Annotated in this window: 50 protein-coding genes, 5 tRNA genes and 1 pseudogene (2 of these 56 running past the window's edge); 4 read left to right on the top strand and 52 right to left on the bottom strand. The window is 37.4% G+C overall.

The features are described 5' to 3' along the window. The 6 genes from A6B45_RS02075 to A6B45_RS02050 form a co-directional block, all read right to left on the bottom strand. On the bottom strand, window positions 1–1,463 hold the 5' portion of the coding sequence (locus A6B45_RS02075; RefSeq protein ID WP_072613121.1) for a DNA topoisomerase. It extends 628 nt beyond the left edge of the window; 1,463 of the gene's 2,091 nt are visible here — the first part of the coding sequence; the start codon lies at window positions 1,461–1,463; its stop codon lies off the left edge, out of view. 134 nt (window positions 1,464–1,597) lie between these two features. Then, entirely contained in the window at window positions 1,598–2,008 is a 411-nt protein-coding gene (locus A6B45_RS02070) for a DUF3021 domain-containing protein (protein WP_072613120.1), read from the bottom strand. Beyond that, window positions 1,995–2,462 (bottom strand): LytTR family DNA-binding domain-containing protein, encoded by a 468-nt coding sequence (locus A6B45_RS02065; RefSeq protein ID WP_072613119.1) that lies wholly within the window; start codon window positions 2,460–2,462, stop codon window positions 1,995–1,997. The genes A6B45_RS02070 and A6B45_RS02065 overlap by 14 nt, the downstream gene beginning before the upstream one ends. Further along, window positions 2,440–3,168 (bottom strand): hypothetical protein, encoded by a 729-nt coding sequence (locus A6B45_RS02060; protein WP_072613118.1) that lies wholly within the window; start codon window positions 3,166–3,168, stop codon window positions 2,440–2,442. Before A6B45_RS02060 ends, A6B45_RS02065 begins: the two co-directional genes overlap by 23 nt. Next, a complete protein-coding gene (locus tag A6B45_RS02055; protein ID WP_072613117.1) occupies window positions 3,165–3,965 on the bottom strand; it encodes an ATP-binding cassette domain-containing protein in 801 nt (266 codons plus the stop codon). The genes A6B45_RS02060 and A6B45_RS02055 overlap by 4 nt, the downstream gene beginning before the upstream one ends. A gap of 114 nt (window positions 3,966–4,079) precedes the next feature. After that, window positions 4,080–5,528, bottom strand: coding sequence for an NCS2 family permease (locus tag A6B45_RS02050; protein ID WP_072613116.1), 1,449 nt, complete (start codon window positions 5,526–5,528; stop codon window positions 4,080–4,082). 333 nt (window positions 5,529–5,861) lie between these two features. Here A6B45_RS02050 and A6B45_RS02045 point away from each other — a divergent pair. After that, window positions 5,862–5,933: transfer RNA gene (locus tag A6B45_RS02045), tRNA-Glu, on the top strand. A gap of 259 nt (window positions 5,934–6,192) precedes the next feature. Continuing rightward, on the top strand, window positions 6,193–7,134 hold the full coding sequence (gene hemH / locus A6B45_RS02040) for a ferrochelatase (RefSeq protein ID WP_072613115.1): 942 nt from the start codon (window positions 6,193–6,195) through the stop codon (window positions 7,132–7,134). A gap of 42 nt (window positions 7,135–7,176) precedes the next feature. Here the strand turns inward: hemH and A6B45_RS02035 are convergent, their stop codons facing one another. From A6B45_RS02035 to pth, 14 genes are all read right to left on the bottom strand, one after another. Then, window positions 7,177–7,893, bottom strand: a complete 717-nt coding sequence (locus tag A6B45_RS02035) for a YebC/PmpR family DNA-binding transcriptional regulator (RefSeq protein WP_072613114.1) — start codon at window positions 7,891–7,893, stop codon at window positions 7,177–7,179. Between the two features lie 70 nt (window positions 7,894–7,963). After that, window positions 7,964–8,497, bottom strand: a complete 534-nt coding sequence (locus A6B45_RS02030; RefSeq protein ID WP_072613113.1) for an rRNA large subunit pseudouridine synthase E — start codon at window positions 8,495–8,497, stop codon at window positions 7,964–7,966. 87 nt (window positions 8,498–8,584) lie between these two features. Continuing rightward, window positions 8,585–8,657 (bottom strand) — tRNA-Thr (locus A6B45_RS02025). A 4-nt stretch (window positions 8,658–8,661) separates the two neighbouring features. After that, window positions 8,662–8,734 (bottom strand) — tRNA-Asn (locus A6B45_RS02020). Between the two features lie 111 nt (window positions 8,735–8,845). Further along, a tRNA-Asn gene (locus A6B45_RS02015) sits at window positions 8,846–8,918 on the bottom strand. 62 nt (window positions 8,919–8,980) lie between these two features. After that, window positions 8,981–10,468: a lysine--tRNA ligase gene (gene lysS / locus A6B45_RS02010; RefSeq protein WP_072613112.1), complete on the bottom strand. Its 1,488-nt coding sequence runs from the start codon at window positions 10,466–10,468 to the stop codon at window positions 8,981–8,983. Window positions 10,469–10,555: 87 nt separating this feature from the next. Then, window positions 10,556–11,449 carry an Hsp33 family molecular chaperone HslO gene (gene hslO / locus A6B45_RS02005; protein ID WP_072613111.1) on the bottom strand — a complete coding sequence of 298 codons (894 nt, stop codon included), beginning with the start codon at window positions 11,447–11,449 and terminating at the stop codon, window positions 10,556–10,558. A gap of 108 nt (window positions 11,450–11,557) precedes the next feature. Further along, complete coding sequence (gene ftsH, locus A6B45_RS02000; RefSeq protein ID WP_072613110.1) at window positions 11,558–13,660, bottom strand: ATP-dependent zinc metalloprotease FtsH; 2,103 nt, start codon at window positions 13,658–13,660, stop codon at window positions 11,558–11,560. Window positions 13,661–13,687: 27 nt separating this feature from the next. After that, a complete protein-coding gene (gene hpt, locus A6B45_RS01995) occupies window positions 13,688–14,227 on the bottom strand; it encodes a hypoxanthine phosphoribosyltransferase (RefSeq protein WP_010277907.1) in 540 nt (179 codons plus the stop codon). Continuing rightward, entirely contained in the window at window positions 14,228–15,520 is a 1,293-nt protein-coding gene (gene tilS, locus A6B45_RS01990; protein WP_072613109.1) for a tRNA lysidine(34) synthetase TilS, read from the bottom strand. A gap of 30 nt (window positions 15,521–15,550) precedes the next feature. Further along, window positions 15,551–15,949 (bottom strand): FtsB family cell division protein, encoded by a 399-nt coding sequence (locus tag A6B45_RS01985; protein WP_072613108.1) that lies wholly within the window; start codon window positions 15,947–15,949, stop codon window positions 15,551–15,553. 81 nt (window positions 15,950–16,030) lie between these two features. Continuing rightward, window positions 16,031–16,312, bottom strand: coding sequence for an RNA-binding S4 domain-containing protein (locus tag A6B45_RS01980; RefSeq protein WP_004164715.1), 282 nt, complete (start codon window positions 16,310–16,312; stop codon window positions 16,031–16,033). Between the two features lie 14 nt (window positions 16,313–16,326). Further along, complete coding sequence (mfd, locus tag A6B45_RS01975) at window positions 16,327–19,866, bottom strand: transcription-repair coupling factor (protein WP_072613107.1); 3,540 nt, start codon at window positions 19,864–19,866, stop codon at window positions 16,327–16,329. Beyond that, on the bottom strand, window positions 19,867–20,433 hold the full coding sequence (gene pth / locus A6B45_RS01970; protein WP_072613106.1) for an aminoacyl-tRNA hydrolase: 567 nt from the start codon (window positions 20,431–20,433) through the stop codon (window positions 19,867–19,869). Window positions 20,434–20,558: 125 nt separating this feature from the next. Between pth and cbpA the strand changes: the two genes are divergently transcribed. Beyond that, window positions 20,559–21,203, top strand: a complete 645-nt coding sequence (cbpA, locus tag A6B45_RS01965; protein WP_072613105.1) for a cyclic di-AMP binding protein CbpA — start codon at window positions 20,559–20,561, stop codon at window positions 21,201–21,203. 70 nt (window positions 21,204–21,273) lie between these two features. Here the strand turns inward: cbpA and A6B45_RS01960 are convergent, their stop codons facing one another. From A6B45_RS01960 to A6B45_RS01820, 29 genes are all read right to left on the bottom strand, one after another. Beyond that, the gene (locus A6B45_RS01960; protein WP_014324297.1) at window positions 21,274–21,876 is read right to left on the bottom strand and encodes an ATP-dependent Clp protease proteolytic subunit; all 603 of its coding nucleotides are present in this window, start codon (window positions 21,874–21,876) and stop codon (window positions 21,274–21,276) included. 87 nt (window positions 21,877–21,963) lie between these two features. Continuing rightward, the gene (gene whiA, locus A6B45_RS01955; protein ID WP_072613104.1) at window positions 21,964–22,908 is read right to left on the bottom strand and encodes a DNA-binding protein WhiA; all 945 of its coding nucleotides are present in this window, start codon (window positions 22,906–22,908) and stop codon (window positions 21,964–21,966) included. After that, the gene (locus tag A6B45_RS01950) at window positions 22,909–23,877 is read right to left on the bottom strand and encodes a gluconeogenesis factor YvcK family protein (protein WP_072613103.1); all 969 of its coding nucleotides are present in this window, start codon (window positions 23,875–23,877) and stop codon (window positions 22,909–22,911) included. A gap of 97 nt (window positions 23,878–23,974) precedes the next feature. After that, entirely contained in the window at window positions 23,975–26,833 is a 2,859-nt protein-coding gene (gene uvrA / locus A6B45_RS01945; protein ID WP_072613102.1) for an excinuclease ABC subunit UvrA, read from the bottom strand. A 31-nt stretch (window positions 26,834–26,864) separates the two neighbouring features. Then, a complete protein-coding gene (gene uvrB, locus A6B45_RS01940) occupies window positions 26,865–28,874 on the bottom strand; it encodes an excinuclease ABC subunit UvrB (protein ID WP_072613101.1) in 2,010 nt (669 codons plus the stop codon). 116 nt (window positions 28,875–28,990) lie between these two features. After that, on the bottom strand, window positions 28,991–31,129 hold the full coding sequence (locus tag A6B45_RS01935; protein ID WP_072613100.1) for an LTA synthase family protein: 2,139 nt from the start codon (window positions 31,127–31,129) through the stop codon (window positions 28,991–28,993). 51 nt (window positions 31,130–31,180) lie between these two features. Beyond that, complete coding sequence (locus A6B45_RS01930) at window positions 31,181–31,444, bottom strand: YkuJ family protein (RefSeq protein WP_072613099.1); 264 nt, start codon at window positions 31,442–31,444, stop codon at window positions 31,181–31,183. Further along, window positions 31,437–32,474, bottom strand: coding sequence for a lysylphosphatidylglycerol synthase transmembrane domain-containing protein (locus A6B45_RS01925; RefSeq protein WP_072613098.1), 1,038 nt, complete (start codon window positions 32,472–32,474; stop codon window positions 31,437–31,439). The genes A6B45_RS01930 and A6B45_RS01925 overlap by 8 nt, the downstream gene beginning before the upstream one ends. Before the next feature lie 9 nt (window positions 32,475–32,483). Further along, window positions 32,484–33,491 carry a glycosyltransferase family 4 protein gene (locus A6B45_RS01920; RefSeq protein WP_072613097.1) on the bottom strand — a complete coding sequence of 336 codons (1,008 nt, stop codon included), beginning with the start codon at window positions 33,489–33,491 and terminating at the stop codon, window positions 32,484–32,486. After that, window positions 33,492–34,718: a glycosyltransferase family 4 protein gene (locus A6B45_RS01915; protein ID WP_072613096.1), complete on the bottom strand. Its 1,227-nt coding sequence runs from the start codon at window positions 34,716–34,718 to the stop codon at window positions 33,492–33,494. Window positions 34,719–34,894: 176 nt separating this feature from the next. Beyond that, the gene (locus A6B45_RS01910; protein ID WP_072613095.1) at window positions 34,895–36,676 is read right to left on the bottom strand and encodes an ABC transporter ATP-binding protein; all 1,782 of its coding nucleotides are present in this window, start codon (window positions 36,674–36,676) and stop codon (window positions 34,895–34,897) included. After that, on the bottom strand, window positions 36,676–38,394 hold the full coding sequence (locus A6B45_RS01905) for an ABC transporter ATP-binding protein (protein WP_072613094.1): 1,719 nt from the start codon (window positions 38,392–38,394) through the stop codon (window positions 36,676–36,678). The genes A6B45_RS01910 and A6B45_RS01905 overlap by 1 nt, the downstream gene beginning before the upstream one ends. 196 nt (window positions 38,395–38,590) lie before the next feature. Beyond that, a complete protein-coding gene (gene gtfA / locus A6B45_RS01900) occupies window positions 38,591–40,069 on the bottom strand; it encodes a sucrose phosphorylase (protein ID WP_072613093.1) in 1,479 nt (492 codons plus the stop codon). Between the two features lie 2 nt (window positions 40,070–40,071). Next, the gene (locus A6B45_RS01895; RefSeq protein ID WP_072613092.1) at window positions 40,072–41,262 is read right to left on the bottom strand and encodes an MFS transporter; all 1,191 of its coding nucleotides are present in this window, start codon (window positions 41,260–41,262) and stop codon (window positions 40,072–40,074) included. Window positions 41,263–41,460: 198 nt separating this feature from the next. Then, complete coding sequence (locus tag A6B45_RS01890; protein WP_072613091.1) at window positions 41,461–42,117, bottom strand: histidine phosphatase family protein; 657 nt, start codon at window positions 42,115–42,117, stop codon at window positions 41,461–41,463. Continuing rightward, on the bottom strand, window positions 42,114–42,608 hold the full coding sequence (locus A6B45_RS01885; protein WP_072613090.1) for an NUDIX domain-containing protein: 495 nt from the start codon (window positions 42,606–42,608) through the stop codon (window positions 42,114–42,116). Before A6B45_RS01885 ends, A6B45_RS01890 begins: the two co-directional genes overlap by 4 nt. A gap of 1 nt (window position 42,609) precedes the next feature. Continuing rightward, on the bottom strand, window positions 42,610–43,263 hold the full coding sequence (locus A6B45_RS01880; RefSeq protein ID WP_072613089.1) for a YfbR-like 5'-deoxynucleotidase: 654 nt from the start codon (window positions 43,261–43,263) through the stop codon (window positions 42,610–42,612). A 57-nt stretch (window positions 43,264–43,320) separates the two neighbouring features. Beyond that, complete coding sequence (gene mprF, locus A6B45_RS01875) at window positions 43,321–45,855, bottom strand: bifunctional lysylphosphatidylglycerol flippase/synthetase MprF (protein ID WP_072613088.1); 2,535 nt, start codon at window positions 45,853–45,855, stop codon at window positions 43,321–43,323. After that, a complete protein-coding gene (locus tag A6B45_RS01870) occupies window positions 45,842–46,576 on the bottom strand; it encodes an alpha/beta fold hydrolase (RefSeq protein WP_072613087.1) in 735 nt (244 codons plus the stop codon). Before A6B45_RS01870 ends, mprF begins: the two co-directional genes overlap by 14 nt. Window positions 46,577–46,633: 57 nt before the next feature. Further along, window positions 46,634–46,996, bottom strand: coding sequence for a preprotein translocase subunit YajC (gene yajC / locus A6B45_RS01865; protein WP_011679240.1), 363 nt, complete (start codon window positions 46,994–46,996; stop codon window positions 46,634–46,636). A 91-nt stretch (window positions 46,997–47,087) separates the two neighbouring features. After that, entirely contained in the window at window positions 47,088–48,308 is a 1,221-nt protein-coding gene (gene tgt, locus A6B45_RS01860; RefSeq protein WP_011679239.1) for a tRNA guanosine(34) transglycosylase Tgt, read from the bottom strand. Between the two features lie 150 nt (window positions 48,309–48,458). Continuing rightward, on the bottom strand, window positions 48,459–49,694 hold the full coding sequence (locus A6B45_RS01855) for an MFS transporter (protein WP_072613086.1): 1,236 nt from the start codon (window positions 49,692–49,694) through the stop codon (window positions 48,459–48,461). Then, complete coding sequence (locus A6B45_RS01850; RefSeq protein ID WP_072613085.1) at window positions 49,691–50,464, bottom strand: amino acid ABC transporter ATP-binding protein; 774 nt, start codon at window positions 50,462–50,464, stop codon at window positions 49,691–49,693. Before A6B45_RS01850 ends, A6B45_RS01855 begins: the two co-directional genes overlap by 4 nt. Before the next feature lie 10 nt (window positions 50,465–50,474). Continuing rightward, window positions 50,475–51,446: an NAD(P)-dependent oxidoreductase gene (locus A6B45_RS01845; protein ID WP_072613084.1), complete on the bottom strand. Its 972-nt coding sequence runs from the start codon at window positions 51,444–51,446 to the stop codon at window positions 50,475–50,477. Between the two features lie 11 nt (window positions 51,447–51,457). Continuing rightward, window positions 51,458–52,693, bottom strand: a complete 1,236-nt coding sequence (locus tag A6B45_RS01840; protein ID WP_072613083.1) for an aminotransferase-like domain-containing protein — start codon at window positions 52,691–52,693, stop codon at window positions 51,458–51,460. A gap of 32 nt (window positions 52,694–52,725) precedes the next feature. After that, entirely contained in the window at window positions 52,726–53,463 is a 738-nt protein-coding gene (locus tag A6B45_RS01835; protein WP_072613082.1) for an amino acid ABC transporter ATP-binding protein, read from the bottom strand. Between the two features lie 2 nt (window positions 53,464–53,465). Next, window positions 53,466–54,170 carry an amino acid ABC transporter permease gene (locus tag A6B45_RS01830; RefSeq protein ID WP_025267755.1) on the bottom strand — a complete coding sequence of 235 codons (705 nt, stop codon included), beginning with the start codon at window positions 54,168–54,170 and terminating at the stop codon, window positions 53,466–53,468. A gap of 12 nt (window positions 54,171–54,182) precedes the next feature. Continuing rightward, window positions 54,183–55,010 carry an amino acid ABC transporter substrate-binding protein gene (locus A6B45_RS01825; RefSeq protein WP_072613081.1) on the bottom strand — a complete coding sequence of 276 codons (828 nt, stop codon included), beginning with the start codon at window positions 55,008–55,010 and terminating at the stop codon, window positions 54,183–54,185. Between the two features lie 50 nt (window positions 55,011–55,060). After that, window positions 55,061–55,807, bottom strand: a complete 747-nt coding sequence (locus A6B45_RS01820; RefSeq protein WP_072613080.1) for an amino acid ABC transporter permease — start codon at window positions 55,805–55,807, stop codon at window positions 55,061–55,063. A 484-nt stretch (window positions 55,808–56,291) separates the two neighbouring features. Between A6B45_RS01820 and A6B45_RS10680 the strand changes: the two are divergent. Further along, window positions 56,292–56,708, top strand: a pseudogene (locus tag A6B45_RS10680) (isochorismatase family protein). Window positions 56,709–57,002: 294 nt separating this feature from the next. Here A6B45_RS10680 and A6B45_RS01810 read toward each other — a convergent pair. The 3 genes from A6B45_RS01810 to A6B45_RS01800 all read right to left on the bottom strand — a co-directional run. Then, the gene (locus tag A6B45_RS01810) at window positions 57,003–57,308 is read right to left on the bottom strand and encodes a hypothetical protein (RefSeq protein ID WP_072613079.1); all 306 of its coding nucleotides are present in this window, start codon (window positions 57,306–57,308) and stop codon (window positions 57,003–57,005) included. A 147-nt stretch (window positions 57,309–57,455) separates the two neighbouring features. Further along, a tRNA-Glu gene (locus A6B45_RS01805) sits at window positions 57,456–57,527 on the bottom strand. A 97-nt stretch (window positions 57,528–57,624) separates the two neighbouring features. Further along, window positions 57,625–57,671: the end of a P8 family protein gene (locus A6B45_RS01800; protein WP_072613078.1), read on the bottom strand. It continues 169 nt past the right edge of the window; 47 of the gene's 216 nt are visible here — the last part of the coding sequence; its start codon lies off the right edge, out of view; it ends in the stop codon at window positions 57,625–57,627.

The following is a 57,671-nucleotide window of genomic DNA, read 5'->3' as shown; positions in this document are numbered from 1 at the left end:
GGATTCGCACCTTCATGTAAATATGGCGTTGCTTGCGGACCCAATTGACCATCAGTTGACTCCTCCTCTTCCCCTGCTTCCACCTTAATGGCTTTTTGTGAGTCATAGACTAACTTAAAGTTTAGCTTAATTGGTATGTTGAAGGCTGTCTTAAATTCCGGATAATCTTTCAAATTAGCTGTAACATGGTCATAAACGTAATCTTCTGCTAACATCGCCAAATAGTTTTTAGCCAAAACTTCATAAATTGCTGGTCCACTAGGGCCAAATTTTGCTAAAGCCTGCATAGTTTGTGGCACATTCTCACCTGGACGATTGGCACCGTGCGCCCCTTGTGACTTAACATGCGTTTTTCGTGGTGAACGGTGGGTTAGTAAATTTTTATCGACACCAACAACGCTCGCAATCTGATCAATTAATGGCAATAACTCATTAAATTGTTCTGGTGTTACTGTCTTATCTTCTGTACGCGGATAAGACACGATTTGTGCTTCGTACATTTTTTGATAGGTACTTAATACTTCTTTAGAGGAAAAACCACGAGGCGCCAATATAGAAGCCAATCCTGCCAAATCTAACAACTTACCGGGTGCTTGTGTACGTGTTTGGTGTTTTTCATTAATAACTTCAGTTTCATGATAATTGTTGAAATCGAATTTTGCTTGTTCTTTTGTTGCAAAACGCCAAGGAACTACCTCTCCCTGCGGTGTAACTCGTCCAAAAATATGCTCCGCAGGATCTTTAAACTTCACTTCAAAATAGGGCGTTTTAACATAATTCTTAATAGCTTCCAGTTGTTGATAAATACGCCAAACAATAACAGATTTCAACCGACCCTCACGTGCAACAACTTTAAAACCTGCTTTTTTAGCAGCAGTAGTTGCAATTCGCGTAAGTTGCATGGACGCAAAATCCCAGCGGTTACGACTTTCACCTTTGACATACTCCCCATCCGCCATTTTATCGGAAACATTTCGTAATTGGTGCATGGCTTTTTGAATGCCTGATGATGATTCATCCATAAAATTGGCACGTAATACTTGACCACGCCAGCCGATTGCATCTAATGCTTCCCAAGCGAGTAGTTCCCCTTCTCCGGACGGGTCAGTATCTGTTGCAATCACAATCGCATCATACCCTATTTTAGATTCTTTTTTCAATTCATCAATCAGTTTTTTGGTTGACTCAATCTTTCCAGTGCGCATGTTACGTTGACGAATATAAGTCCGTGCCCAAGAAAAATCTTCTAAGTTCCATGGTAAATGTTTGACCAACCAAGATTTATATTGCTTTTTTAAATCTTCAGCCACCATCTCTTCAGGATCTTTTAAGGTCATAACATGACCACGTAAATTTGTAATTTTATATGTAAAATCACCAAAAACTCCTGTTTTTCCACCTAGCGCTTTTGTAAAGTTAGCTGCCGCTGAAGGCTTTTCAGTTAAAATGAGGTAGTTTGGCATAAGTAATGTTTTTTAATCTTTCTTAAAGTTGATTTATTCTATTTTAACAGATTACAAGTTAATCCGCGAAGACGGTCAACTAGAAAATTAAACCATGAATGTATAGCCAATATAAAAAGTAATTCAACATCTCATTAATTTGTTGAATCACTTTTTTTCGGCTTATTTTTTTGCAATTGTTCATTAATACGGCGCGCATTATCTCTGCCTTGTTTCCTGAAGTAGATAAAAATAATGACATAAGTAATCACAAATGTTGGTATATTAGTAAACGTAATCACTGCACTTCCAAACGTTAACCAAATGAAAAAGCCATATGTCAACATTTCCAATATGAAATGGCTAATGAGCTGTGTAATAAAAGTTATCTTATCATATTCAAAGATCAGGGATAATAAGCCCATAATCGCACTCATGGTCATTAACAAGCTGAATTGTCTCATTGATGGTGTTCCATGATTTAAGGTAAACGATAATAGGGAGATAAATGATCCAATGCCAATACCAATAAATAGATATACAATTGCTTCTTTAAAATGCTTCATCTTCTGCGCTCCCTTCTAATCTTGTTAGAATGCCTTTGATAAACCGTCTTGATACGGTTACTCGAGACTGATTGGTCAAAAAAGCGTAATAATTACCAGAAAACGCAGATTCCATCTTCGACAAATAAGATAAGTTCATTACTTCTGATTTGGAAATTTGCACGAAATCAGATTTTTGATTTTCTTCCAAAAACCTTTTCAACGTTTTTCTGGTTGTGATTTTGTGATTGTTTTTGAGTGTAAAAGTTAAATCATTTCCATAACTTTCAACTAAAATAATATCTTCTTTATCTACAACACGAATATTGTCAGCTGTTTTGATAGCAATTTGCCGTGAAGGTGTGTTTCTAGATTTAAGATACTGCGCAATATCAGCTAATTGCTCAATATCACTACCTGAAATAACAACTTGAATATCTTTCAATTTATCATCAATATTGATGCTTATTTCCATTTTTATTTCTCACAATCACTTTCAAAATCACACCCAGAATACCTAATAAAATAAGTAGGTATAGACCTATTTTACCAGATATATAATCAGTGTCATTAAGATGATTAGTATAATTGGTGACAAATAATTTGATTGGCAAATAATCTCCTAACTTACCAACATCCATATTACCCATAATTCCCGAAATAATCATGATAGCAAAATAGCTAATCATGGAAATACCATAGACACGGGAAAATTTCTTTAAAGTCGTTGTCAGGATAAAAACAATGATGAAATATACAGCTGTATTTAATATTTGAAATATTGCCATTTGACCTATGATTACTGCATTTGGCAGAGGCAAATTAAAATGTAATAGAAAAATCCACGAGTAGATAATGCTTGATAATAGAACAAACACCGTTAATGCTATAAATTTGTGTAAGGCTTGTGAAACACGTGAGTAACCGAAAAGTTCGGCACGCAATGTAAAGCCTTGCTCGACTTCTTGTGAAAATAATGAACTAAAACCAACAAATACCATCGAAAGCGGTATCGTACAAAAGAAGCTCAAGTAAATTTGGTTCAAAGCTTGCGGTACGTTAGCATAGCTATTGCCAAACACTAATGCCATCATTGGTGCAAATGCAAATCCAAAAAATAACGTAATGATATTGCCTAATAAATTTTGAAATTCAAAGACTAACTTCCTTTTTTTAATCATGACCGCTGCCCCTTCATAACTTCCGTATAAACTAATTCAATATCGCTTTGTGTCCGCCTAAAGTCATCCCCGTTATCAATCAGTCGACGTGCGACCTTGTATTCATCTTCTGGTTGTTGGACTTTGATGCTTTTTTCAGTACGATTGTCTACTATAAAAGCCGAATACCCGATATACTGCTTAAACAAATTTTGGGGCTCATCAAAAGCTTTCACTTGGCCATCATGAATAACTAGAAGTTTATCAGCTAACGCTTCAATTTCTTGTGCGTAATGCGTGACCATCAAAACGGTTGTTTGATGTTGCTTAAAATAGATTTTCAATTGACTAATTAGTGCTTGTCGACTTTCAAAATCAAGTCCCGTCGTCATTTCATCTAAAAATAATAATTCTGGTTCTTGATAAAGTACCATAATCAAGCTCATTCGCTGTTTTTGTCCACCAGATAAGTTTTTAAAATGAAGTGATAGTTGGGAACTAAAATCAAAAAAATCAATTAACTCAGCTAATTTTTTATCTCGCTTAATACGCGTGTTCAGCATACCTTCTATCATTTTTTGATTTGTCATCGTATCAACATAGTGCTGCCCTTGCATTAAGATACCAACATCATTGGTATCAATTCTCACCTGCCCCTTAAAAGGAATTAACCCGAGACAGCTATTAACTAACGTCGATTTCCCTGACCCAGATTTACCCATTACCCCTATAATCTCACCCTTATTGATGGATAGTTTTGGCACTGTCAAGGCAACTTTTCTGCCATAAGATACGCTTAAATTTTTTATGTTTAACATATATTATCACCCTCCTAATATTGGCTTTATTGTAGCAATGTAGGACATAAAAAAACCGCTTTTGTGATAAGCGGTTGAATATGAGTATTGAAAAAACATTGTGGCTATTTTTACTTATATAAATGCCAATACAATAAAATTAATTAAAAAGAAAGCTGACACGATTAACAATACTGGTGATACTTCCTTAAACTTACCTAAGGCAAATTTTACGACGATAAAGAAGATGAAACCGGCAGCAATACCATAAGAAATTGAATAACTGAAAGCCATAAATACTGAGGTAAAGAATGCAGGAATGGCAACTTCTAACGATTCCCATGAAATTTTCTTAAACTCGCCCATCATCATAATACCCACTAAAATAAGTAATGGTGATGTAGCGGCTGTTGGTACAACACCAACCAACGGTGCAAATAATATCATTAAAGCAAATCCAATCGCTGTTACAATGTTTGCCAAACCAGTCCTAGCTCCGGCAGCAACACCAGATGCTGATTCAATAAAAGTTGTTGTATTTGAAGTACCAACGATACCAGCGAAAGCAGTTGTAAATGTATCAACAACCAATGCTCGATCCATCTTGGAATTAAAGCCATCACTAGATTCAAATGTCTTTTGGTCTTGCTTTGAAAAGATACCAGTTTGATTACCAATACCAATTAAAGTACCAATAGCATCAAATAATCCCGTAAGGCCCATAGCAAAAATCGTAATTAACGACAATGAGGCATTATGCCAGTTATTAAATAAACTTCCCATCCCCTGTGCGCCTAATGACTGACCAAAAACATGCCCTAATTCGCCAAATGCATGACTCACAGATGTTCCAGCACCAATATGAATATTAGTTACGCCCATCGGAATACCAATTAAAGTGGTCACTATCAATGATATCAGAAAAGCACCTGGTATCTTTCGCATAACTAATACAATCAAGATAATCAAACCAATTAATGCTAATACAGTACTAGCACTATTGAACTTTGTTAACTCTGGTGTCACACTACCATTAGCCAAGATACTATTTAATGCACCATGTACTTCACCTGTGAAAGGCTTGTCATTTAACGTTATGATGTTACCTGGATCAACAATAAAGTTGATAAAACCGGCATTTTTCAAGCCAATATAAGTAACAAACAACCCAATACCACCACCAATAGCTGCTTTTAGTTCCGTTGGAATACCCTTAACGATGGCGCGACGGCCATGTGTCAACGTAATCACAATATCTACTAAACCAACTAAAAACACAATAGCCAATGCTTGTTGCCAAGTAAATCCAAAACCAAATACGATGGTATATGTAAAGTAGGCTTGCATACCAATACCTGGTGCTAATGCAAACGGTACATTAGCAAATAAACCCATAAATAATGTACCAAAAACCGCCACAATAATAGCTGCTAAAAACACAGCTTGTGTAGGTATACCTGTTTGTCCCAAGATTTGTGGATTTAAAAAGAAAATATATGCCATTGATACAAACGTTGTAATTCCTGCAACAATTTCACGACGTACAGTCGTTTTATTCTCTTTTAATTGAAATAATTTCTCCATTATTTTCTCCTATACAATGATGTAACTTGTTAGCCTGTCTGTATGAATTATTAATGGAAAATAAAAAATTGACGCACTAATGGCTATCAATTCAATAAAGTGTCTATGATAGTTCCAGCATAGGTGCTGGCTAGAAACAATCGACCATTATTCGATACTATATCAGCTAAATTTCACATAGAATAGTCTAGCATTGATATTCAAAGATAACAAGCGTTTGAACTTAATTACTAATAATTTATTATTGAAAAATAGTCATAAATAGCTTGACGATTATCACAAAAATTGATATTATATTATAGTCATCTGATACAGATAGACATTATTGACCATGGCTCGTTGGTCAAGTGGCTAAGACGCTGCCCTTTCACGGCGGAATCGAGAGTTCGATTCTCTCACGAGCTATATCAAGTCGCAACTTAGGTTGCGGCTTTTTATTATGTCTCCTTAAAATCAGCAAATTTTAATTTTTATAAAATTAAGGTTATTAACTAGAAAAATATTGTATTTATTAGCAAATTCGAAGTAATTTTGTAAGTAAAAATAATTACTACATAAAAGGACAATAGTTATCCTTATCACAATTTTTTGCTTTTCGACATACATTTTGATTAAAAATTAGGTTATAGTATTACATATTAAATCAGATAAGGATCACTTACTTATGCAAAAAAAAGGTCTATTATTAGTCAACCTAGGTACCCCTGACTCCCCTCACCCAGATGATGTGAAAGTATATTTAAAAGAATTTCTATCAGATACCAACGTCATTCAAATGCCAAAATTACTCTGGCAACCCATTTTAAGAGGTAAAATTTTACCAAAAAGATCAATCAAGTCAGCAGAACTTTATCAAAAAATTTGGCGAGAAGATGGTTCGCCATTGATGGTCTATGCAAAGAAACAAGCTGAGCAAGTGCAACAATTACAACCGAATTGGATTGTTCGTTATGCAATGACGTATCGTAAACCTAACATTGCAGAGACACTCAAAGAAATGCGTTTAGCAGGCGCTGATGACATTGTCGTATTACCACTGTTTCCACAATATTCTGTTACGTCAACACAATCAGTCATTGATCAAGTCCGTAAGGCTGACAAAAGCATTAAAGTTGTTAAATCATTTTACGACGATGAAGCCTATTTAGATTTATTAGCTAAAGACATTCGCGAAGCATGGGCTAAGAACGATTACGATCGTTTAATCATTAGTTATCATGGTGTTCCCGAATCATACGTTCGTCGTGGTGACCCTTATGTTGACCACTGTACAGCAACCACACAAGGCGTTTTAGAGCGTGTTGGACCGTTAACACCTAATAATACTCACCAGGTTTTCCAATCACGATTTGGGCCAACTGAGTGGGTTAAACCATACTTAAGTGACACACTCATGTCACTACCAAATCAGGGTGTTAAACGTGTTCTAGTAGCAACTCCCGCATTCGTAGCCGACTGCTTGGAAACAATCGAAGAAATTCACGTTGAAAATCACGATATTTTTAAACAGTCAGGTGGTGAAGTCTTTGATGTTGTGCACCCCTTTAATGATCATATTGATTTTTCTAACTATATTGTTTCTCTTGCTAACCGACATTTTGAATAAAATTAATACACAAAAAAAGCAATGAGTATCATTGCTTTTTTATTATAATTCAACGTTATGATAGACCTTTTGAACATCATCATCAGATTCTAACGCATCAATTAACTTTTCAAAAGTTTCTAAATCTTCACCGGCTAATGACATTTCTGATTGTGGCAACATGCTAATTTCTGTAGTTGAGAAATCAGTTACACCATTGTCACGTAAAGCAGCAATTGCTTGATGCAAAGCAGTTGGTTCTGTATAAACAACGGTATGATCATCTTGTTGTTCGGCATCACGAACATCAACTTCAGCATCTAGCAGTGTTTCCAACGTAGCGTCAGCATCTTCACCCTCAAAAACAATCACTCCTGTTTCATCAAATAAATAACTAACAGAACCAGCAGCACCGTAAGTTCCACCATTTTTGTTAAAGGCTGTGCGTACGTTTGTAGCTGTACGATTAACATTTGATGTCAACGTATCAACAATAATCAACGAACCATTTGGACCAAATCCTTCGTAGCGTCCTTCGATAAAGGTCTCATCCCCTGAACCTTTTGCCTTTTCAATGGCACGTTCGATAACATGCTTTGGTACTTGTGCTTGCTTAGCACGCTCAATAACAAACTTTAATGTTGAATTAGCTTCAGGGTCTGGGCTTCCGCCTTGCTTAGCAGCAGCATAAATTTCAATACCATACTTACTGTTAACTTTGGCGGCAGCACCATCAGTCTGCGCCTTTTTCATTTTAATGTTTTCCCATTTACGTCCCATGAGGTCACCTCTTTTAATTTACATCTTTTATTATTATAAACGTTTATGGTGCTTTTGCGCCACAAAATCATTACTTCACAACTCGATATTGTCCTGGTTTTAAATCAGCAATATGATAGTTGCCAATATGTGTCCGAATCAAGCGTAATGTTGGTATACCAACAGCAGCCGTCATACGACGCACTTGCCTATTACGACCCTCTTTAATTTTCAACTGAATAAAGCTTGTTGGTTGATTTTTTCGGACTCTGATTGGTTTTTCACGATCCCACAGCCATTTCGGATAAGGAATACGTTTAACTTTAGCTGGTAAAGTTATACCGTCTTTTAATGCCACACCTTGTTCAAGTTGCTTTAGTTGCGACTTTGTCGGGACTCCGTCAACTTGAACAACATATGTTTTATAAGCCTTATTTTCTGGATCAGTCAATTCATGGTTTAACTTACCACTATCAGTTAATAATAATAAACCTTCACTATCCATATCTAAGCGACCAGCAGCATATACTCGAGGAATATCAATGTAGTCAGCTAAAGTTGCACGCCCTTCGCTGTCTGTAAATTTTGTTAAAACATTGTACGGTTTATTGAATAGTACAATCATTTTTTAATTGCGTCCTTTTCATTATAAAAAAATAAGCAAACCGCAGATGATTTGCTTTTCATTATATAAGTATTATATAAGTAATAGTGCCGACGAGAGGAATCGAACCTCCGACCCCAGGTTTACGATACCCGTGCTCTACCAACTGAGCTACGTCGGCGAAACTCCGACTGCCGGGCTCGAACCGGCGACAACCTGATTAACAGTCAGGTGCTCTACCAACTGAGCTAAGTCGGAATGACTTTCGTTGCTAACACAACTATATTATTATGCCATGTGATGGAAAATATGTCAACAGTTTATCACATAAAAAAAGAAGCAAACCAGAACGATTTGCTTCTCATAAAACTCCGACTGTCGGGCTCGAACCGACGACAACCTGATTAACAGTCAGGTGCTCTACCAACTGAGCTAAGTCGGAATAATGTCGCTAACACAACTATATTATTATAACTAATTGTGTAACGACTTGTCAATGGTTTATTATTCTGGACGCATTGTTGGGAACAACACAACGTCACGAATTGTATCAGAATCAGTCAATAACATGACCAAACGATCAATACCAACACCAAGTCCACCTGTAGGTGGCATACCATATTCCAAAGCCTCTATGAAGTCTTCATCAATGCCCTCGGCTTCGTCATTACCATTCTCACGCTCAGCTGCTTGAGCTTCAAAACGTGCACGTTGATCGATGGGATCGTTTAATTCAGTAAAGGCGTTCGCGTACTCGCTACCCATGATAAACAATTCGAAACGGTCAGTAAAGCGAGGATCATCAGCATTTTTCTTAGCGAGTGGTGACACTTCAACTGGATGTCCATAAACAAATGTTGGTTGTACCAAAGTGTCCTCAACGAACTCTTCAAAGAATGCGTTGATAATGTGACCAACACCCCAGTATTTTTCATACTTAACATGCTTATCATCTGCTAACTTTTGGGCATCCTCAACAGACATTTCCTGCCAGAAATCAATACCTGTTTGCTCTTTAATCAAGTCAATCATATGCTTACGAGCAAAGTTAACACCAAGATCAATTTCAGTACCTTGATAGGTGATTTTTAAGTTGTCTGAGACGACCGAAGCCGCAGCCTTAAAAATACCTTCTGTTTCATCCATCACGTCTGTAAAGTCCATATAAGCTGCATAAGACTCCATCGTTGTGAACTCTGGATTATGTTTGGGATCCATACCTTCATTACGGAAAATGCGTCCAATTTCATAAACACGCTCCATACCACCGACAACCAAACGCTTTAAGTACAATTCTGTCGCGATACGCATGTACATATCAATATTCAAAGCATTGTGATGGGTGATAAATGGACGAGCCGCAGCACCACCTGCCTCTGTTTGCAATATTGGTGTTTCAACTTCAAGAAAATCATTTCTATCCATATAGGCACGAATAGCCGAAATAATATGTGAACGCTTTTGAAATTTCTTAAAAGATTCTTCGTTCGCAATTAAATCCAAATAACGCTTGCGGTAACGCGTTTCGACATCCGAAATACCATGGAATTTATCAGGCATCGGACGCAGAGCCTTAGATAAATGTGTTAATTCCGTAGCCAAAACTGTTAATTCACCAGCTTCAGTCTTCATCATAATTCCCTTGATTCCAAGGAAGTCACCCAAATCTGCTCTTTTAATAATCGGATAATTATCTGCTAAATCATCACGTCTTGCATAAACTTGAATTTTTCCAGAAACATCACGAAAATCAGCGAAAATAACTTTACCTGCACCACGCTTTGCAACCATGCGACCTGCAATAACAACTTCATGTTTTGCATTCTCTAACTCTTCTAAAGAGCTGGCATCATATAGATCATGCAGTTCTTGCGCTTTTGCTGTACGTTCAAATCGCTTACCGAATGGGTCTAAGTGTAAATCACTAACGATTGTTGCCAACTTTTGTCGACGCGCTAGCATTTGATCATTAAGGGCTTTTTCTTCAGCCATTTGTATAAAATCCTTCCCTATTGCGCGTTTTCTAACTACACGCCTACTAACTAAATATCATACCAAAAAAAAACAATAATCTCAAAGTTACTCGTTATTTTTTTCAATCTGTTTCAAAATTTCGGATAATTGTTCCTCTGTGAAAAAGTAACGCTTTCCGGAGAACTTTCCCACAATTTCAGCGCCATGGTCTTCTTTGATCATCGCCTGAATTTCAGATGCTGGAAGTGTGAGCAACATTTTAGCATAAGCATCTTTGGATGGCTCTGCGGCCAAACCGATGCCAGCTGTTTGAAGAATCTCAACTTCACCTCTCCCAAAAATCTCTTCAAGCACTTCTAATGGTGTGTAGCCTTCTTGAATCATTTCAGAAAGTGGTCTCATATTTTTTAGAGCTCCCTCCAGTTGATCAATTGCTTCATCAGTAGCATCAGGTAGCGCTTGAACAAGAAAGCCACCTGCTCCAGCAACCGTATCATCACTGTTCATATAAACGGAAACACCTATAACTGAAGGTGTTTGCTCTGATTGTGCTAAATAATATGTAAAATCATCCCCAATTTCTCCGCTAACCAATTGACTCTGACCTATGTAAGGATCAGAATAGGGAGCAAACTTTGTAACCTGTAGAAAGCCATTTTTTCCAACGGCTTTAGCTACATCAAGCTGTCCTGCTTCATTTATTAGTGTCTCAAGGTTAGGATTAGTTACGTAGCCACGCACACTTCCTTTAGCATCAGATTCTACTACAACATTGCCAATTGGTCCGCGTCCATTAATTTTTGTTGATAAGGTTTCTTCACCTTTCAAAACAGCCTGAGCTGTCAAGGTTGTAGCCAACAAACCGCGCCCAAGAACAACAGCAGCCATACGCGATGTTTCGTGTACTTGCGCTGCCTGATGGACGAGGTTGGTCCCATTTACGGCAAAAGTACGAAAATACTTGTTTTTGGTAATTGCTTTGATAAATTGATCTGCCATAATTTTCCCTATGTTTAATTTATTGTTTTTATATTTAACAGTTTATTGCTTTTGTATTTGCTAAACACATGACAAAATAAAAAGTCGACGTCACCGTCAACTTCTATTTTACTTATTTTCTGTATTATTGTCATCTGTTTCTGACTTTTCTGTTGAATCAGTATCCTCATTTTGTGACTCTGAGTGATCGTCAGATGACTTTTCTTCATCTTGTTTTTCAAAGCGTTGTTCAGCTTGTGAATCCTTGGCATCAGCAGCAGCTTTTGCTTCTTCAAACGACTTTGCTTTTGCAAGTTCTGTATCATCTTGGATGTCCTTACGAGTAAAGGTTCCTGTTAGATAAATATCCTTGATTTGCTTTTCGTCTAATGTTTCAACTTCAAGTAGAGCCTCAGCAATTGCTGTCAATTTGTCTTTATTGTCACGCAATATAGCCATAGCATCATCAAACGCTTCACGTGCCAAACGACGTACTTCCTCGTCAATCAAACGGGCTGTTTCTTCAGAGTATGCACGATTACCAGCTTGATCAGCATAGCCAACACTAGCATTACCTTCAAGTTGAACCATGCCTAACTTATCAGACATTCCGAAAGCCGTAACCATTTGACGAGCCAAACCAGTTGCTTGTTGGAAATCGTTTGACGCGCCTGAGCTAGCTTCATTAAACATAAATATTTCTGAGGCACGACCGCCCATCAAACCAGCCAATTGTTCCTTAGCCTCCGAATATTTCAAGTTATATCGATCATTCTTAGGCGTCATTAAGGCATAACCACCAATACGACCACGCGGAACAATAGTAACTTTTCGAACGACTGAAGCTTCTGAACGAACTAATCCTACTAACGCATGACCAGCTTCATGATAGGCAGTTGTACGACGCTCTGATTCAGACATGTTATGGTTTGTTTTGGCTGGACCTTGGAAAATACGATCTTCAGCTTCATCAATATCTGCAGCATCAACCTTGGACTTGTTTCGACGGGCAGCAAGTAATGCAGCTTCGTTTAACAAGTTTTCCAAATCTGCTCCAACATACCCAGGAGTTTGCTGGGCAATAGCTTTCAAATCGACGTTGTCTGCCAATGGCTTGTTCTTTGCATGAACGTTTAAAATTGCTTCACGACCTTTAACATCCGGCGCTCCAACTAAAATCTTACGATCGAAACGACCTGAACGAAGCAACGCTGGATCTAAGACATCAGAACGGTTGGTAGATGCTAAAATAATAACACCTTCAGAACCTTCGAAACCGTCCATTTCTATCAAAATTTGGTTCAAGGTCTGCTCACGCTCATCATTACCACCGCCCATGCCTGTTCCTCTACGACGCCCAACTGCATCAATCTCATCAATGAAGATAATGGCTGGCGCAGATTTCTTAGCATTTTCAAATAAGTCACGAACACGGGATGCACCAACACCAACGAACATTTCTACGAAATCTGATCCTGACATTGAGAAAAATGGTACGCTAGCTTCACCAGCAACGGCTTTGGCCAAAAGTGTTTTACCTGTTCCGGGAGGGCCCTCTAGCAATACACCCTTTGGTATGCGGGCTCCTAAGTTCACAAACTTCTTTGGTGCTTTTAGGAATTCAACAACTTCAACCAGTTCTTGCTTTTCTTCTTCGGCACCAGCAACATCAGCAAAACGTACTTTATTATCCTTAGGATCTGAAGGCTTGGCTTTGGATTTACCAAAGCTCATCATACCACCTTGTCCACCTTTTCCGCCGCCAGCTTGGTTCATCATCAGATAAAATACCGCAACAATCAACAAAACGGGTACTAAGGAAACTAACAAGTTTAACCAAAATCCAGAATTTTCAGCTTGTTTAGTCACTAATTCTGTTTTTGTCTTTGTAGCAGCGTCTGTGACTGACTTTAACGACGCATCATTGGGTAGCAAAGTTGACGTAAACTTAGTTACCTTTTGTGTAGGTTGGAATAAACTAAGCCCTTTATCCTTGGATGCTGTTTGTGCCTTCTTATACGTTCCAGTAACATTATAGATGCTGTTACCAGGCTGTACTGTAACTGACTTCAACTCTTTATCATTCAGTGCTTTAATAAATTCACTTGATGTAATAGTTTTCGTGGTTGTCTTATCGTTACCAAACAAGCCATAAACCATTCCTACAACAGCAAGAAATATGAAAATATAGAATACACTGCTTCGTAAGAAGCCACCTTTATTATTGTTCATTGTATTTCCTCAATTCTTGTTCGAAGTTTATTTAGTGTATACTTCTTTTTTCAAAATACCGACATAAGGTAAATTGCGGTAGTGCTCTTCATAGTCAAGACCGTAACCAACCACGAATTCATTACGAACATTGAATCCTGCATAGTCAGCATCAACTTCGACTTTTCGACCTTCAATCTTATCAAGTAAGGTCGCTACTTTAATTGATTTTGCACCACGTTTCGCAAGTAATTCTTTCAAAAAAAGTAATGACTGGCCAGTATCGACAATGTCTTCTAAAATAATAACATCTCGTCCTCGAACATCTGAGCGAACGTCTGTTACGAGCGTTATTTCATCAGAACTTGAGACACCACCATGATAACTAGAGATTTTGATAAATTCTAGTTCAGCGTATAAATCTACTTCTCGCAGTAAATCAGCTGTCCAAAGGTAGGCGCCTTTCAGAACTGATAAAAACAAAGGCGTTGAACCCGCATAATCTTGGGTAATTTGTTTCCCCAAACGCTCTGCCGCTTTTTGAATACTTTCTTGGTCATACAACACTTCCTGTATATCGTTATCCACTTAGGTTTCCTCAATTTGACATACGAGCCAATATGGCTGTGTATTTTCTTTAACAGCAAAATCCGCATTTACACGCCACTGATTACTGCGTAAATGCACTGCAATTACTTCATCATCGGCTGTCGCAAGAACCCACATCATTGTACGTTCTTGCGGCGTTAGTTTCTCATCAATCGCTAAACGTCGTAAATTTTTATGGCCGTTTATGAGAGCAATTTTATCACTCGCTTTTGCTGGGCGCAAGCTTAGGTATGCTAATGAACGAGTAAGCTGAAACTTGATAAATGATTGGCCGTTCATAGGGACATTATCAGTCCATATGAACGTTGTTTTTGCAAAAGAATGCCATTGATTCAATTTTAACATAACTGGCGTCAAAACTTGTGCCATATTTTGTTGTTTTTGTATACTAATTTTTTGATAGTTTTTTATGAACTCAAAATTATCTGCCAGAGCAATTTTTCCGTTCGGTTTATGGGTATTGCTCAGCAATTGAATCATTTGTTGCAATTGATTTTCTTTAATGTTAAATAGATTATTTTCTTGGAGCCAATATTTCAGTGTTGGTAGCTGCCAAAGTGTAGGAATTTTCTGCCAGTCTTGAATATTCTTAGCGTATATTTTAGCCTGATTATCAATTAACTGCTGTTGTTGTACAATTTGTGCGGCCATATCATTAATATGTCTGACGGCTCGTTGATTAATAGTTGTCAATTTTGGTAAAACATCGTTACGCAATAAATTTCTCGGCGTATAATTAACGTCAAAGTTCGTTTTATCTTGGCGCCACCCCAACTGATTATCCTGTGCATAAGTAATTAGTTCTTGCTTAGTTATCGACAAAAATGGTCTAATCACTTTATGATTCTTTGTTTGCATGCCACCCATTTGTTGCAGTTGCCCTCCGCGTATCATCTTAAGAAGAACTGTTTCTGCTTGATCGTCTGCGTGATGGGCAACAGCGATTGTGCTTGTATGATACTTTTGAGCTAAATCCTCAAAAAAATCATAACGAAATTGACGAGCAGCTTTTTCCACTGCATGGTCAGGAATATGTTGCCAGACCTGTTCTTCAAATATAGCACCAGTTTGAGTCGCAAGCTCCCGAACGAATGCAGCATCATCATCACTTTCCTCACGTAACCTGTAATTCACGTGTGCAATAACAAGGTTGGCCTTAGTTTTTGACAACGCATGAACTAGAACTACGGAGTCAACGCCACCAGAAACTGCAACGATAACTGTCTCTGGCCAATTATACTGTTGTATAGTTTGCAAAATTTTTTCTGTCATATACGAAAAAGGCACCCCTAGGGCGCTTCCTTAATTATTATCGGATGGTAAATTATAAACAAGTTCTCCTTGCTTTGAATAACCATATTTGTCTCGTAGTAGTTGCTGTAAGTACGTTGCATCTTTTAAACGTTTTGTATCAGCAGTTAAATCAGTATTGGTCTTTTGAACTTTTTCCAAACGATCTTGCGTATTCGTTAGTTCTTGATTAGCCGCATGCAGCTTCACTTGGCCTATCAAGAGTTGCACAACAAAAATCATCGCTATCAACCCGCCAAAAAGAAGAATTTTTTTCTCCCGTCGCGCGTGCGCCTTGCGATAATGTTTTGCCGCTTCCAAGTTAGCACGTTCTGATTTTTTAATTTCACGTGCTATCGCTGGGTTTAACGGTGTAATATTTGATTGTCTTCTTTTAAAATTACCCGCCATAGTGAATTCTACCTATTGTAATTTTGTCACGTTCTTTATCATTTTACAACAATATTTAAACTAACTTAAACATTTTGGCTGTTATTCGTCACCAATTTTACGAAAATCTTGCTGAAATTTCTCACTAATAACTTCATACATGTCAGCAGATTCTTCTTTTTTGGTTGTTTCAACAATTTTGAGTACTTTAACTGTCAGCGTTTTGTTTCCAAAACGTACTTCTAATTCATCATTTGTGGACACATCTGATGATGATTTAGCAACTTTACCGTTAATTGAGATTCGTCCTTGGTCAGCAATCTCTTTGGCGACCGTCCGACGCTTAATTAACCGCGAAATTTTAAGATATTTATCTAAACGCATTTCTTCTCCTATATTTAATGATGAAGTTCATTTAATGTTTTTGCTGATAATTTATCAATAATCACTAACAAAAAGTTCCGTAAAATATTGAGCCAGATACTACTTTCTGCGACATCGTTCACAGTGAAGATCACTTGTAAATTACCTTCTTCTGTTCGCACAGCTGCTTTTAACGGCACATCAACCATTGTCTCAAATATGGCTTCTCCGGCTAAGTTTTTCGTAGCTGTTTCATTAAATGTCATAATTAATTGTTTTCTTTGACGTCGTATATTCGTAATTTGTGACTGATCAGCTAACTGCTTAATTTGACCTACGAGCAATAATCGAGCTACCTCATCTGGCATTTCACCAAAGCGGTCAAGCATATCAGACTCAATGTCTTCAAATTCTGCATCCGTTCTAGCCTGACGGATGCGAGAATATAATTCAATTTTTTGTGCATTATCACTAACGTACTCATCTGGCAAATAAGCTAGTACACCTAAAATTAATTCTGCATCCGTTTCTGGTTGGGTCGTCGTAACTTGTTTCCCCTGTTTTTGTGCCACAGTATCTTTCAACATTTGAGTATACATGTCATAACCCACTGAATCAATAAATCCGTGTTGTTGTTTGCCGAGCAAATCACCTGCACCACGAATACTTAAATCACGCATAGCTATTCTGAAACCTGATCCCAGTTCCGTGAAATCACGTATGGCCTCAAGTCTTTTCTCGGCCTCTTCTGAAGGTGTACGTGTAAATGGATAAGTAAAATATGCATATGCTAAGCGTGTCGAACGCCCAACACGACCACGCAATTGATAAAGCTGTGCCAACCCCATATGATCAGCATTTTCGACAATTAAAGTATTTGCATTAGGGATGTCAACACCCGTTTCAATAATTGTAGTTGTTACTAAAACATCATATTGTCCATTCAAAAAGTCATACAGAATACTTTCAAGCTGTGTTTCTGACATCTGCCCATGAATTGCAGCTACACGCGCCGAAGGAATTAATTCTTCTATTTGACTAACAATACGGTCTAAGTCAGCAACGCGATTGTGTAGATAAAAAACTTGACCGTTACGTGCAATTTCTTTTTCAATCGCATCACGAACTATTTTCCAATCCATTGCCAAAACATAAGTTTGAATTGGATATCGGTTTGCAGGTGGTGTTTCAATAACAGATAAATCGCGGGCGCCCACCATGGCCATATTAAGCGTACGTGGAATTGGCGTCGCAGTCAATGTTAGGACATCAACACTTGTTCGTAACTGTTTTAGTCTTTCTTTATGTTTAACACCAAACCGCTGCTCCTCATCAATGATTAGTAACCCAAGATCTGCAAAGTCCACATCTTTGCTCAACAAACGATGCGTACCAACAACTACATCGATTTCGTGATTTTGAAGCTGCTCAATGATCATTTTGTTCTGGGTTGGTGTTTGAAAACGACTTAATACGCCAATTTTAATTTCTGGAAAATCACTAAATCTAGCCAACATTGTTTCATAATGTTGTTGAACTAAAATCGTAGTTGGCGCTAGAAAGGCGACTTGTTTACCGGCATGAGCAGCTTTAAAAACAGCACGTAAGGCAACCTCGGTTTTTCCAAAGCCAACGTCTCCCACAAGTAACCGATCCATTGGCCGCAGTTTTTGCATATCAACTTTAATTTCTTCAATACTGCGAATTTGATCAGGTGTTTCTGGATAACCAAAAGAATCATCAAACTTAATTTGAGCATGATCATCCGGTGGAAAAACATACCCTTGCTGAGCTTCGCGTTTTGCGTATAATTCTAATAAATCATCAGCAATATCTTCAATTTTCGCCGCAACTTGTCTTTTGGTTTTAGCCCACTCACTACCACCTAATTTGTTTAACTTAGGTTTCTTAGCAACATCAGATGCACCAACATATTTCTGAATAAGATTAAGTTGTGTGACAGGAATAAATATTTTCGCATTTTGCTGATAAGCAATTGTTAGATAATCCTGTTTTCCACCGTCAGCTTCAATGGTTTGCAAACCTTCGTAACGACCAATACCATGATTAATATGAACAACATAATCACCCACATTTAATTCGTTATAAGATTTCAAACGCTCTGAGTTAGCAATTTTGCGGGTTCGCGGTGCGGAATGCTTTGCTTGTGTAAATAGTTCATGTGTAGTTAGTACGGTCAAATGTAATTTTGGCCATTCAAATCCAGCTGATAGCTCACCTGGCATAATTTGTACTTGGTTTTTCACTACATCTCGCGTCTCAGGGACCGGCATTTCTAATTCAGACAAACTACGAGAAAAATTAACCCGTCGTTTAGCGTCAGGAATTAATAACACCATCGTAATACCAGATTCCTGCGCATATATTAAATCGTTTTTCAAGGCAGGAATTTGTCCATAATACTGATTTGCTGGGCGCGTTGTCACTTCTTCAACATTGGTAAACTTAATTCGGTTGAGTCCACGTTGAAAATTAGCTAAATAAATTATCGGACGTTGATTACTTGCTAATAAATCTGTGATTTCAGTTCGCCAAGTTTGTTTTGGTAATAACTGATACGCTTCAATTTGCTGCTCAATCCATTCCTGATCACGTGTCATTTGCTGAAGTCGCGTTTCCATTAACCGTGTGTATTCATCAAGGATTATTAACGAATCAGTTGGAAAATAGTCAAGTAGGGTTGTCTGGCCATTAAAGAAAAATGGAGCATATGGCACTAACGCACTACCTCTTTCTCGTTCGTTCAACATATACTGTGTAGGAGCAAACCCATCCGTGGCATGCTTTTTATCAATTCCGCTTAAATTGGTACGGTACTCGCTAAAAGTGGTTTCAAGCGCTAACTTGGCTTGGTCATACTGATCCTCTGATACGATAAAATCTGTCGCCGGGTCAATATTGATTTCGTCAAAACTAGTGGTACTTTTTTGAGTCGCAACATCAAAGCTCTTTAATTGGTCCAATTCGTCATCAAAGAAGTCAAGTCGAATAGGATCATCAAAGGTAATCGGATAAACATCAACAATTGATCCTCGATGTGCGAATTCACCTGGTGTTTGAACTAATTTAGTCGGCGTATATCCCATCATCATTAAAGTGTTTTTGATGACATTTAAATTGTAAGCATCCCCAACTTTAACATGTAAATGTGCTTGTTCCAGTGACTGCTTTTTAGGTACCAAACGTTCTACACCTGCCAAACTTGTAACCACAATAATAGGTTTTTCTGTTTTTAGGGCAAGTAATGTTTGTATGCGTTGTAGTCGTAATTCAGAGGAACTAATTGCCATTTCTGTGGCAATAGACTCTTCCGCTGGAAAGTTATAGACCAGATCTTCAAGCAAAGATGACAGGTCATCAAAAAATTGATCAGCGTGCACTTGCGTGTCAGATATAACCAACATTGGTCGCGGATTTTTACGGTATAAGGCAGCAATACTAGCCGCACGGGCGGTTCCATTCACACCTAAAAGCAACTGTGCTGAGCCCTCAGTTGCCTGTTCGTTAAGTTTTTTAATTGTTACTGTGTCACTTAAAAAGTCTATTAATGTCATTTATCCATTATATCGATTACTTAGTTCAGGTGCTGTGGCACCTTGAATCCAATCCGCTATTGCTTGCGTACTGCGGTCCAACATTGCGTCTATGTCTGGCTTTTCTGTTGCAGTAAATTTTCCTAAAACATAATTAACAACTACATTTTGCTCATGAACAGGATGCCCTAGTCCAAATTTCAAACGCAGAAATGTCTGGGAACCAGTATGCGTCATGATGCTTTTTAAGCCATTATGACCACCCGCCGATCCTTTCGCACGAAAACGCATTTTACCAAATGGTAGGTCCATATCATCCACCAATACTAATACATCATCAATATCTCCGTCGTAATAGTCCAGAATGGCTCGAACGGCTTTACCAGAATCGTTCATGTATGTTGTTGGCTTAACCAGCATGACTGATTCTCCGCCTATGATTGTCTTAGCAACCAAAGCAAATTGCTTACTTGGAGAAAATGACATATGATTCGCTGTCGCAAAAGCATCAACAGCCATAAAGCCAATGTTGTGGCGTGTTTGGTCATATTCTGCACCAATATTTCCAAGTCCAAATATAAATTTCACGTTTCTATTCCTCATAAAGCATTCTAAAATAATCTAACCTCCAGTATACCACGCACACACTACAATTTTGTGTTATCATATTGTATGGCTATTTAATGATAAAAAAATTAGATTAGGACAGGATAATGTTTCAAAAATCTTTGGTAATCCCTAAATCGGAGTTAACAACCGTAACCGAAAATGCAACAATTCAAGAAGTGTACGATATTTTTAATGACCCAGAAAACGCACACACACGCACCATGCCTATTCTTGACGAATCAGGCAAGCTTTTTCGTGGTAATGTCTATAAACAACACGTTTTTGAACACGTTGCAAAAAACGGAAATATGAACCTTCCTGCAACAGCCATTATGCGCAACTCAACAAAATTTATTTACACGAATAGTAAATTTTATGAAGTTTTTTTTGCGATTAGAGATTTACCATTTATTGCTGTCTTAGATGAAAATCATCAGTTTTATGGTATTTTTACGCATGATGCTTTAATGGACTTATTGTCACAAAGTTGGTCAGTCCGTTCTGGGGGTGTTGCCATAGCTATTTCAACGCATAACACTCAAGGGGATTTGAGCAAAATTTCTAAAATCATCACACGCTATTCAAATATTGAATCACTACTTACCATTCAATCTGACCTTAAACCCTTAACTGTTCTCTTCACGCTTCCCTTGCAAGAAGATAGCGAACAATTAGACAAACTTATTAAACGCTTAGAAAAGAAAGGTTATCATGTTTCAAGCGTCGAAAATTTAGATCGTTTTAAATAATGAGTAGTATACAAAAACACCGCACCAAGGTAATAAACCCTTGGTATGGTGTTTTTTCATGCATTGCGTATTATTTTGTTGCTGGTTTTTCACCTGATTTAGTTAAAATACCATCAATGAAACCATATTCCAATGTTTCCTCAGCACTCATCCAATTATCACGTTCAGTGTCGCGACCAATTGTCTTCAAATCCTTACCTGAAGCATCAGCTAAAATTTTGTTCAACTTGGCACGTGTCTTCGTCAACTGTTCTGCAATGATTGCCATGTCAGTTTGCTGTGTTCCACCGGCAGCACCGCCCATTGGTTGGTGGATGAGGTACTCAGCGTTTGGTAACATAAAACGATGCCCTTTTTCACCGGATGCAGCAATGATTGTTCCCATTGATGCCGCTAGGCCCATTACAATAGTTGTCACTGGCGCCTTAATGAAATTCATTGTATCAGTGATTGATAATCCAGCTGTCACTGATCCTCCGGGCGAATTGATATACATAGAAATTTCTTTTGTTGGATCTTGAGCTTCTAAGAATAACAGTTGCGCAACGATTGATGTTGCCATACTATCTTCAATTTCGCCCTGTACCAAAATAATACGATCTTTTAACAAACGTGATGGTAAATCATAATTTTCACGTCCGTTGGCAGTTTGTTCAATAACTCCTGGCCACATATATTTTACCTCATATCTTAGAGTGGTTAATTAAATAATTAACTTATATATATTTTAGCACATTAGAGACGAGAGTGCTAAAAAGTTTTACAACTTTGTTAAATCATAGTCTATACCTTCCTCAATCATTGTTGCCAGTTGTGTTAATTTACGCATGCGATGATTAGCACCTGATTTACTAATATCTAGTACTTCACCTAATTCTGCCAACGTTTCATCAGGATATTCTAATCTTGCCTTCGCGATGTCACCCAGTTTTTTTGGTAATATGTCTAGACTACCTAACGTATCAATAATTAAATTAATCTGACTAACTTGTTTATTAGCTGCGATTGCTGTTTTTTGCATGTTTGCTGTTTCAGCATTGACCAGGCGATTGACCGAATTACGCATATCACGCATCATACGAATATCCTCAAACTTGAGCATAGATTGAGTCGCACCAATTGTCTGCAAAAAATCCACAATTTTTTCTGCGCGTTTTAAATAGACAATAAAACCATTACCTCGCTCAGAAATTTTTGATGGCAAATCAAATTCTTGCATCATTATCATCAATTGCTCAGCCAGTTCTTCGTGAGTCGTATAAATTTCCAGATGATAGTTAGCTCGTTCTGGTGAATTAACTGATCCAGCAGCCAAAAAAGCGCCGCGTAAAAAAGAACGCCGTTTGTCAACTTGATTTAGCATACGCGGTGGTACCTCTGGATGTAAGCCAAATGGATCAATACCTAAATCATCCAGTACCTCATCAATCTTAGTTTTTAGTAATACCCCATAAGATTTGTGCTGTGATAAATGATTATTATCTGTTACGCTGACTTCCACTTCAACTTCAACGTAAGTTTCTTTTAAGAGTGTATAAATTCGACGGGCAATAGCTGCGTTTTCAGTTTGTACCCGAATTGTTTGATCAAACCCAAGGGTACTAACCCCGTTCATTCTCATTAAAGCTGCCAACTCAGCTTTTGCATTTCCGGCATGAACGATCAAACCAGTCAGCTCTTTTTTTACATCTGCTGCATATGACATTTAGCACTGCTCCAAAATTTTCAATAATTCTTCAGTAATTTTTTGTCCATCATGAAATGCACCAGCGTCACGTAACTGCAAAAAATCACCTGAAATTTGAGTTGCTCCTTGAACCACAACTGCCTGCTCGTCAAGCTTTACCTGATTAGAAACCTCATTCCACTTTTGAAAGTCGACAAAATCATCAGGAACCTTTTCACTATTTGAAATGACATAGTCAATTGCTTGCATGCCAATGTGTGCATTTAAAGCAAGGAGATGTTGTGCATCTGTATAAGCATCAGTTTCGCCCTTTTGGGTCATAATGTTGGCAATGTAAACTTGCTTGGCCTTAGTGAGTTGTAGTGCCTCACGGACTTCAGGCACAACCACGTTAGGTAAAATTGATGTAAACAGACTTCCAGGACCATAGACAATTAAGTCCGCACTCAAAATCGCTTCAACAACTTCTGGAGCAGCTTTAGGTTCTTCACCTGGTTCATCACCTGTTACCCAAACATGATCTATTGTTTGATGTGCATGTGTTATTTCAGCTTCTCCAGCAACTGTGTTGCCATTCTTAAATTCAGCATGTAGCACCAGAGGTTCGTTAGAAACAGGAAAAATATGCCCTTGAACATGCATAAAATTAGCTAGATATTGAACCGCATCAAAAATATTCCCATGCATTTCAGTCATCGCAGCGATAATTAGATTTCCAACAGCGTGCTTAGCAAAAAAATCATCTTTTGCATCAAAACGATACTGCATAACCTTTAAAAATTCAGCGTCCGTATCTGCCATTGCTACGAGGATATTTCTAATATCTCCAGGAGGTACTATATTAATGTAGTTTCGTAGTAGTCCGCTTGATCCACCATCATCAGCCACTGTCACAATTGCTGATAAATCAACTTCTTGTTTCACAAGCGGCTTGATAATTACAGGTAGACCAGAACCACCACCAATAATGACGATTTTGGGTTTCATATAATAGTTAACCTTCCATATACTTACATTCATTTTAACACAAAACCACCTAACAAATTGTTAGGTGGCTTTAGTCGTTGCTTAAGAGATTTCTTGTTTAAGCTCGTGACAAATCACGCTCAATTACTTCTTTTAAGTACTTACCGGTATAAGATCCTACCGTTTTCATAACCTTTTCAGGCGTACCGGCGACCAAAACTTTTCCTCCACCAGCACCGCCTTCTGGGCCCATGTCAATTATCCAATCAGCCGACTTAATCACATCCAAGTTATGCTCAATCACTACAATAGTGTTACCAGCATCCACTAGTCGTTCCAGCACTTCTAGCAAGCGGGCAATGTCGTCAGTGTGTAGGCCTGTAGTCGGTTCATCCAGAATATAAATTGTTTTACCATTGGTGCGTCGATGAAGTTCCGATGCTAATTTCATACGTTGGGCTTCACCACCTGACAAGGTCGTTGCAGATTGGCCTAGTTTCACATACCCCAAACCGACATCATTAATCGTTTGTAGTTTTTTAGCAATTTTTGGAATAGGCGTGAAGAATTCAAGTGCTTCTGAAGCAGTCATGTCTAAAACTTGTGATATATTTTTGCCTTTATAGGTAACTTCCAGCGTTTCTGAATTATAACGAGTTCCACCGCAAACTTCACAGGCTACATACACGTCAGGCAAGAAATTCATTTCTATTTTGATCACACCATCGCCACGACAATTCTCACAACGACCACCTTTTGTGTTAAATGAAAATCGTCCTTTGTTGTATCCACGCATTTTAGCTTCATTTGTTTGTGAAAACAAATCACGAATATCATCGAATACACCTGTATAGGTCGCAGGATTAGAACGTGGTGTACGTCCGATTGGTGATTGATCAATATCAACTATTTGTTCAAGATTTTCCGTGCCTTCAATCGATCGATACGCACCTGGTTTTTCAGAGTTATTATTTAGTTTTTGTTTCAAAGCTCGCTTCAACACTGTATTGATTAATGTTGATTTACCAGAACCTGAAACACCTGTTACCGCAACAAACTTTCCTAGAGGTATCTTTGCAGTAATGTTTTTTAGATTATTTTCTTTGGCGCCTTTTACTGTAATCCAGTTGCCATTTCCTTTTCGACGCTTGTCAGGTATTGCAATAAATTTTTTCCCAGATAAATATTGTCCAGTTAATGAGCTTTTATTGGCTTCAACTTCAGCTGGCGTACCACTAGCCACAATAGTACCACCCAAAGCACCAGCACCAGGGCCAACATCTATCAAATAATCAGCCGCGCGCATTGTATCTTCATCATGTTCGACAACAACTAAGGTATTTCCTAAGTCACGCATACGATGCATTGACTCTAGCAGCATATCATTGTCCCGCTGGTGCAAACCAATGGATGGCTCATCTAAAACATACAGAACTCCTGATAAATTAGATCCAATCTGAGTAGCTAGACGAATTCGCTGAGATTCTCCACCAGAAAGCGTTCGTGCTGAACGAGAAAGTGTTAAATACTTTAGACCTACGCTTTGTAAGAAGCCAAGACGATCTTTAATTTCTTTGATAATAGGCGAGGCAATTTCACTATCCTGTTGTCCCAAGGATACACTATTAAAAAATGCCAATTCTTGATCAACCGGTAACTCCGATACCTCACCAATATGTTTGCCATTAATTTTAACTGAAAGAGCGGCCTTGTTTAGGCGATAACCGCCACAGGCTTTACACTTTAATTCTGTCATATAATGAGTCATTTGCTCTCGCGTGAAATCTGAATTTGTTTCCGTGAAACGGCGAGCGATGTTATTTATTACCCCCTCAAAAGGGATATCAACATCACGAACCCCGCCAAAATCATTTTTATAGTGGAAATGAAAATCCTTTTCATCAGAACCATTCAGAATTAAATCTTGTTGTTTTTTAGGAAGTTTATTAAATGGTGTGTCCATGTCAATAGCAAATTGCTCAGCAAATTGACGCAACATTTCCGGATAATAGTTGGATGATATTGGGTTCCATGGCTGAATAGCTCCCTCATTCAAGGTTTTCGTATCGTTCGGAATTACTAAATCAATATCCACTTCGCGCGTGACCCCCAAACCCTGACAAAACTCACAAGCTCCTAATGGTGCATTAAAACTAAACAAACGCGGTTCTAATCGCCCTGCACGAAAATTCTTCAACTCTCCAAAATAATGGTCGGAAAACTTTAATGGTGCAGTTGGCTTTTCATCATCACGAGTTACCACATCAAGCTCCACTTGCCCGTCATTCAAACGAACAGCTGCTTCAATCGAGTCAAATAGACGTGACCGAGAATTGCCACGTAAAACAATGCGATCTATCATAACGTCAATGTCGTGAGCCTTGTTTTTATTAAGACTCAACTGCTGTGAATCAATCTCAATAATATCTCCATCTACACGAGCTCGAATATATCCCTGTTTGCGCATATGGTCAAATGCTGTTTCATGCGATCCGCGTTTTCCTCTAATAATTGGTGCAAACACTTGTAATCTTGTACCCTCAGGTAGGTTATTCAATGTATATTCAACCATTTGATCGATTGTATACATGATTTTTGTACCATCTTTTGGATCATCTGGTCGCCCAACACGTGCGTATAGTAAACGGAAGTAATCATTGATTTCAGTCACCGTACCAACGGTTGAGCGTGGATTATTAGATGTTGTTTTTTGATCAATAGAGATAGCAGGTGATAAACCATCAATAGAATCGACATCTGGTTTGTCCATTTGACCTAAAAATTGGCGTGCATAAGAACTTAAACTTTCCACGTAGCGCCTTTGCCCCTCTGCGTATAGGGTATCAAAAGCTAATGATGATTTACCTGATCCAGATAGACCAGTAACGACTGTGAGTTGATTTTTAGGAATATTTACATCAATATTTTTTAAATTATGAGCGCGAGCACCGCGTATTTCGATATGATCTTTTGCCATTATTTTCTCTTTTTCGTTTATATCAGTTCAATTAAAGATTAGCACGTGTTTTTAATTCCATTACCGTATCGCGCAATTGAGCTGCCTCTTCAAAGTCCAGTGCCTTAGCTGCCGCCTTCATTTGACTGGTCATATTATCAACAATAGACTGTTGCTCATCTTTAGGCAAGTCGTTAAACGCCACCTTTGTCAAATCAACAACTTTTTCTTCAGTAGCAGCATGTGTGACAGATATCAGGTCACGAATATCTTTCTTAATTGTTTTCGGTGTAATACCATGTTGCGCATTATATTGCATCTGAATATCTCGCCTGCGGGCTGTTTCATCAATAGCTTCACGCATGGATTTAGTCACCTTATCTGCATACATGATAACGTGTCCATTTTCATTACGTGCGGCACGACCAATAGTTTGGATTAACGAACGTGGATTACGCAAAAATCCTTCTTTATCAGCATCCAATATAGCTACTAAGGATACTTCAGGAACATCAATACCCTCACGCAATAGGTTAATACCAATTAAAACATCATATTTACCCAAGCGTAAATCACGAATAATTTCCGTACGTTCAAGTGTTTTGATATCCGCATGCAAATAAGCTACTTTTATTCCCAAATCTTTCAAATAATCAGTTAGATCCTCAGCCATACGTTTGGTTAACGTTGTGATAAACACACGTTCATCACGCTCTGATCGCTTCGTTATTTCCCCGACCAAGTCATCAATTTGTCCCATGACTGGTCGCACTTCAACTTCTGGATCAAGCAACCCCGTTGGTCGAATAATTTGTTGAATAATGTGTTTTGAATCGACACGCTCATTTTCATAATCTCCAGGTGTCGCTGACATATAAATAATCTGGTTAACGTGTTTTTCGAATTCAGGAAGTTTTAATGGCCGATTATCTAATGCACTTGGCAAACGAAAGCCATAGTTAACCAACGTTTCTTTTCTAGCTTTGTCCCCATTAAACATACCGCGAATTTGTGGCATCGTGACATGACTTTCATCAATAACAATCAAAAAATCATCTGGGAAAAAGTCAATCAAAGTAAATGGGGGCTCACCCGCTTGACGGCCATCCATCCAACGTGAATAGTTTTCAATGCCACCAACAAATCCCATTTCTTCAAGCATCGCCAAATCATATTCTGTACGTTGTTTAATACGCTGCGCCTCTAATAACTTACCTTCTTTTTTGAACAGCTCAACTTGAGCGTTCATTTCTTGACGGATACCGTCCAATGCCACCTGCATTTGGTCATCATCGGTCATAAAATGTTTTGCTGGAAAAATAGCTACATGATCACGTTCTGCTATTGTTTCTCCTGTCAATGAATTAATTTCTCGGATGCGATCAATTTCATCACCAAAAAACTCAATTCGCAAAGCCATTTCATCTTGGGAAGCAGGAAAAATTTCAATCACGTCACCACGAACACGGAACGTTCCACGATGAAAATCAATGTCATTACGAGTAAACTGCACATCAATCAAATCACGCATTAATTGATCCCGCTCATATTCATATCCAACACGCAAACTGATAACATGATCCTTATACTGGTGCGGATCTCCTAAACCAAAAATAGAACTGACGGAAGCAACCACAATGACATCATTACGTTCAAGTAACGAACTAGTCGCGGAGTTTCGGAGTTTATCTATTTCATCATTCACAGCTGAATCTTTTTCAATAAACGTATCAGAGCTTGGGACGTAAGCTTCCGGCTGATAATAATCATAGTAAGAGACAAAATATTCTACTGCATTGTTAGGAAAGAATTCTTTTAACTCACCATATAACTGTCCAGCTAAAGTCTTATTATGACTTAAAACTAAAGTCGGCTTTTTTACTTCCTTAATTACATTTGAAATGGTAAATGTTTTACCTGTTCCCGTAGCTCCGAGTAGTATCTGTTCTTTAACATGATTGTTGATTCCACCAACTAATTTTTCAATAGCTTGTGGCTGATCACCGGTTGGTTCATATTTAGACTTAATTTCAAATTCATGTTCTATCTGTCGCTCTATCATTGACGTTCTCTTTTCATAAATCTGCTCAGTATTATTTCACACTTAGTACGTTATCATCCCATTATAACAAAAAACGAACAAACGTTCTACATGAGCGTTTTGTTCGTTTTTTGTTATTACTTGTCATCGTCGTCAGAATCTGTTTTTAATTCCGGTGCATCTGTGACATAGTCGCTAAGCGTTGATTTGCCTTTATTTTTGGCTAATACACTCGAAGGATTAGACTTGAGTGCTTTTTTAAGCGAAGCCAGTCCCTCAGTTTTTTTATAATTATAATTCTTTTTGTTAATAAGATTAAAATCAGAATTTGAAGTATCAAAGCGCAATAAGTCGCCTGTAATAACTGCATCGGAGTAACCCAAAACTTTTGTTGCATAAGCGGACATTTGTTTTGCAACTTTTTGCAACTTTTTATCTGATTTAAGCGTAACTTGATCACCAGTTTTAGTATTAAAATACTGGTTATTGTATTTCGTATACGTTGGCGTTATCCAATCACCATCACGGAAAACCACTTTACCATCGTACTTCGAGGACAGCATATCTTGGCCAAACATAGTCATATTATTATCTGGGATTCCAAGCACATCCATTAAAGTTGGCAACATATCAATTTCACCACCATATGTATGGTCGATACCACCTTTTAGCCCTGTCGCATGAATCATGAACGGCACTTTTTGGAAAGTAGCTAAATCATTATTAGTAATTTTATCTTTACCAAGTAACTGCGCAATAGCATCCTGATGGTTTTCAGAAATTCCATAGTGATCACCATACAGCACAAATACAGAATTGTCATACAACCCTGCTTTTTTGAGATAACTCATCAGCTCAGCGAATGCCTGATCCAAATAGTGAGCTGTTTGAACATAACCATCAACAGTTTTGTCTCCAGTTTTTGTTGCCGGGAAGCTGATATTTTGTTTATCCAAATCATATGGATAATGATTTGTTACGGTGATTAACTTCGCATAAAATGGTTGTGGGAGCTGTTCAATATACTTCGCACTATCTCGCAGAAAAATTTTATCTTTCATCCCATAACCAATGTTATAGTTTGCTTTGTTTGCATTAGCATAATAAGCTTTAGAGAAAAAGTAATTATAGCCAAACGATTTATAGGTATTATCACGATTCCAAAAACTTGCAACATCTCCGTGAAAGGCAGCGGTCGTATAGCCTCTTTGTCCTAAGATAGCTGGTAATGACTCAAACGTATTACTCGTACCATACTTGACCATGGCAGAACCTGTAGCCAAACCATATAGGGAGTTTTCTTGCATCATCTCCGCATCAGATGTCTTCCCCTGACCAACTTGGTTATAGAAATTATCAAAACTTAGTGTGTTTTGGTCATGATAGAATTTGTTCAAGTTGGGTGTGACTTCTTGCCCATCAACTTTATAATCTATTAAGAACTGCTGAAATGATTCCAAATGAATCATAAAGACGTTCTTACCTTTTTGCGTACCATAATATTGAATATTGGCAGGCAGTTTTTGCGTAGCAACAAACTTTTTTACTTTAGCTAAATCGGATGGCTTTGCTCGCTTCCGGCTTTCGGTTTGATTATAAGTTTGTACCGCGTTAAATACAGCATATTCATTCAATCCTAAATATTTAACAATGTAATTATTATCAAACGAACGAGTCAACAAACCTGAACGATCCGTTGATGCGATACCGTAATCTACTAACATCAAGATGATACCAAAAAGCGTCGTTAAAATAGCAAACTTTTTTTGAACGCCTTTATGATCAATCGTTAATTGCTTGAAAACCACTAGAAAAATTAAAATCACAATATCAATAAAGACAAGATAATCCGTCCAATGAATAATTGCCGCAATCGATTTACCAAGATTTGTTCCAGTTGAACTACCCGAACCCAAAATACCCATTGATAGGAAATCTGAAAATTCTCTGTAGTATAGCATATTTGCAAATAACCATATTGACTGAATCAAATTAAAAATGATTGCCAACCAATAACTGGTTACGCCACGAAAATACAAGGAAATACTTAAAAATATAATAGCCGTTGGGATGGGATTCAAAAACAACAAAAATTGTTGCGTTGACCCTTCCACACCCAAATTAAAATTCATATGATATTCGGCATATGTCTTCAACCAAACGAGGACAACGTTTAATATGAAAAACCAAACTATCGGTGCCGATGTATCCATGGTTCTTTTAATTTGTCGCCAGAGATTTTTGGGGTTTGAGATTCGTTTTAATAAACCTATCATTTGTTATAAACGTGCTTGATAACATCTTAATACAATGTGTTAAGCACCCTCCTAATAAATTAGTTTGAAATCATGTAAAACATCATAGATTTCAATTGCAACCAAATCAATATCATCAAATTGAAACTGTCGAATTTCTCGGTGTTCTTGGACTGTCCAAATTTTGGTTAATTGATCATAAGAGACCTGTAGTGCTTCTATGCCAAAAGCGTCAAAGCGACGAGTTTGAACACTATTATCTGTTGAATCCATCATAGCACGTAACCGATTTAAAATTTGTTTCAAATCACTCGTATTGTACTTGTTGTCAAGCATTGTCACTCCTCCTATCATGGTGAGCAGGAATAATGTAAGCAATTATTCCTGCAAAGATACCAAAATAATAAGTAATAAATCGCCAAAGTAAGATAACGAGAATCAATGTTGCTGGATTTTTAACAAAAGGTGAGAACAATAATTGAAAGCTAAGTTCTGCACCACCAACACCACCTGGGATTGGGAACAAAGAAATCACCATAACAATCATAATATTCATCGTTACTATCAGCCATGGATTGACAGACTGATAACCGAAAGCACGTATGACAAAATAAGGTATCATATAGAACGTCATTAGTTGTAATGACGTAAAAAAAGTGGCGCCGACTAATGATTGCCAACTGCTAATTACACGACGTGATTCGGTATGAAAATTATCAATCTTTTGCTTAACATTCGCAATTAATCGCTCAAAACGCTCGCGACGCATCATTTTTTTTACAACTATTGCCACTAAATCGACCAGGCGTAATGTTAACGATGGCCAAAACATAACTAATATGATACCAATAATCACTACAGCATGAATCGCTATGGCAAAGGGGATGAATGTTGCGAAAGTAGGATTAACCTGTTGATAAATAAAGTGTTCGGCAGAAACATAACCTATTATAAAGAATACCACAACAACAATTTGATAGACTAAAAACTTCATGAGAATAACAGACATCGCCCGACCAGTTTCTACTCCAGATTTCGATAAACCGTATAACTGTGCCGGCTGGCCGCCAGTAGCAAATGGTGTGACTCCTGTTCCCAATAAATTTAGTAGCGGAACTCTTAATAAGGACAATACCGAGGTGTGGCGCCGATCTTCTTTGCTCAATAATGCCCTTGTGGCTGCCGCCTCAAGGAAAATTGATATAATCATCGCGAACAGGCCAAACAGTAACCAATGCCAATCCAGATTTTCCAACGCTACGGACAGTTGGTGTCCTTTACCACTTAATTCTTTTGTTAAAAAATAAACGACAATAGCCGTCAGAACAACAACGATAATCATTGATACTCTATCACGTCTGAACATCGAGATTACTCACCCTTCTAACACCATTTTATATACCGCCTGTAATTGTTTCCCAATTTCAGGTAGGTCACGTGTTTGAGCTAATTTATAGCCTGCTTCACTTAAATTTGGTGACTCCCCAGTTAAAATTTTTTGCATCTTGGTTTCAAACTCATCCAAATCACAGGCTTTATAGCTATTTACCCCATCCTGTAACCATTTTTTATATACTGGAATGTCACGCACCAAAACCTTTTGCTTTGAAGCTAAGGCTTCTAGTACCACAATACCTTCCGTTTCTTCGTAAGAAGGATACAAAAATAGATCTGCACCTTGAAAAGCACCACGAATGACATCTCCAGTAATATATCCAGGAAAAATTAAATTTCGTGGATGATTTCCTTTTATTAAACGACTTATTTTATTAGGTACTAGTCGTAAATCAGTGTAGCCAAACCAAATAAAAATATGCTCAGGATGCCTTTTTGCTAGTTCAACAAAGTCTAAAATACCTTTTCGCTCAAAGAACAACCCCACGCTCATAACCACTTTTTGATCATCTGCCAAATCAAAGTACTCACGAAATTTTTTTATTTTATCATCATCATGCTGATATTTTTCTAGTGGAATACCATTAGAAATAGGAACAATCGGTTGATTTAAACGGTATCCGCGCAGCAACTGCTTCGAATAAGGCGTTGGCGTAATAATCGCATCAGACTTACTATAAAGTGATACTAAGTATCTTTTAAATAACGGGGCAATGGTATTAGAACCAGTAAAAGAATTTCGAAAATCTTCATAAGTTGAATGACCATGGTAAACAACTTTTTTACCCAATTTGTGTGCCTTATTGACCATATGATGGCTATTCACACCGTATGTATTAATATGCAGTACATCGTAATCAAGGGACTTGGCATCAGTAGTTACTTCAACATCCGTGTAAGATAATGCTTCTTTTTGCAACTTTAACGCACGTCCAATACCAGATTTAGCTATTAAATTTTGATTTTCAAAATAAAGTAAAACTTTCAATTAATTTCTCCTGAATGGATTACGTAAAATACGTTTCATATATCCCACCTCTTCATCATTGGGATATTCATTTTCCACGTCGCTAGCATGATAACTAGCCAAAATATCATCATAAAATGCTAAAACACGTGTTGCAAAGGTGTTTGCATCCACGTCTTTCATTTTTTTATGCCGATAGGCAATATCTTCTTCTGTATTTGGTCGTTTCAGATATTTTGTGATGCCTGCTAGTAGTTCATCATAATCACTAACCAACGTACCAATAGCTTCATTATCGACCAAATTATCTAAGTAAGGTGAATGTATAGCCACAAATGGTCTATCTGCTGCCATCGCCTCAATAAATGTTAATCCTTGAGTTTCAGTATCTGAAGAACTTACAAAAACATTCGCCATCTTATAATAATCAAAGATGTCATCATGATTGACCATTCCTGTAAATATTATTTTGTCTTCAAGGGCTAGTTCTTCAACCTGTTCTTCTAAAGATTTACGTGCTGGACCATCACCAGCAATAACTAAACGTGCTTCGGGTATTGTCTGTAATACTTCAGAAAAAACAGAAATTGTCACACTAATATTTTTTTCAAACGCTAAGCGTCCCAGCGACAGAACAATAGGTTGCAATTCAGAAAAGTGATACTTTTCTCGTAAGTTAGTTTGTTTCGTGCCATGCTCTGGTAAACAAACACCTGTAGGAATAACTCTCATAGGTGCGGTCACACCGTAACGACGGAGTGTATCTTGAACGAGATTTGACGGCGCGATGACACCTGCCATACTAGCCATATATCCCTTCATAATACGTCCCACACCATGTGGCCCAATCAACATCCCCTTAGCAAAATAATGGGTGTAGTCTTCATACATCGTATGATAAGTGTGAACAGCAGGAATTTTTAACTGTCGCGCCACAAATTTGCCCATTAAACCTAAAGAGAATTCTGTTTGGGTATGTACAATGTCGAGTTGTACAGATTTGGCAATTTCAACAGCTTGAATCAATCCACGAAATGCCAGTCGACGATCTTTAAATCCAAGATATGGTAGGCTTGAAAAACGATAAATATGCGATTCAAATTTATTTTTAGGTACCTTAGGATCAGTAGATGTAAAAATATAAACTTCGTGCCCCTGACCTTCAAGTGCTTCCTTAAGTGTCTTAATCGAAGTCGCAACTCCACTGACTTGTGGAAAGTACGTGTCCGTAAACAAACCAATGTTCATTGTTTTCTCCAATGTTCAAAAATATACAAATTTCTATAAAAGCAATACTGCTATTATAACATTTTACGTAAAAATGGTCGAATACTGATGCAATTGTTCTCCACATAAAAAAACAACAAATCATTTTCCATCCTTTATAACACAGGACTTCAAACTATTTGTTGATTTTTACTATGTTAATCAAATACCATTTGGTTATGGTACAATTCTGAATAAAATCCGCCTTCAGCAACTAATTCCTGATGAGAACCCTTTTCAATAACTCGACCATCTTTAAGAACAACAATTTTATCAGCACCCAGTATTGTTTTCAATCGGTGAGCAATAACAAAACTCGTGCGTCCAGCAATAACATTATCCATCGCCGCTTGAATTTTTGCCTCTGTCACCGTATCCACATTAGATGTTGCTTCATCTAATATTAAGAAATCCGGATTAGTTAAAATTGTGCGGGCGATTGATAATAATTGTTTTTGACCTGTTGAGAAGACCGAATTTTCGTCATCTACTTTGGTCTGATAGCCTTCTGGCAGCGTCATAATAAAGTCATGGATGTTCGCCTGCTTAGCAGCATCAATCATTTCTTCTTTGGTAGCATTTGGCTCACCAAACTTAATGTTGTCCGCGACAGTACCACTAAATAATACTGATTCCTGCAACACAATGCCAACATGATCACGTAATGATTTCAAGTCTAACTGACGAACGTCGATGCCATCAAACTTTACAGATCCTTCAGTCACATCATAAAATCGATTCAATAAGTTCATAACCGTTGTTTTTCCTGATCCAGTAGGACCAACAAGGGCTATCATTTCCCCTTTTTTAACGTCAATTGAAACACCATGAAGAATTTCTTTGTCATCATTGTATCCAAAGTGAATATTTTCTAAGGTGACACCCGACTTTAAATTAGTTAATTTCTGGCCACTTTCGGGGTTAACTTCTTCAGCTTGTTCATGGACATCGCTCAAGCGTCTTGCACCAGTAACAGCTAATTGCAACATATTATAAATAGATGTAATTTGTGTGATTGGTTGGTAATACTGCTGTGAATAGTTAACAAATACCACAATTAATCCTAAACCAACCGACTTATCCATACCGTCATGAACAATTAACCATGACCCAAAGAAAATCACAATGGCCAAGTTCAACAGTGACAAGCCTTGCATTAAAGGAAACAGCATACCAGAATACATCTGTCCTTTAAAAGTAGCCTGCTTCACACGTTCATTATACGGACCAAAGTTAGCGATTGATTCTTGTTGCAATCCTTGCGTAATAATAATCTTCTCACCATTGATTTGCTCATTAATATAACCATTCATACGGCCAGTTTCATCTTGCTGCGTGTCAATATATTTTCTAGCACGACTAATCACAAACCAAGCGACGATAATAGCAACTGGTGTCGACGCCATAGTCACCCATGCTAATTTGACGTTCTGCTGAAACATCATAATAATGATGCCAACAAACAGAGCGAATTGTGATAAAAGTTGGAAAATGGCTTGGTTCATCGCGTTAAAAATATTATCTAAATCAGACGTAAACAAAGATAAAATTTCACCATCTTGATGAGTATCAAAATATTTAATCGTCATCCGTTGCAATTTAGCAAATAGACCAATTCTCATTCGTCCTGATGCCTCTGAACTAATACGACTAGATATAAAACTAGAAATGAACATTGTTGCTGCGGTTAACGTAAAGAAAATCATCATCGCTTCCAGCGCATGATAGAAAGGTGTTTTGCTAGCAATAGCATGCGTTTGAGGATTCAAGTATTGACTTAAATAAGTCGACAATTCTGTAATTGCCTTTCCCATATACACTGGCGCTTTAACTTGGAAGTAAGTTGAGGCTATTGTCACAATAGCTACGAAAGACAACGCTAACCAATAACGCTTAAGATACTTTGCGAAATATTTAATTGCGTGTTGAATATCTGCCATTATTCTGCCCCTTTCGCTTTTTGTGTTTGATAAATTTCAGCGTAGACCGGTGAAGTTTCAAGCAACTCTTGATGTGTGCCAATGCCAACTACCCTACCCTCGTCCATTACTAAAATGCGGTTAGCATGAATAACTGAACTGATTTTTTCCGCAATTACAATTGTTGTCGTTCCTTTTAATTCCTGGTCAAGTGCTTCTTGAACCAGCTTTTCGGATCGGGCATCTAAAGCCGATGTTGAATCATCTAAAATCAATATTTTAGGACTACCAACAACTCCTCTTGCTATAGAAAGACGTTGTTTTTGACCACCGGAAAAATTGGACGAACGCTCTTCAACAATGTGGTCAAAATTATCTTCATAACGATTAACAAACTCCGCAGCCTGTGCTATTTCAACAGCTTTTTGAAAATTCTCTTCATTAGCGTCTTTTTTACCTTGACGCAAATTTGATGCAATCGTACCACTGAACAATATGGCCTTTTGTAGAACAAACGAAACCGCAGCTCGCAGCGACTTTTCGTTTACTTTTTTGAGATCTACACCACCAACAGATACCATACCTTCCGTAGGATCATATAATCTTGGGATTAATTGGGCAAGTGTTGTTTTACCTGATCCAGTTGCACCAACGATACCAATCATCTCACCTGCTTCAATATCAAACGATACGTTTTTCAAAGCTGGTTTAGTATCTCCAGGATAAGTGAAAGAAACATTTTTGAATGAAATATCTCCATTCAAATCATGATCAGGCGCATCCTGTGCGTACGTTAGGTCTGGCGTCGTATCTAAAATTTCTTTGATACGTCTTAGAGAAACAAAGCCACGTGACGCAAAGGTAGCCATCATGCCACCAATCATGATAGCAAAAAATATTTGCATTAAGTATGATACAAAAGATGTAATGGCCACTAGGTCATTAGGATGTTTAACAGCGTCACGACCAACAAATAAGATAGCTGTGCCAATCGCAATGTACGAAATTAACATGAACATTGGCATCATTGTTGAGAACAAGTAACCAACTGTTGTATTAACTTGCGTTAATTCATTTGAATTGTCAGTAAAGCGCTTGGTCTCATTTTTTTCTTGATTAAAAGATTTGACGACGCGAACCCCTTGCAGATTCTCCTTAGCTAGCGTGTTTGTTTTATCAATGAGTTTTTGGATTTTAAAGAAAAATTTCCCCATTTGCTTGAAAACGACTTGGGATGCTAAAAAAATTAAAACAACCATCAAAATTACAATCCACCATAAACGTGGCAACGTAATCAAGGCTAAAATAAAAGCCCCAACAAACAAGACTGGAATTCGAGTTAACGATTGCAAAATCATCATAATTAATTGTTGCACTTGGTTAACATCATTTGTCATACGAACAACTAAATTTCCTGCAGAAAATTTTTCAATGTTTCCAAATGAAAACGACTGGATTTTTTCATATTCATGAGCACGTATATCTGCTGCAATCGATTGGGATACCTTAGCAGCAAAAATAGTGTTAATAACACCGGCAATGAGTCCTATTACAGCTAATGCTAGCAACTGCACACCATAGGAAACGACCTGATTTTGATTATCAGCAATAATTGCTTTCATTACTTGTTGCAATAAACGTGGTTGCCATAATGAAGCAAGAGCCATAATAATTACCGCAATAATTGAAAATGAAATATCACGAATATATGGCTTTGCATGTTCTTTTAAAATTTGCATCTCGTTCCCCTTTTTAAGACAGTGAGAGATATTTTACTCTGCTGGTTGTAATTTGTCAACTAGTCAACACGAGATTAGTATAAGAGATATTACTTTGTGTGTCAATGTAAAAAAGTGCACAAAACTAGTTTGATAATTCTAAAAAAAAGCCGGTGCTTATAGCACTGACTTTCCAACTAATAATAAAACTTTTAAATTACAATTGTTGCTTATCAGCCTCTGAGTTAGCTAAAACTTCTTCGCCATTTGCAGTAATAGTAAATGTCTTGTCAGCAGCGTTAGCAACCAAAACTGCAACATTTTCACCAGACTTATCCTTACGAGTAATCTTGATAGTTGTGTCAGATGGTGTTTCAACATCAATTGATCCATCCAAATCAAATGCCGCAAAGTTGTTACGCCATGACAAAAGTTTCAATAAATTAGCAACAACTGGGCGCTTAACTTCTTCCTTAACTTCATCAACTGAGTAGTAGTGACGGTTAATGTTACGTCCTTCTTTTGAAGATTCAAGCAATTCAATATCATTTTCACCGGCCAACAAACCAACGTAATAGATTTGTGGGATACCAGGAGCAAAGACTTGGAATACACGACTCAGCAAGTATGCAGCATCATCATTTCCCAAAGCTGAGTAGTATGTTGAGTTGATTTGGTAGATATCCAAGTTGTTGTATGAAGCAGAAGAGTAAGTCTTCTTCACGTTAGCACCAACTTTGTATAATTCTTCAGATGCATAATCAATTTCTTCATCAGTCAAGACGTCACGCGCATCGACAACACCAATACCATCGTGTGTATCCAAAGTAGTAAATTGCTTCATTGGTGACATCTTCAACCACTTAGCTAATTGATTTGTCTTACCTGAATAAAGTGTGTAAAGTGTTGTCATTGGCAAAGCAAAATCATATGTGAAGTAACCATGATCATTAATCTTCTTAGGAATTGAATAGTGTTCATGGATTTCTGGCAAAATTTCGGCCTTCAAAGGTGTCAAAATTTCACGAACCTCGTTCAATGTGTCCCAGATTTCAGGCTCAACGAAGAAGTCATTTGTATCAACTTTTTTAACAGCGTATGCAAAGGCATCCAAACGAATCAAGTTAGCTCCATGCTTCACCATGTCTTCAAGAGTTGTCTTGATAAATTCTTTAGCGATAGCTGAGTTTACATCGATATCAATTTGTTCATCACCAAATGTGTTCCACAAATTTTCAGTTGTACCATCATCAAAAGTAATTTCTTGAGTTGGTGCCTTATCCTTACGCTTGTAAATCAAGTCAACATCGGCTTGTGTTGGACGGTTTTCACCAGCCTTGGCCCAGAACTTTTCCCAACGAATGAAGAAATCTTTATACTTTGATTCATCATGATTTTTCTTGAAATCTTGATACATAACAGATTCACGTGAAATGTGGTTAATCATGAAATCAAACATCAAGTAGTATTCTTCACCCAATGCTTCTACATCACTCCAGTCACCAAATGCTGAATCAACACGTGTGTAATCAGAAGGTGCAAAACCACGGTCTCCTGTTGATGGGAAGAACGGCAACAAGTGAACACCACCAATTGCATCACCAATGTCTTCCTTCAAAACTTTACGAACATCCTTTAAGTTTTTACCTAATGAATCAGCGTATGTGATAAGCATTGCTTTATTTTGAATTTCCATAGTTATTTCTCCTGTTTTCTGTTAGTTATAACTGTAATAATTGCGATAATAAGAAGTACCGAACCCAAATATGGAATGGTAGCATATGCTGAAGAAGCAGCGCTACCACCACCATGACCAATCAGCTTTGCAAAAGCTGCAACTACAATCGGTTCAATGAATACACCAACGTTAAATCCGATTAATATGATTGATGTCACTAATGACTGACGTGCAAGTGGTGCCAACTTTGGTAATTGATTAAAAATGAATGGTGAAATTAATTGTAGTGGGAATCCTATTAACAAAACCCCTAAAATTAACATACCAAAGTTACCATTTGAAAATGCAACCAAGAAATTTGAAATCGCCATTAATACTAATCCAATTTGTAGTGTGAAACGACCAAACTTTGCCATGAACCAACCATATGTTACACCACCAATTGTTGCTGCAATCAGCATAGCTGACAATATTGGCGAGGTATTGTATCCGTCTCCCTTCAGGTCAGCCGCCATAAATGGAAAGCTAAGTTGAATGGCCATATAATCAATCACAAGGAAAGCAGCAAAGAGCGTCAGTACCAATACTAATGGACTAATACGAGTTACCTCTTCTACCTGTTTGCTGTCTGTCGTTTCCGTCTTAAGTGGTGTCATTTCTGATGTATCAGGAACCCGCTTAATGAACAAGAACAAAATTGGAAATGCAATTAGATATACCAAAAATGTTGCGTGCCAACCAAACGCCAACAACAATCCTGCTAACAATGTTAATACAGCTTGTCCAACTTGTTCAGCAGCTGCACGGTATCCAAGCATCGAAGAACGTGTTTTTCCATTGTACATCACAGCAATCATGGACACTGCCAGTGAGTTAAAAATACCAAATCCAGCACCCAACACTGTTCGTGATACTAAAATGATCACATATGAATCGGTAAAAAATGGTATCATTCCAGCAATTCCGACCAATGTTACTCCTAAAATGATTGTATTTTTATCACCTAATTTAGCAGCTATAAAACTACTCAAAAGAACAAAAATAGTCACAGTAATAGAAGGTGTAGTAGCCAACACTTGTGCTTCGGTGGATGAAATATGCAACGCCTCTGTCATTTGTGGCAATGCGCCGTTAATAGCGTATGCACTTGTCAAGACAAATGAAATGCCCAAAAAAGCAATTTTAGTGAGCAGGCTATCTTGTTTAACCATATTATCTCCTTCAATTATGATAATCGCTTACCATAATATTGTAACCGGTTCCACCATAAAATGTCAATCGTTTAATACGATTTTTGTGAAGAAAATAACGAGTGCGTTTTCTGAAACATCAATGAAAACATTATCACTAAACGATTTGTTTAGATAAATTTAATCCTTAAAAAAATATAAAGTATTAACCGTATTTTATCAAAATACGGTGTCAACATCATTAAAAAGTTCCACTTGCAAACCGTCGCCATCAAGATTGAAAACTGCCACAGCACCATTTTTTGGTCTTTCAGCCCCGATAAAATGGCCATAGTGCTGTGCTAAATTACCAATGAGCTGACCGTGCGTAACTAATAAGACATTCGCATCGGCTTTTTGTGTCATGAGGAGTTTTTCCAATGCAGCGTCTATTCTTTGCCAAAAATGTGTTGCGTTCTCACCTAAATGCTGTGGATCCACTTCGTAAATCTTATTCATAATCGCTGTCATGTCTTGAACTTCTGCAGCAATAGCATCTGGTGTACCTTTAGCAACGCCAAATTCTTTAGCCACAGCACCCCACATCACATCATTACTACCACCCTCAAAGCTACCAAAAAAATATTCACGCCATTCTGGTGTAATTTGTAGCTTAGTATGCTCGTGGATATTTTCAGCCAGGATATATTCTGCGGTATGCATAGCACGTGAAGTATCAGAAGAAAAGGCTACGTCAAAAGCGACGTTTTTTAATCTTTTACCAGCTTCCTGACCATCTTTTTCACCTTTCTTGGTTAGCGGTGTATCAGCCCATCCCTGCACTTTATTTAATGTATTAAATATTGTCTGACCGTGACGTACAACATAAAGTTTCATTCGTTTTTCTCCCTCATCCAAGGTTGTTCACTAATCTCGTTTTGTGTCAATATAAGATGCATTGTTTTTTGCGCTTGTGGAACGAACATTTTAGGTTCTGGATGAACTGGCACGAATTGTAAATCAAGCGTTTCAGTGCCATCCTTTAACATCTGACCACCAACATGCTCAACTTCAAAACCAATTCCAATGGTTTCTTGTGCATCACCCCAAGAATTTTTTTTAACCTCATTTGTGGCAATCCCTAACATACGAGTGACTTTGACATCAAGGTTTGTTTCTTCTTTAAATTCTCGTTTAACAGCCTGCATTGGTGAGTCGCCATACTCAAGATAACCCCCAGGGAATCCCCATCTTTCATCAGAGTCCCAACGTTTCTCTAATAATATTGCATCATGTGCATCATTCCACAATACACCAAATGCCGATACAAATATCATTCCATCGTGCCCAACTTTTTCGCGCATACGCGCAATATAATTTTTTTCCATATTAATTATTAACCACCTCGGCAAAATCAGGTAACAAACTTTTAGCTAAATCAAACAATAAATCCTTATGAATGAAGTCTTCTTTAAAAACTTCCGGTAATATTTCTTTTGCCAAATACTTCACACTGGCCATATCTTTGAATTCGGCGAGTGCTTCCAAACTACTTTGAAAAATATTTACAAAAACGGGTTCAGGGTTAAACTTTTCTAATTCACCGTATGCTTCATAGAGAAGATCAATTTTATCAGAAATGGATAAAATTTTGCCTTCAATCGTATCATCTTTTCCTTCCCCTAGACGCCGTGTATACGCGGCTTGAAATTGTTCAGGAATTTCTGTTTTAATAAAGTTTTCAGTCATTGATTCTTCAACATCAGCTAACATTGAACGTAATGTCGACGTCGCATATTTCACTGGCGTTTTAATGTCACCGATAAATCTTTCTGTATAATCGTGATTTAAAGCTTTTTCATAAACTGATTTCCAATTAATTTGAGCACCATTTTGTTCTTCAACATCAGCTAAAAACTGAGCAATTTGAGTTACTTTCCATGAGTGTGCCGCTACATTGTGGGGCTGGTATTTAAAAAATCCTGGAGCTCGGTTAATGAGTTCAAGCTGACTCATTCCCATGAAATATTGATGCATTGCCATTAACTATCAGAACATTTAGCAAATTGTAACGCAATTCTAAATGTTTTTCCTCCTATTTTAATTGCTTCTAGTATATCTCATATCGCTTTTTGGTGCATGTTTCACTCCTTTGTTGTCTATTTTCAGCAATCCAAACATAACGGCAATAATGCTGCTTTTCCTTGAGTAGCCAATGTACATAGGTTGCCAAACTTTGGTAAATTTATTTTTATAATGATGCAATCCTTCAAAAGAATAAACCTTTGAGCCAAATTGATAGACTAAATTAGCCAAGCGCTCACGTCCAAAACTTTGACGATGCTGGCCAACATTAGCCAAAGGTGACATACCTAAATTAAATATTTTAAAATGCCGTTGTTTAGCATAATCAAATACGTTGACGAATAAAACATCCATGACACCATTCGGTGCAGCATGCGTGAATCTCATTAAGTCAACTGACATTTGTTGTTCTGTATATGAAGTCACTAACGTTGCAAACGCTTCAATTTGCCCTTCTTTTTCAAGTACGGCTATTGGACTACGCTGCAAATAATTTTCATCAAAGAATCCTAGTGAGTATCCTTTTTCTTCACGTCCAGCAAGCCATTCATCACTAATTAGTTGCATTTGCTGCAACACGTCATGATTAAATGGTGGTTCTAATACCCTGAATTTGAAACCAGCACGCGTTGCTTGATTCATTTCTGAACGAATGTTCTGCATTTTTTTACCAGCAGTCGAAAAATCATCAAGAATAACCAATGCTTCCTCACCAAGTTTGAAAAAATCATAACCAAATTCATGGGCCATCATAGCAATGTTTTCGCTAATTTCATAAAAAACTGGCATATAACCAAGTACATCCGCTTCGTTTACAAATTGCTCCATCGCGGCAGCAAAGTACTTTTCGTCCCCAAAAGGATCCCCCATAACCATTGCCTTGTTGTTAATAATTCGAAACTGAATACCTACAACATCTTCATCGTCAGTTTGATAAAAATATAGTCTTTTATCACCCAAAAAAATGAGATTAGTGTAGTGATTATCACCAATAGTTAGAACTTTGTTCACTCTTGCTTCATCTAATCCCACACCAAGCGGAATCTGCTGTGAATGCAAAAATTTAGACAAAGCTAAACCAGAAATAGAGACAACAGTGATAATAATAAGACCTACATACCACCAATGCATGGATGGCATGTTACCAACATGATGAAAATGGCGATGAATTGGAGGTAAATTGACCACGCCCAAAGCTAAATAACTAATAATTAGCGTCGCCCAAATCAGAAAATCCACAGCCTGCTCTTCCCAAGAGTGAATAAATTGCTTTCTATACAGAGACTTTTTACTAAATAACACCGCTATCAAAATAGCGGCTATAAAAAACAACGGTGCCAGATACTGATAAAAGAAAAATACATATGTAGCTACTAACAATAAGACAACAATAGTCGCCCCATAAGCACGTTGTACACGATTAGCAATGCCACGCGCACTAATTAAGATCAAAAAACCAAATAAAATATTGGGTAATTGATTGATTAAAGTATATGTGATAGGCCAGGAGCGTAGATGATTAAAAACAAATATTTTTTCTGCAACCTTGGGCATCGTCCCTGCTAAGACAAGCAACATACCAGATAAGTAGAGTATAATAATCAAAAATTGGTGAACAACTGATTGGGCAACATAATGTGGCACACCTCGAAAACTAGCATTAATTCGTTTAGAAATACGTAAAAACAAAAGAGCTACAGCACTCAATAAAGGAAACAAATTATAACTAACACGATATAATATGAGCCAAATAAAACTATCCACACGAGTTACATCAAAAAACGACAACATAATAATAATCGCAACGTCAAACGAACCCCAAGTTCCGGGTGTCATGGTAATCAGAGCAATTGCACTAGAAATAACAAAACTAAGTATGATTTCCGAAGTACCAATATCAATGTCAATAACACGACCTATTAATATAAACAACCCCACTTGAGCGAACAGCGTAATAATTGAGTTAATTATAAAACGTGTAACAACTGTGCTGTTCAACCCTTGCCAAATATTTATCCGTTTACTAAAGGAAATAATTATCCCTATGATAGCCACTAAAATAAACAGGGCTAGCCACACTAATTGTTCAGTTAACTGTTTATTGGCATCTAATATTAAAATGACAAAAGCAACGATAGTTGCGAAGAGTAAACCACTTTGACCAAGTATATACATTTGTATATAGGGCTTAATCGGCTTTTGTTTTGGTTGATCATTATAAAAAATACGTCGTAAAAATACACTTAAAATACCAATAAAACCAGCATTTAAATTAAAAACATTAACTAACCACGCACGCTGCAACATTTCACTCGTAGTTAGTTTGTAGCCTTGCCATTCGCGCAAAATAAGATCATTAAATAACGTTGGCATGATCACCAAAAATCCAGCTAGAAGTAGCAACACCATTTGCCACCAAGCAATATCATTCATTGTCGACAACATTGCATGCCACGTGATTTCTCTCGTCATAATGAATAACTGAGTAATCAGCACCAATGTAATAACTAATATAATTAACTTTGATAAAACGTGATTAATGCCCTTCATGCTTTCCCCCAAGTAAAAACGGTGTAATCAATTGTGCAAACTTCCGCGGATTTGTGTATGTTACGAAGTGCCCGTGCCCACGCAGAATCATAACTTTGGCAGCCGGCATAATTTTGGAAATACTTTCAATGTGTTGCCGTTTAACGATATCAAATTGCCCAATAACAAATAATATCGGTATTGTTAACACCTTTAATTGTGCCTGTGTAATATTCAATGGTTCACTCATGACATGTAGCTGTATATGACGGCGACGGGCTTTCTGACTAATTGGTGCAAATAATTCAGTTCCAAATCGTGCAATAGCATCTCCCCACCATAAAATACGATAGACACCATCTGATGTTACATTAGGTGCGTTCAAAACCATCCTAGAAACATGATTCTGCTTTTCAACTGCATATTTCAATGCAATATTAGCGCCATCACTATAACCAACTATGCTTATTTTATCGATAGACAGGTCTCGTCTCAATTCATCGATATCGCAAATAACATCTGCCATATCAATAGTTTTTTTAGTATTGGTGGAGCGACCGTGTCCTCGAGAATCTATCGCAATAACGTGAAAGTATGCTGTATAACTGGGTAATTGACGTTTAAAATAACGGGCAGAGCTACCATTACCATGTAATAAAAAAACAGTCCTCAACTGATCATTACCATATTCGTCATATACAATTTTTGTACCATCCGACATAACTTTTGTGACTGTTTTCATATTTTCTCCATAATAAAAGGAAGCTTACGCTTCCTTTTATTATACTGCCACTATATATTACTTGTCATCTGCTGGTTTTTCAGCATCGTCAGTAATTTTTTCACTTGTTTCTTCAACCTTATCAGCAGGTGTAATATCAGCCACAGTTGGCTTTTCAGTATCTACTGGATTGCTGATAGAACGAATGGCTGATAATTCATATGTTAAAATAACACCTTCAGCATCTAAATCAACAGTCTTTGCAGCGTTATCCACGCTATCAACAACTGCGTGCAAACCACCAATGGTAACAACTTTGCTACCTTTTTGCAAACTTTTTTGCATATTTTGTTGTTGTTCACGTTGCTTCTTTTGCTGACGTGACATAAACCAGAACATTGCCACAATAATTACTAATGGCAAAATCAAATTCAACGACATTCTAACTCCTACTTTCCTAAGCGAGTTTAGCTACGTGTTCCATTTCACGGTAACTTTTACTCATTTTGCTAATACTACTATTATACCAAACTTAGAATAATCGTGCATTAGGCTTATTATATCCATATTCTTCCATAACAGTTTCACGGAAAGCCAATAGTTCATCGTTTTCAATAGCAGTACGCATATCTTCCATGAATTGTAACAAGAAACGTAAATTATGTTCCGAGGCTAATTGCGCACCTAATAATTCATTTGCATTAAATAGGTGATGCAAATAAGAACGAGTTAATGTTTTAAAAGGATTATAGCCTGGTATATCGTATTGTGCTAAATTGCCAAATTGTTCCTTACGAATAGGGTTTGGTGAGTAATAACTCAAATCAGGATCTAATGGCGTGAAGTCATTCTTATATTTTGAATTTCGGATGACAACACGACCATAACGTGTCATCAACGTTCCCTTGCGTCCTATTCTAGTTGGCAACACACAATCAAACATATCAACACCGCGCATAACACCGTCTATTAATGAATCAGGTGCTGCCACGCCCATCAAGTAACGTGGCTTATCTTCTGGTAACAGTGGCATGGTGAAGTCCAGAACACGATTCATTTCAGCCTTAGATTCACCCACTGATAAACCGCCAACTGCGTATCCGGGTAAATCCATATCTACTAAGTTATTGGCCGATTCAGTTCGTAAAGCTTTAAAACCTGCTCCTTGAACAATACCAAATAAAGCTTGTGTATCCGTCTTCTTATGTGCTACTTTAGCTCGCTCAGCCCACCGCAGCGAACGTTGCATTGAATTCTTGATATAATCATAAGTTTCAAAATAAGGAATGGCTTCGTCTAATTGCATCATAACATCAGATCCAAGGTTGTTTTGAATCCGCATGGCTACTTCAGGTGATAGGAACATTCTGTCACCATTAACATGGTTCTGGAAAGTGACGCCTTCTTCTTTTAATTTACGTGCATCAGACAATGAAAAAACTTGAAATCCACCAGAATCAGTCAAGATAGCCTGATCCCAGCCCATATATTTATGTAAACCGCCTGCTTCAGCAATTAATTCATCTCCTGGACGCACCCATAGATGGTATGTATTGCTTAAAATGAATTGTGAGCCAATGTCTTTTAATTCACGCGTGCCCACACCCTTCACTGCACCTTGTGTGCCAACAGGCATAAACATCGGTGTTTCAAACGTACCGTGTGGCGTGTGAATACGACCTCGTCGAGCACCTGTATACTTTTCAGTATGAAGGTGTTCATACCATACTGCAGGATGTTTTTCATTTGCCATGTTTCTTCTCCATTTCTAGCAACGTATCGACCATTTCATGTTGAAATTACCACGAAAATGGTAATTTGATACTTTACTATTGTACGTGAAAAATCCGAACACTGTCAACTTAAACAACACCTCGGAACATGGTACCCCCCTCTTCTCTTTTTATTCATTTAACAAACGATTATGGGCGATTACTAACAACAAAGTTGCAATAACCATTGTGGCCGTGAGACAATACATTCCAAAAAAACCGATGAAATTGGCAACTACCCCCCACATAAAGGCCCCTAAGCCATAGGCGACATCCGTACCAGAGGAAAAAATTGCTGTAGCCCGACCGCGTTGTGCTGAGGAAACATTCTTCAAAACCACTGCATTCATCAACGGAATAAGCAACGCAAATCCAAATCCATTCAAGGCACCAGCCAAAACTAACCATTCCACTGTTGCACCAAAAGCAATCATAAAGTAGGCTGAGGCAATCATTAATATACCGGCTATTACTAACACATAAGATCTAAAGTATAGATATAACTTTGCAAACCAAACACGAACTAAAGCACCAATAATCGCCTGCATAGTAAAGCTAAACCCAACAATCGTCGCTGATAAATTTTTTTGCTCACCAAATTGGACTAAGAACGCTGTAACAGCAGCATTCGCAAAACAAACCACAAAAACAATTAGGCTTGGCACCCACACACTTCTTAGACGAATTAAATCAAGAAAGCCTGTATTCTCATCTGCTACATGCTTAGCTTTTTCAACATGAGTATAGTTGTCCTTAACGAAAAATGATAAAACAAAAGCTATACAAATCAATGACAAACTAAAATAGAAAAGTGATTGAAAACCAAAATTTTCAACAACAACTAGCCCTATTGCAGGACCAATGGCGGCCGGTAAAGTTTGCGATATACTAAAATACCCCAAACCAATTGATAACTTTTGCTTCGGTAACTTATCAGCTACCATAGTTGCAACCGACGTAGATTGAGTGCCATTACCAATTCCTTGTAACGCTCTTAAAACAATTAAACTAACAATTGTACTATAAAAAATCAACATAGAGAAATCAGCCATCAAAATTGCTAAACCAATAAAAATTAATTTTTTTCGACCGTATGTGTCCAGTAACTTGCCAACTGGAATTCGCGCACAAAGAGCAGCCAATCCCCAAATGCCGACAACTAATCCCGACATAATCGAATTACCACCTAGATGCGTTACATAAAGTGGCAACGTACCCATTTGGGTAGTGACTGCTGTCATAACCAAGAAGTTAATCATCATTAGAATGATAAAATCCTTGGTAAAAAGACGCTGATCAGTATCTCTGCTTTGAGTACCGACTGCGCCTTTTATTTTGTCCAAACTTTGTTGATTATTCTGCATCATGAATTTACCAATTCTGGATCTCCAAAATTTTTACCCGATAATCGTGCCAAAAATTGTTGAGTCCGCTTATCTTTTGGTGCATTAAATATTTCTTCTGGTGGGCCTTGCTCTACCACAACGCCACCTTCCATGTACAATACCCGATCTGCCACTTCATAAGCAAATTGCATTTCATGTGTGACGACAATCATCGTGTGCCCTTCTTGTGCCAACTCTTTCATAGCGGATAAAACTTCACCTACTAATTCAGGATCCAAAGCACTAGTCGGTTCATCAAACAATAATAGTTCTGGCTGCATTGCCATTGCTCGAGCAATCCCTGCACGCTGCTGTTGCCCACCAGAGAGTTGAACAGGATAATAATTTGCTCGGTCAGATAGCCCAACTCTATCTAGAGTTGACAACCCAATTTTTGTGGCTGCTTCGCGATCCATTTTTTTCACACGAATCAAACCTTCAATAACATTTTGCAATACCGTCATATTACCGAATAAAGCATGCCCTTGAAATACCATAGCTGTCTTTAAAATTAGGTCTCGTGTATTTTGACGATCTTTTACTGTAAAATCTTTTGTCACATCATCAATCTTAATCTGTCCTTTGTCTGCTTTTTCAAGTGTATTCAAACAGCGTAAGAAAGTTGTTTTACCAGAACCTGATGGGCCCAAGATAACAATAACTTCACCTTTATGCAGGGTTAGATCAATACCCTTTAAAATTTCATTTTGGTAAAAGGACTTGTGTACATCTTTAATTTCAATAAAACTCATTGCTTACCTCCTATTGTACAACAGTATTCTCTGATTTACCTTCAATAACGATATCACGTGCATTTTCTAATGCGGTTATTGCAATATCACGAACAGCTGCCTTCGTAAAATACGCAATGTGTGGTGTCAGTAATACATTCTCAAATTTATGAAGTGACTGGTAATAGGGATTTGTTGCAAATCCTTTCGTATCCTCATTTTCCAATGCGTCAAGTGCCAAACCTTGAAATTTCCCTTGCTGTAAGTGCGTTATCAATGCTGAAGTATCAACTATTTCACCTCGTGCTGTGTTGACTAATATGGCATTTTGTTTCATTAAACTAAGATTATCAAAATCAAACTTATGAAAAGTTTGTTTATTTAGCGGCACGTGAATACTTAACACATCGCTTTCGGCTAATAACTGTTTAAAATCCACAAATTCTATGCCTGATTCAATTAACTCTGGCTTAAGACTACGAGAATTCATCATTACCCGTGCACCCATGAATTTCAGCGTTTTAGCCACAAGACTGCCCAATCGACCAGCACCATATATGCCCACGGTCACTTCTGTCAGTTCTCTTCCCATAAACTCTTTTCGTTGTGTCGTTTCTGGGTTATCAAGATATCGCGGTAAATTACGTAACAACATAAGCACGCTCATCACTGTAAAATGCGATACGGATTCTGGCGAATAATCAGGAACATTAGTTATTGTCAGGTGATACTTTTCAGCAAATTCGAAATTAATATTATCATAACCTGTTGATTTGACAGAAATTTGTTTCATACCATTCTCTGCCAATCGAGAATATAAATTTTCGTCAGTTTGAAAAGATTTTCCTGGATAAAAAATAACAGCATCAAAATCGCGAGTTAAGTCAATGTTATCGTAGTCAATCGAAACAGGTAGCGTTTTAACAGCAATCTGTTGTGCGTCAGCCCATTCATCAATAATATTTTTTTCTACAGTTGAGACGTTAAAAAATAGTATTTTCATACGCTCGTCTCTCAAATTACTGGGGACTTGGTTTGTTTTGCCGCCGCTGCTGCCTCAGAAATTCTTTCAATGCCAGTTTTGATTTCGGATAATGTGGGCAACGTAAAGTTCAATCTAAAGTATTGCTCATATCCACTACCTGCTGCACTCATAATATTGCCTGGAATGACACCGATATGTCGCTGTTCCAATTCTTCATAAAAGACTTTAGTTGCTATATCGTCATTTAGTTTAACTGATATGAAATAACCACCATCTGGTACAACAAATTCCATATTATCATCAGACTTCTGGGCCAACGATGAAATCATTGTATCCATCTTTTCCTTATAAAGCTGGCGTAAGTAATCAATGTGTTCATTAAAGTCGTAATCGTCTATCAACTGACTGGCCAAATATTGCCAATATAAATTGGCAAACGAATCGGCAACTTGTTTCATCAAAACTAATTTTTCGAATACGACTTTTGGTGCTAATAAGTATCCCAAACGCGATCCTGGCGCTAATATTTTTGAAAAAGAACCTGCGTAAATGACATTACCCGTCTGATCAAATGATTTAATTTTTGGAATGGCTGTTTTTTCTGCATACAGCAAATCACCGTATGGATCATCCTCATAAATCATGACTTCATGTGCCTGACAAATATCATATACTTCTTGACGCTTTTCAAGTGGCATCGATGTGCCAATCGGATTCTGAAAAGTTGGGATTAGATACAACACTTTAATCCTATGCTCTGTGTCCGCTTCAAGAGTAGCTTTCAAGGCTGATGTATCAATACTTTCAGCAGCGAAATCAAACGGCAACCCTTGCACTGTGCCCCCGTAAGATTTAATCGCATTAACTGCGCCAACAAATGTTTGTTCTTCAGTTAGAACAATATCACCTTCATTCACAAATATTTTAAAAACTAAATCCATTCCTTGCGTCGAGCCAGAAGTAATCAAAACATCATTATTTTCAACATCTAAGGACTGGTATTTTGCTAACCTTTCTTTAATTTGTGTTCGCAACCTCGGAATTCCTTCGGTTTCACCATACTGCATAAAGTCAAATGCATGATCACGATAAACTTTTTCAGAAATTTTGGCCAACTTTTCAACAGGAAAAGCCTGATTGCTAGGATAACCATAAGTTAGTTTAATATAATCATCAGCCTCTTGAACATGTTTGGCTTGTTCCCGCAAAGGATTTGGGAGCAATCCTGCTACCCGTGTTGCAAATTCATAACGCTTTTCTGACATATTACGCAGTCTCCTTTAAAATTATTAATCGCTTATTGTACTGTAAAACGGTTTAAGAATGCTTTTGTTCGTTCTTCTTTCGGTGCTTCAAATATTTGTTGTGGCGTTCCTTCCTCCACAATCACGCCATCAGCCATAAAAATAACCCGATCACTCACTTCGTACGCAAATTGCATTTCATGTGTCACAACAATCATGGCTACACCAGCATCTTTAACTCCTTTCATGACTTTAAGCACTTCACCCACAAGTTCTGGGTCTAATGCTGCTGTTGGTTCATCAAACAGTAATACTGCTGGATGAACTGCCAATGCTCGTGCGATACCGATACGTTGTTTTTGTCCACCTGATAATTGTGCTGGGTAATAATCACCATGATCTGGTAACCCGACAGCCTCCAATAATTCAGCAGCACGCGCTTCAGCTTCTTTAACACTAAATCCATGAACAATAACCATTGGTTCCATGATATTTTGCTTTGCAGTTTTGTTTAAGAACAACGCATAGTTTTGAAATACCATCCCCATTTGTCGTCGTAACTGTAGAATATCATTTGCATTTGCTTGGCCAAACGTAACTTGCTCATCATTAACGGTTATTGATCCTGAATCGGCTGTTTCCAAAAAATTTAAGCAACGTAGGAAAGTTGTTTTTCCAGACCCAGATGGGCCTAGAATAGTCACTACCTCACCCTCATTTAAAGACAAGCTAACGCCCTTAATGACCTCATTATCGTTGAAACTTTTATGGACATCCTTAACTTCAATCATTATTACGCCCTCCTTGTCTTTTTATCCATACGTCCTTCTAATAGAACAGCGGCTCGTTCAATAACAATTGTCATTAACCAGTAAATAATTGCCGCAGCAATGTAGGCTTCAAAGTATTTATAGTTAGAACTAGCGGCTTGCGTTGCCGTTGAGAAAATTTCAACCACAGAAATTAATGATGCGATTGCTGTGCCCTTAATTAAGTTAATCAACATATTAATAATCATTGGTAAAGCGACTGGAAAAGCTTGGGGTATTAGCACACGACGAATTGTCTGCAAATTAGTCATACCAAGCGATCGTGCAGCGTCAAACTGAACAGTTTTCACTGACTCAAAAGCACCTCGAAAGGCCTCACTCAGACCAACCATTGCCATCAAGGATAACCCAATGATTGCTAAAAGGCTCATTGGTAAATCACCATAGTGCATATGCCATCCTAGTGCCTTAGCCACACGATTAAAGTTCTGGGATGTAACCATGAAGATAAGTAAAAAAACTAAAATCAAGGGAACGCCTTTAAGAATGGTAATCATGATAGTAAACAACTGTGATAACACCGGCACTTTATAGTGTCGTACTAGTGCGATGACTAATCCTAATAATCCGCCAATAATTAAGCTGACAAACGCCATGTAAATCGTGATGGGAATGTATGGAATTAATTTAACTACCACCTGAAATATAAATCCAATATCAAAGCTCATTGAAATCCTCCATTAATCCTTCGGCACGTAATCGCCCTTTAACCACTTATTACTCAACTTTTTAATTGTGCCATCCTTCTTCAACTCTTCCATTGCCTTGTTAACAGCCTTAACCAATTTTGGATCTGCTTTCTTATTAAACATTGGGTATGCATTAGAATGGTTGACAGCCTTTCCATAAACTAAGTTTGTTTTGAATTGACGATTCAACAAATCAATTGAATACTTAGGAGCTGGGTAAACGTTAAACTGGTTAGAATTGATTCCTTGCGCAATTTGCTCCATTGTATAGGTTCCACGTACAACTGAATACGCATTAGCATTTTTCTTCAAGTAAGCGTCTGTTAAAGTTGCTTGGTTCGTTGAATTAGTGACATAAAGTTTCTTTCCCTTGGCATCAGCAAATGAGTTCAAAACGCCGGTTGATTTCTTTGTAGCTAACAAGGTATCCCAGACAGTATAACCAACGCTTCCAAACTTAAAGTCTTGCTTTCGTTCTGTGTTCTGTTCGATCTGTTCCATAGCCATCGTCGTCTTACCACTCTTCAAGTTTGTAATTAACGTAGGAAAATCAGATAGTGTTAGCTTGAATTTATATTGTGGTAACTTTTTATCGATGGCTTGTATCAAAGCAATATCCATACCAACTGGTTTTCCGCTTTTATCTAAATAAGCAAATGGTTGGGCATCGTTACCAGAACCGACTTTAATTGTCTGCACTTTAGAAGATGATCCACTGCTTTTTCCATTATTGTGTAATAATACAACCGCAATAACTGCTATCACGACTACAATAATGCCAATCCATAGGCCCTTACTACGACTTGCTTTGTTCTGCATAATATTACTCCTCTAGTTCTCTTCTCATTTATCAACATCGTATGTTTATTTTAAGTTGTTTTTGGTGTCTCAATCACTGGTATTACAGGATTATTAGCCAAAATTGCTGTTTTGCGTGACGTAAAGTTACTGCGCTTTTCAATCCAGCGGAAGAATCTTTCTAAGATGAAACTTAAAATAACAAATATGATCATGGCACTAATGTAAGCCTCAACTGTATGAAAGGTTGCCGTACCCAATGCTTTGGCTTTACCAACAACATCTAATACACCGATTGTGAATGCCAATGATGTATCTTGTAGCAAGGAAATGACCATTGTCGCAAAACTGGGCACCGCAATAATGACTGCCTGCGGGAAAATAATTTTAAAATACATCTGACGCTTTGTGTAACCTGAAGTTAAAGCCGCTTCACGCTGGCTTGCTGGCACACTTTCCAGTGCGGCACGAATGATTTCTGAAAGAAAAGCCGCCATATTCAATCCGTATGTAATAAATAAATAGATCAATGGGCTGACATCGTCTGTGTTAATGCCCACATATCCCAGAAACATAGGCAGTCCATAATAAACTAAAAACATTTGTATCAAAATTGGTGTTCCTCTAATAAAAGAAGTAAAGACCACAGCAATTTGTTTAAATATCGGTGTATCTTCCATTTTGACAAATGCAATGCCTGCGCCGACAATTACGCCAATTATCGTTGATACTAGAGTAAGCAACAGCGTTGTCGGTAATGCTGACAATACATCAGGCAAATATTCCCATATAAGATGTGGTTGAAAAAGATTATTCATAAAACGCCTCCTACTTCATCGATGAAATTAAAATTACAAGAACCTAATAAAGAATAATATTTTTATACATTAATTTATAATGTTATTAACCGGTTAAATAACATTATTTTAATCATAAAATTATCTAGGTGTTAAAATACATCATACACGTTATAAATCAATTAAACAATAATTATGTTAAATTTGTTCACATTGCACAACTAAATTAAATACTTCCTATCTATTAGTTCTAAAAATTATTACCATTTGTTCGTATATTCATCTCAATTTGATATAAAAAAACTCAACCAATATCAATATTGGTTGAGTTTTTTTATATATTAATATAACGTTGTAAATTAAATGGCTTAATACGAAGATACTCATGTATCATTTCATGGTGAGAGCAAGTGACAGAGAACGAAGAGTGTTGAACTATAGTCATCCTTTCTATTCGCTCAGTGGCACACTAAATTTCAACACTTAACTTAAAAAAGGAAAAATAATGCTTTCAATATCAGACACACTACTCGTTATTGATTTTCAAAATGGCGTTTGTAAAGAGTCGCAGGATATTTTTAACACTCAAGAATGTGTGACTAGTATAAACAGTCATATTACGGCTTATCGACATGCACATAAACCAATTGTTCCATTCAGACAACACATGCCAATTCTTTCTATCACACTAAGCTAAGAAAAGTACTTAACGAAGACGATGTTCAAAGCATTAAAATATATGGTACTCAAACAGAATTTTGTGTTGACACCACAATCAAAATGGCACACGGTTTGGGCGGGCTATGAGTTGCAAATAAAAAAAGGACTTAGCACCACATTAGAAAATTACTACATGAACGCAAAACAAACTGTGCAATTGTATGAGAACATATGGAATAATCGCTTTTTGAGGCTGTTTTAAATACGCCAAAATAAACAAGCTTTTGATAATGAATCAGGAGACGAAAATTTTAGAAAGCAACAATACTATGAACCAGATAGATACCAAAAGTAGAACATTTCAATTGAGAGTAGCAGTGGCGATTATCGCCATTATTGTTTTCATAGTGAGCTTTAAACACATAAGGAAGACCTATGTTATGTTAAAAGTAATTAATTGACATTGGTTGATTAAATTAATAAATAACAGATATACGCTAAAACATAGACCAGCATTCGAAGCTCATAGATCATTTATTAAAAATTGATCCAACACTTACTTACAGTGTGCTTGTATATTATTTTTAATTTGAAATGCCCATATTACTACACGTTTACCAGAATAATAACAAAACCATGCTAACAATACTTCTATACCTATCACCACAAACCAAATAGTATTTAGGACCTTTAAAAACATACCTGGAAATAAAATTATAAATACTGTAGCTACAACTATAAACCCGCTAAGCATAACTAACCATACAAATATAGACAACCAAAATTTAAAGCCAAATGGCTTATTATCGTCTACATCAAATAGTTCATCAGCTAAGTTAATAATTAATCCCAAAAATTCCATAGTATTACTCACTTCATTTTCCGCAAATCAAAAACGACTTACATGCGTATTTATAATGTTTCCAATTTATTACGGCAATATTTTTCATAAGAAAAGGCGCTACATCAAGGTTTTTGAAACCTTATGCAACGCCATGAAATATACTAATAGCGCTAGAGGGAGTCGAACCCTCGATTTCGGCCTGAGAAGCCGACGTCTTAACCACTTGACCATAGCGCCATAACAAATATTAAGTATACCGAAAAAACCAGCTTCCGTCAATGGTTTTTGAGCACAAAAAAAGAGATTAGAAATTAAAACTAACCTCTTTTCTGAATTATGCCTTTTGTAGTACTTTTTCAGCTTCGAGCTTAACTTCATCAG

Source organism: Leuconostoc suionicum (assembly GCF_001891125.1).
Lineage (GTDB): Bacteria > Bacillota > Bacilli > Lactobacillales > Lactobacillaceae > Leuconostoc > Leuconostoc suionicum.
The sequence above is the reverse complement of the archived record's forward strand: the minus strand, read 5'-3'. Positions and strand labels throughout refer to the sequence as shown.

Excerpts from the sequence above, each read along its gene's own strand:
- A6B45_RS02070 (WP_072613120.1), bottom strand. The coding sequence starts at position 2,008 with ATGAAGCATTTTAAAGAAGCAATTGTATATCTATTTATTGGTATTGGC.
- A6B45_RS02065 (WP_072613119.1), bottom strand. The coding sequence starts at position 2,462 with ATGGAAATAAGCATCAATATTGATGATAAATTGAAAGATATTCAAGTT.
- A6B45_RS02060 (WP_072613118.1), bottom strand. The coding sequence starts at position 3,168 with ATGATTAAAAAAAGGAAGTTAGTCTTTGAATTTCAAAATTTATTAGGC.
- A6B45_RS02055 (WP_072613117.1), bottom strand. The coding sequence starts at position 3,965 with ATGTTAAACATAAAAAATTTAAGCGTATCTTATGGCAGAAAAGTTGCC.
- A6B45_RS02050 (WP_072613116.1), bottom strand. The coding sequence starts at position 5,528 with ATGGAGAAATTATTTCAATTAAAAGAGAATAAAACGACTGTACGTCGT.
- hemH (WP_072613115.1), top strand. The coding sequence starts at position 6,193 with ATGCAAAAAAAAGGTCTATTATTAGTCAACCTAGGTACCCCTGACTCC.
- A6B45_RS02035 (WP_072613114.1), bottom strand. The coding sequence starts at position 7,893 with ATGGGACGTAAATGGGAAAACATTAAAATGAAAAAGGCGCAGACTGAT.
- A6B45_RS02030 (WP_072613113.1), bottom strand. The coding sequence starts at position 8,497 with ATGATTGTACTATTCAATAAACCGTACAATGTTTTAACAAAATTTACA.
- lysS (WP_072613112.1), bottom strand. The coding sequence starts at position 10,468 with ATGGCTGAAGAAAAAGCCCTTAATGATCAAATGCTAGCGCGTCGACAA.
- hslO (WP_072613111.1), bottom strand. The coding sequence starts at position 11,449 with ATGGCAGATCAATTTATCAAAGCAATTACCAAAAACAAGTATTTTCGT.
- ftsH (WP_072613110.1), bottom strand. The coding sequence starts at position 13,660 with ATGAACAATAATAAAGGTGGCTTCTTACGAAGCAGTGTATTCTATATT.
- tilS (WP_072613109.1), bottom strand. The coding sequence starts at position 15,520 with ATGACAGAAAAAATTTTGCAAACTATACAACAGTATAATTGGCCAGAG.
- A6B45_RS01985 (WP_072613108.1), bottom strand. The coding sequence starts at position 15,949 with ATGGCGGGTAATTTTAAAAGAAGACAATCAAATATTACACCGTTAAAC.
- A6B45_RS01980 (WP_004164715.1), bottom strand. The coding sequence starts at position 16,312 with ATGCGTTTAGATAAATATCTTAAAATTTCGCGGTTAATTAAGCGTCGG.
- mfd (WP_072613107.1), bottom strand. The coding sequence starts at position 19,866 with ATGACATTAATAGACTTTTTAAGTGACACAGTAACAATTAAAAAACTT.
- cbpA (WP_072613105.1), top strand. The coding sequence starts at position 20,559 with ATGTTTCAAAAATCTTTGGTAATCCCTAAATCGGAGTTAACAACCGTA.
- A6B45_RS01960 (WP_014324297.1), bottom strand. The coding sequence starts at position 21,876 with ATGTGGCCAGGAGTTATTGAACAAACTGCCAACGGACGTGAAAATTAT.
- whiA (WP_072613104.1), bottom strand. The coding sequence starts at position 22,908 with ATGTCATATGCAGCAGATGTAAAAAAAGAGCTGACTGGTTTGATCGTT.
- A6B45_RS01950 (WP_072613103.1), bottom strand. The coding sequence starts at position 23,877 with ATGAAACCCAAAATCGTCATTATTGGTGGTGGTTCTGGTCTACCTGTA.
- uvrA (WP_072613102.1), bottom strand. The coding sequence starts at position 26,833 with ATGGCAAAAGATCATATCGAAATACGCGGTGCTCGCGCTCATAATTTA.
- uvrB (WP_072613101.1), bottom strand. The coding sequence starts at position 28,874 with ATGATAGAGCGACAGATAGAACATGAATTTGAAATTAAGTCTAAATAT.
- A6B45_RS01935 (WP_072613100.1), bottom strand. The coding sequence starts at position 31,129 with ATGATAGGTTTATTAAAACGAATCTCAAACCCCAAAAATCTCTGGCGA.
- A6B45_RS01930 (WP_072613099.1), bottom strand. The coding sequence starts at position 31,444 with ATGCTTGACAACAAGTACAATACGAGTGATTTGAAACAAATTTTAAAT.
- A6B45_RS01925 (WP_072613098.1), bottom strand. The coding sequence starts at position 32,474 with ATGTTCAGACGTGATAGAGTATCAATGATTATCGTTGTTGTTCTGACG.
- A6B45_RS01915 (WP_072613096.1), bottom strand. The coding sequence starts at position 34,718 with ATGAACATTGGTTTGTTTACGGACACGTACTTTCCACAAGTCAGTGGA.
- A6B45_RS01910 (WP_072613095.1), bottom strand. The coding sequence starts at position 36,676 with ATGGCAGATATTCAACACGCAATTAAATATTTCGCAAAGTATCTTAAG.
- A6B45_RS01905 (WP_072613094.1), bottom strand. The coding sequence starts at position 38,394 with ATGCAAATTTTAAAAGAACATGCAAAGCCATATATTCGTGATATTTCA.
- gtfA (WP_072613093.1), bottom strand. The coding sequence starts at position 40,069 with ATGGAAATTCAAAATAAAGCAATGCTTATCACATACGCTGATTCATTA.
- A6B45_RS01895 (WP_072613092.1), bottom strand. The coding sequence starts at position 41,262 with ATGGTTAAACAAGATAGCCTGCTCACTAAAATTGCTTTTTTGGGCATT.
- A6B45_RS01890 (WP_072613091.1), bottom strand. The coding sequence starts at position 42,117 with ATGAAACTTTATGTTGTACGTCACGGTCAGACAATATTTAATACATTA.
- A6B45_RS01885 (WP_072613090.1), bottom strand. The coding sequence starts at position 42,608 with ATGGAAAAAAATTATATTGCGCGTATGCGCGAAAAAGTTGGGCACGAT.
- A6B45_RS01880 (WP_072613089.1), bottom strand. The coding sequence starts at position 43,263 with ATGGCAATGCATCAATATTTCATGGGAATGAGTCAGCTTGAACTCATT.
- mprF (WP_072613088.1), bottom strand. The coding sequence starts at position 45,855 with ATGAAGGGCATTAATCACGTTTTATCAAAGTTAATTATATTAGTTATT.
- A6B45_RS01870 (WP_072613087.1), bottom strand. The coding sequence starts at position 46,576 with ATGAAAACAGTCACAAAAGTTATGTCGGATGGTACAAAAATTGTATAT.
- yajC (WP_011679240.1), bottom strand. The coding sequence starts at position 46,996 with ATGTCGTTGAATTTGATTTTGCCATTAGTAATTATTGTGGCAATGTTC.
- tgt (WP_011679239.1), bottom strand. The coding sequence starts at position 48,308 with ATGGCAAATGAAAAACATCCTGCAGTATGGTATGAACACCTTCATACT.
- A6B45_RS01855 (WP_072613086.1), bottom strand. The coding sequence starts at position 49,694 with ATGATGCAGAATAATCAACAAAGTTTGGACAAAATAAAAGGCGCAGTC.
- A6B45_RS01850 (WP_072613085.1), bottom strand. The coding sequence starts at position 50,464 with ATGAGTTTTATTGAAATTAAAGATGTACACAAGTCCTTTTACCAAAAT.
- A6B45_RS01845 (WP_072613084.1), bottom strand. The coding sequence starts at position 51,446 with ATGAAAATACTATTTTTTAACGTCTCAACTGTAGAAAAAAATATTATT.
- A6B45_RS01840 (WP_072613083.1), bottom strand. The coding sequence starts at position 52,693 with ATGTCAGAAAAGCGTTATGAATTTGCAACACGGGTAGCAGGATTGCTC.
- A6B45_RS01835 (WP_072613082.1), bottom strand. The coding sequence starts at position 53,463 with ATGATTGAAGTTAAGGATGTCCATAAAAGTTTCAACGATAATGAGGTC.
- A6B45_RS01830 (WP_025267755.1), bottom strand. The coding sequence starts at position 54,170 with ATGAGCTTTGATATTGGATTTATATTTCAGGTGGTAGTTAAATTAATT.
- A6B45_RS01825 (WP_072613081.1), bottom strand. The coding sequence starts at position 55,010 with ATGCAGAACAAAGCAAGTCGTAGTAAGGGCCTATGGATTGGCATTATT.
- A6B45_RS01820 (WP_072613080.1), bottom strand. The coding sequence starts at position 55,807 with ATGAATAATCTTTTTCAACCACATCTTATATGGGAATATTTGCCTGAT.
- A6B45_RS01810 (WP_072613079.1), bottom strand. The coding sequence starts at position 57,308 with ATGGAATTTTTGGGATTAATTATTAACTTAGCTGATGAACTATTTGAT.